Raw genomic sequence first — 46,509 nt, 5'->3', positions numbered from 1 at the left:
TCCTGAACCTGCCGACGGAAGCGCCCTCGCAGCTTTATCTGACCGGCGTCGGCAATCGCAGCTACTTCGACGCGCGGACGATCTATTATCTCAGCCTCTCCGGCAACCAGTCGCAGGTGCCGGTGATCTGGCCGGTGATCGACTATGCCAACGTGATCAACCACCCGGTGCTGGGCGGCGAGGTCAGCTACAAGACCAACTTCACCAACCTCACCCGCGACAGCGCGGTGTTCGACGCCATCACCCCGGCGGCGGCCGCCACGGGCGCCTGTCTGAACGCGACCGCCGACACGGCCCAGAGCATCACCCGCCAGAATTGCCTGATGCGCGGCATGCCCGGCACCTATACGCGGGCTTCGGCTGAAGTCGACTGGCGGCGCTCGTTCACGGACCCGGCGGGTGAAATCTGGACGCAGTTTGCCAGCGTGCGGGCGGATGCCATCAACGCCGATATCTCCAACCAGCCGGGCGTTGCGAACTTCCTCCCGGTCGGCGACACCCAGGCGCTGCGGCTGATGCCGACTGTTGGCCTCGAATATCGCTATCCCTTCATCAACGTACAGCCATGGGGGTCCACCACCATCGCGCCGATCGCGCAGGTCATCATCCGTCCGAACGAATCCTATGCCGGCAAACTGCCCAACGAAGATGCGCAGAGCATGGTGTTTGACACCTCCAACCTGTTCGAGGTCGACAAGTTCTCCGGCTACGACCGCGTCGAAGGCGGTGGACGGGCCAATGCCGGCGTGCAGGCGACAACGCAGTTCGACCGCGGCGGATCGATCACCGCGGTGTTCGGCCAGTCCTATCAGCTGTTCGGGCTGAACTCCTACGCGGTTCAGGACATGACCAATACCGGCGTCGATTCAGGGCTGCAGACCCCGAGGTCGGATTACGTTGCAAGCCTCGCCTACTCGCCGAACCGCACCTACACGATCGCGACGCGGGCGCGGTTCGACCAGGCGACCGGCAATATCGAGCGCTTCGAGGCCGAAGCGGCCGCCAACTTCGATCGCTGGTCGGTCAGCGTCCTCTACGGCGACTACGCCGCGCAGCCCGACATCGGCTACCTGACCCGCCGCGAAGGCGTCCTGGTCTCAGGCTCCGTCAAGGTCGCCACCAACTGGGTCGCCACCGGCGCCGCCCGCTGGGATCTGGTCGCCAACCAGATCAACCAGTACGTCGTCGGCGCAGGCTACGTGGATGATTGCTTCGTGCTCGCGGCCAACTACGTCACCTCCTATTCCTATGCGACAACGACGTCGCCGCCCGTACTTGGCCATGCTTTCATGTTGCAGCTGGGCCTGCGCACCCTTGCCAACACGACGTCGGCACAGCAATAAGGCCGTGGCCCGGAGCAATAGGTTCCGGCCAGAGAAGGCTCGGGCGTCATTGCGGGGGTCACGCAAGCAGCGGCCGCCATCTGGGGCTGTGGTTTGCTTTGCGGAACCGAAAAGCAAGAGGCGCTGTCACACAGGGATTCCAGTTGGGGTTTAAGACTAACGACCCCTTTTAAGACTAACGACCCCTTGCAAATTTGCAGGGCGCGACATGATGTCAAAGCTGCCGCGTCCGACTTGAGTTAAATAGCGAAGATGACCATGACCGTTACATTCGTGAGAAGGCTTTCCACGCTCGTCCTGGGCGGCGGCGCGGCCCTGATTTTGATGGCCGCATCACCATCTCCCGCATGGGCGCAGCAAGTCGTCGTCATGGTCAATGGGGACCCCATCACCGAATTCGATGTCCAGCAGCGTTCCAAGCTGCTGATGCTCAGCACCCATAAACAGCCGGATCGCAAGGACGTAATCAACGAGTTGATCGACGAAAAGGTGAAGATCAGGGAAGGAAAGAAATTCGGCATCGACCCCTCGGCCAACGACGTTGATCAATCCTATGCTGCCATGAGCGGACGGATGCACCTGTCGACGGACCAACTGACGAAGTCGCTCGAGTCTCAGGGGATTCGCGTCGACACGCTCAAACAGCGCATCAGGGCCGACATGGTCTGGGGCAATCTGGTTCGCGGCCGATACAAGGAAAGCCTTCAGATCGGCGAAAAGGAAGTCGCTGCTGCAGCTCAGGAGAGCGGCGACCAAAAGCCCGATACTCAGGGCTTCGAATACAAGATGCAGCCGGTCGTGCTGGTGGTGCCGCACGGTTCCTCACAGGAGGTCATTGAGTCGCGCAAGAAGGAAGCCGAGGCTTTGCGTGCGCGCATCCAGACTTGCGTCGAAGCGAACGCGTTCTTCAAGACGATGCAGAATGCCGCGATCCGCGAAACCGTGGTCAAGACCTCGGCCGACCTGCCCCCCTCGCTCCGCGAAATCCTCGACAACACGCCGGTCGGTCACCTGACGCCACCCGAGATAACCAGGCAGGGCGTCGAAATGGTCGCGCTGTGCGCCAAAGAGCCGACCAAGGTCGACACACCGAAGAAGCGAGAAATTCGCGACAAGATGTATAACGAGAAATACGAGGCGAAGTCGAAAGCGTATTTGCGGGACGTGCGCGCCTCCGCGATGATCGAATATCCAAAACAGTGACGATCGAATATCGTTGACGCATGGCAAAGCCCCTCGCGCTGACCTCGGGCGAACCCGCAGGCATTGGACCCGACATCACACTGAAGGCGTGGCTGCGCCGTGACGAGCTCAAACTACCTTCCTTCTATTGGCTGGGTGATCCGGCTTCACTCGCGCGTCGGGCAAGGCTTCTTGGGTTGAACGTTCCGCTGACCGAGGTTCGTCCGGAACATGCGGGGCGCACGTTCGCGCAAGCTTTGCCGGTCGTTCCCATTGGTCATGCCGCAACCGCCCAACCTGGTCACCCCGACGACAGCAGCGCCGGCGCGGCCCTGGCCTCGATCCGCCAGGCGGTAGCTGACGTCACCGCCGACCGAGCGGGCGCGATCGTCACCAATCCGATTGCCAAGAACGTGCTCTACCGAGGCGGATTTCATCACCCCGGCCATACCGAATATCTGGCCGAGCTGGCCGGCACGAATGGTTCAACACCGCAGCCCGTGATGATGTTGTGGTCGCCGGCGCTCGCCGTCGTACCCGTCACTATTCATGTCTCGTTGCGTGAGGCGCTGGCGCAGCTTTCAGTCGATTTGATCGTCTCTACAGCGCGTATCGCCGTGACGGATCTGAAATCCAACTTCGGAATCACGCAGCCGCGCCTTGCGGTATCCGGTCTCAACCCGCATGCGGGCGAGGATGGCTCGCTTGGGACCGAGGAACAGACGATCGTGGCGCCCGCCGTCGACATCCTGCGCAAGGAAGGCTTTCATGCTCGTGGCCCGCTGCCGGCCGACACGATGTTCCACGAAGCGGCGCGGCAAACCTATGACTGCGCGATCTGCATGTACCACGATCAGGCGCTGATCCCGATCAAGACGCTGGCCTTCGAGGAGGCCGTCAACGTCACCCTGGGGCTGCCGTTCATCCGCACCTCGCCGGATCACGGAACGGCTTTCGATATCGCCGGAACGGGCACGGCCAATCCGGCTAGCCTGATCGCGGCCCTAAGGCTGGCGGCCAGCATGGCCGACACCAGGCCCGTGCGGCTTTGACCCTGAGGCCCTTACATTCGTAAACTCGCCGCCGTGAAATGATACGAATGCCGGAACCGGGACACCAGCCATGAGCGCGATCGACGACCTTCCGCCGCTTCGCGAGGTCATTGGCCGGTATTCGCTGTCAGCTCGCAAATCTCTCGGGCAGAACTTCCTTCTGGACCTCAACCTCACTGCCAGGATCGCGCGCGCTGCTGGCCCGCTTGAGGATACGACCGTGATCGAGATCGGGCCTGGCCCCGGCGGACTGACGCGCGCACTTCTGGCCATGGGCGCACGTCATGTGATCGCGGTCGAACGCGACGAGCGCGCTTTGCCGGCGCTTGAGGAAATTTCCGCCCGGTACCCGGGACGGCTGGAGATCGTCAGTGGCGACGCACAGCACTTCGATCCACGCCCGTGGCTTGGATCCACGCGTGCCAAGATCGTCGCCAACCTGCCTTACAACATCGCCACCGCGCTTCTGATCGATTGGCTGTCGATCGAACCATGGCCGCCCTGGTATGACATGATGGTGCTGATGTTTCAGCGCGAGGTTGCCGAGCGCATCGTGGCGCACGAGAACGATGAAGCCTACGGCCGGCTGGGCGTACTCGCCAATTGGCGCACCGAGACCAAGATCCTGTTCGACATTTCCCCCGCGGCCTTCGTGCCGCAACCGAAGGTCACTTCCTCTGTCGTACGATTGACGCCGCGCCGGGCGCCCGAAGTCTGCGACCGCCGGGCGCTGGAGCAGGTAGCGGCTGCCGCCTTCGGCCAGCGGCGCAAGATGTTGCGCCAAAGCCTGAAATCGCTGGCCGTCGATTCAGCCCGGCTGGTCGCCGCGGCACAGCTCGATGCGACCCGGCGTGCCGAAACGATCCCCGTCACCGGTTTTGTTGCCATGGCTCGGGAATTGACCCATATACGCAACACCACCTGATCTCTGCTGGAGAGACCTCATGCCGCTCATGCGTCGCCAATCCCTGGTCAAGTTTGATGCTCCGCTGTGCGAAACGGTCATCGATACACCGAAGCCGGCGGGCCGCGAGGTTCTGGTCCGGATCGAGCGCTGCGGACTTTGCCATTCCGATCTCCATATCCAGGACGGCTACGCCGATCTCGGCGGCGGAAAGAAGCTCGACACCACGCGCGGCATGACATTGCCGTTCACGCTCGGCCACGAGATCGCTGGCGTCGTCGAGGAAGTTGGTCCTGACGTTTCGAAGGGGCTGGTCGGCGCAAAGCGGGCGGTGTTTCCCTGGATCGGCTGCGGTCAGTGCCGCGAGTGCCTGGCGGGTGACGAAAATCTCTGCGCCAAGCAGCGGTTCCTCGGCGTCAGCATCGATGGTGGCTTCGCCAGCCACGTCCTGGTCCCGGACGCAAAATACCTGCTGGAATACGATCCGCTGCCGGTCAATCAGGCCGCGACGCTGATGTGTTCTGGCGTGACCGCCTATGGCGCACTGAAGCGGCTGGCCGATCGCCCGCGGCAGCGCAACCTCTTGCTGATCGGCCTCGGCGGCGTCGGCATGATGGGACTTGCGTTTGCGAAAGCGATGTTCAAGCAGCCGATCACGGTCGCAGACCTGAGCGCTGCGGCGCGCGAAACCGCACTCAAGAACGGCGCGGCTTTTGCCTACGATCCGTCGGAGCCCGAGATCAGCCGTCGCATCCTCAAGGAAACCGAGGGCGGGTTTGACGAGATCGTCGACTTTGCCGGCAATGAAAAGTCGATGGCTTTTGCGGTTTCGGTCCTGGGTCGCGGCGGCAAGATCGTGGTCTCGGGCCTCATGGGCGGCAATTTCAGCCTGCCCATGGTGCAATGGGTCTACAAGCGGATGACGATCGAAGGCTTCATGGTGGGCACGCTTGCCGAGGCGCACGAGCTGATGTCGCTGGCGCGCGCCGGCAAGATCAATGCGACCCCGATGCGGGAAGAGCCTATGGCGGACGTGCAGAAATGGATCGACGCGCTGCGTGCGGGACAGGTCGTCGGACGAATTGTGCTGAAAAATTAAGGCAGAATTTGTCCGCGCTGACCGGGTCGAAGGCATCGGGCACGAGCCCGAATTAAGCCTCACGCTGTCCGGATTTGCGGCGTATTGCGACCCAAGTTTTTGGCGAAGTTTGTCTGGTGAAAAGTACTGCGTTCACCGGAGACTAGCATGCCAAGCCGAACCGCAAGAATTGCGTCAGTCGTTTTCGTCAACATTCTCGGGGGCCTTCCGCTTTCGACGATAGCGCGCGGCGAGACGGCAGCGCCCGATACCTGTCTTTCTGCTCCCAACGGCGAAACGCCAGCGGGCAGCCATTGGCGTTATCACATCGACCACGTCAACAAACGCAATTGCTGGTATCTTCGTCTTGAGGACGGCAGCGTATCGCAGGCCGTGCCGCAAAACAGCACGACCGCGCCCTCACCGCCCGCAAAGCCGTCCGTTGCCGATGCGCGCGCCGAATTTCGTCCCCAGGACAAACCGGTAGCCAACCCGCCTGCCAGCGTCGCCGCCACCCCTGCCGGCAGCGGCGCCAGCGAGGCAACTTCTACAAACACATCGATCTGGAATGCAGCCCCGTCTGTCGCCACGCGCTGGCCGAGCGTTCCGGCGGCAAGCACCGTGCAAAACTCGGCGCCCGCCACGCCCGCTCCCGCCAACGATGTTCCGCAGCCTTCCGTCGAGCCTGCTCAAACAGCCACTCCGTCGGCCGCCCCCGCCAATTTGTCCGCGCCGGTTCAGCCGGAAACGATTCGGACCCTGGTCGCAGGCATGCTCGGCGCGCTAGCGTTCGCCGGCGCCGCCGCGCTCATCGCCAAGCGACGAGGCGTCGGTCGCCGCCTGCGCCGCCGCGTGGCGCAGGCGGCGCGAGGGCCAGTCTGGGAGACAACGGACGACGATCGCATCATCCTCTCGGAACATCCCTATCCCGATCATCGGGATTACCGCCCGCGATTTGCCCGCAGCGCAGGAGCCGCGGCCGCGTCAGGCGGCCGAAAACCAGAGTCTGTCCGGCGTGCGCCACGGTACGCCCAGAGGTGATGTCGGCTATTTCTCCAACTGCCGCTGCAAGTCGCGGACGAACGTCGTCAAGCCGGTGCGGCGTTCACGCTTGAGCCGCTCTGCCTTCAGGATCGACTGAACTTCGGCGAACGCTTCGTCGACGTCGTGATTGATGACGATGTAGTCGTATTCCGCCCAGTGACTGAGTTCATGCGTGGCGCGGCTCATGCGTGAGCGAATGACGGCATCGCTGTCCTGGGCGCGGCTGTGAAGGCGCTTCTCGAGGTCAGCGGCCGATGGCGGCAGAATGAAGACGCTCACCACATCCGCCCGGGCCCTCTCGCGCAATTGCTGCGTACCCTGCCAGTCGATGTCGAACAGGACGTCCTGCCCGGCCGACAAGGCCGCCTCGACGGGAGGGCGCGGCGTGCCGTAGCTGTTGTCGAATACGGTCGCCCATTCCAGCAATTCGTTGCGCTGGACCATTTGCTTGAAACGAGCTTGATCGACGAACAGATAATCGCGGCCGTCGACTTCGCCGGGCCGCATCGGCCGGGTCGTTGCCGATACCGACATCTTCAGGCCCGGCATCCGCTCGATCAAGAGACGCGACAGTGTCGTCTTGCCCGCGCCAGAGGGCGAGGACAGCACAAACATCAACCCGCGCCGTTCAACCGACATCGCTGTGCTCTCGATCCGCCATGCCTCACTCCAGATTCTGCACCTGTTCGCGGAATTGCTCCACCACGTTCTTCATTTCAAGGCCGGTGTTGGTCAATTCGATATCGTTCGACTTCGAGCAACAAGTATTGACCTCGCGATTGAATTCCTGCGCAAGAAAATCAAGGCGCCGGCCGACGGGCCCGCCCTTGCCAATCATCTCACGTGCCTGAGCCACGTGAGACGCGATGCGGTCGAGCTCCTCGCGAATATCGGCCTTTGCAGCAATCAGAAGCGCTTCCTGAGTGAGGCGATCGGGATCAAAGCGGTCCGATGTCTCCAGTAGCGCAGCAATCTGTTCGGCAAGACGGGCCTTGATCGCGTCCGGCTTGCGTCCCGGCGCCGCTTCCGCCTTCTTCGCCAGCTGCTCGACCTCGTCCATTCGCTGCAGCAGGATCTGGCCTAGCGCCGCCCCCTCGCGACGGCGCATGTCGAGAAGATGGGCCAGCGCCTGATCAAACGCGGCCGCTGCAGCATCCTTGGCAGCCTTATCCTCCGCCTCGTCGGTTTCCGGCTCGATCACCTCGATCACACCCTTGATGGCGAGCAAGCCGTCGACACTGGGGGCCACAGCGTCGATCCTGCTGGCGAGCGTCCCGGCGACGCGCACAATCGAGGCCAGAACGTCTTCGTTGATGCGGACCGTCGACAATGCGTTGGCGCGCTTCACGTTGAGATTGGCGTAGATCGTGCCGCGCGACAGCACCTCCCCCGCCCGCTTTTTAGCGAAGGTCTCCAGTTCGTCCCATCCGGGCGGCAGTCGAAGGCGCAGGTCGAGCCCCTTGGCGTTGACCGACTTCAGCTCCCATTCGAACGTATAAGGCCCGCTGGCACCGTGGCTGCGGGCAAAGCCGGTCATACTCGACAAGACCATCGCGTGGAATTCTCCGAAACGGAAGCTTTGGGCCAAGGATTCGCTAGTGGTCCGATTCTAACATTTGCATCGACTCTATCCGAGTGCGCGCAAGCTTAGCGCGTCCGACGCAAAAGTGGAATTTGCGGTCCTCACTTCCCGATCACCGAAGGGATCGGGAGGGGTCCACGCCCTGGACGTTACCGCTGAACAGCCGGAGCGGATGAAGAGGATTGCGACGCGCCCTGCCGGCTGCGCGGCCTCTTGGCCGGCTTTACCGGCGCGACCGGCGGCGACGGCGAATCCGCAGACGCGTTGGCCGCAGTCGGCGGGGGATCCTCGGCCGGCTCGACCGTATCGTTCTGGATCTGCTTTTCCATCGCCCTCAGCTTGGCAACGTTCTTCTGGTGTTGATCGTAGGTGTCGCTGAAGGCGTGACCTCCAGTACCATCGGCCACAAAATACAAATCGCGCGTCCTCGCGGGATTGGCGGCAGCCTCGAGCGAAGCCCGGCCCGGATTTGCAATGGGCCCGGGCGGCAAGCCGTCGATCACATAGGTGTTGTAAGGCGACGGCTGCTGAATTTCGCCCCGTTTGATCGGGCGGCCCAAGGTCCCCTTGCCGCCCACGAGCCCGTAAATAATTGTGGGATCCGACTGCAACCTTATCTTCTGCCGCAGTCGATTGACGAACACCGACGCAACCCGACTGCGCTCGTCCGCTTTGCCGGTTTCCTTTTCGATGATCGAAGCAAGCGTTACCAGCTGCTCCGGCGTCTTGATCGGAAGATCGGGGCTGCGACGTTCCCATATCTCGGCAAGTGCGCGCTTCTGGGCCTGCTGCATCCGGGCAATGACCTGCTCTCGCGGGGTGCCGCGGGGGAACTTGTAGGTCTCAGGCAGCAGCGTTCCTTCACGAGGTATTTCGCGCACTGAGCCTGAGAAAACATCGTTGTCGGAGAGGCGGGCGACGATCTGCTCGGAGGTCAGGCCTTCGGGGACGGTGATGGAATGCTGAACCACCTTGCCGTCGACAATGGTGCTGATGACGTCTCTCAGGCTGGCTCTCTTCTGGAACTGATATTCACCGGGCTTGAGCTCGGAGCGCGCCCTGAGCGCAAATACGCTACCGATAAATGCCCAGCGATTATTGTCGATGACCCCTTCGCGCTGCAAAACCTCCGCAATATCGGTCACGCCAGCGCGCGTCGGAATATTGACGATTTTGTCCTCCTGCAGGGGACCAGGCGCTTCGATCTTTTGCTTGCCGTAGATATAGGTGCCCCCGACGGCGATCATCACGAACAGAATGAAGGTGATGATCGCATTGCCCACCACGATGAACGGATTGCGGGCACGCTCCGACCGCTTTGGCGGCAGTGGAACCTGTTCGGGCTCCAGTGCGGCACGCGGACTCCTAGGCGAAATGGGCGGCCTCTCACTCATCGATGCAACCTGAGTCCTGTCGGTTCAATCGCGACCTTCGCGCGTGGCGACGGCCGTTGGTCTCGCCCAGACCTAGGAATCGTCACCGAATGCGGCGAAACGGTGAAGTTCTACGCGATCGGACGCGCGCCGGGAATTGATTCTAACATTCGCATTGCGCGCCTGCGATGGCGAATAAGCACTAATCGATCACGCGCCGCAGAATCACGGAAGCGTTTGTACCTCCGAAACCAAAAGAATTTGACAACACAACACTGATTTCGCGCCGACGCGCCGTTTTCGGCACCAGATCGATCGCAGTTTCCACCGACGGGTTGTCGAGGTTGATGGTCGGCGGCGCGATGCTATCGCGCATCGCAAGAATACTGAAAATCGCCTCGATCGCACCGGCTGCACCAAGCAAATGCCCGGTGCACGATTTGGTCGAGGACATTGATACCCTGGAAGCGGCGTTGCCGAGCAGCCGCTCCACGGCCCCGAGCTCGATTTCGTCGCCCACTTGCGTCGAGGTGCCGTGGGCGTTGATGTAGTCGAGATCGGAGGCCGTGATTCCGGCGCGCTTCAGCGCGGCACTCATGCTGCGGAAGGCGCCATCGCCGTCCGGCGACGGCGACGTGATGTGGTAAGCGTCGCCGGACAGTCCATAGCCGACCACCTCGGCGTATATCTTGGCGCCGCGCCGTTTGGCGTGCTCGTATTCCTCGAGCACCACGACGCCGGCCCCCTCTCCCATGACAAAGCCGTCGCGATCCTTATCGTAGGGGCGCGATGCCTTTTCCGGCGTTTCGTTGAAGGACGTCGACAGCGCCCGTGCGGCGCAGAAGCCGGCCATTCCGATCCGGCAAATCGGCGATTCGGTCCCGCCAGCGACCATGACATCCGCATCGCCCAGCGCAATCAGCCGGCTCGCGTCGCCAAGGGCATGCGCCCCCGTCGAACAGGCAGTGACGACGGAATGATTGGGGCCCTTGAGCCCGTGCTCGATCGACACGTATCCGGACGCGAGGTTGATCAGGCGGCCTGGTATGAAGAACGGCGACACCTTGCGCGGCCCACGCTCCTTCAGAAGGATCGAGGTGTCAGCAATGCCGGACAGACCGCCGATCCCGGAACCGATCATGGTGCCGGTGGCGCATTTGTCTTCCTCGTTTTCGGGATGCCAGTTGGCGTCGTCGAGCGCCTGCCGCGCCGCTGCCATAGCAAAGATGATGAAGTCGTCGACCTTGCGCTGGTCTTTCGGCTCCATCCACTGGTCGGCATTGAAGGTGCCATTGCTTCCGTCGCCGCGCGGCACCACACAGGCGATCTGGCTGGTCAGATCAGAGACGTCGAAGGTCTCGATCCTCCGGGCGCCGCTTTCGCCGTTCAGGATCCGCTTCCAGGTCGGCTCGATGCCACAGCCAAGCGGCGAGACGATGCCAAGGCCTGTGACGACAACCCGCCTCATCCAAATCACTCCAGCCCACGATTCGCGGTCACCGACAATGAACGGCAGGACCGCGAGTCCACGGTCCCTTCCATCCCGTCAGCTCCCGCGCGGGGGCGTCAGCTCTTCGCGTTCTTTTCCAGAAATTTAGTCGCATCGCCGACGGTCAAAATCGTCTCCGCGGCATCGTCGGGAATCTCACAACCGAATTCTTCTTCAAAGGCCATCACGAGCTCGACCGTATCGAGACTGTCGGCGCCGAGGTCGTCAATAAAGCTCGCATTGTCGACCACCTTTTCGGGTTCGACACCAAGGTGCTCGACCACGATCTTCTTAACCCGCTCGCCAATCTCACTCATCGCTCAACCTCGTGCTGTTCCATTGGATCGACCCAAGACGTACGAGCCATCGTGGTCGTGAATTTCTTCGCAATCGCGCATAGTCTTTGGGCCCGTCACGGCCGACACGGACCCGGCGCACGATGACAGGCTCCGCATCGCCAATATACAGGGTTTCCTCATCCTGCAATGGTGTTCTTTGCCCCTCACCGGCGTTCGGTTACCATACTTCCAATGCCTTGACTACAAGCCTCGGCCACCGGTCCGGGCGGCGCTTCGCCCCGTCGGGGCAGCCTGAATCAAACCGCTAAATCATGGCCATTCCGCCGTTCACATGAATGGTCTGGCCGGTCACGTAGGCGGCTTCGTTGGAGCTGAGATAGACCGCTGCGGCAGCGATGTCGTCCGGTGTACCCAGCCGCGCCGCAGGAACCTTCGTCAGGATCGCCTCACGCTGCTTCTCGTTCAACGCGTCGGTCATTGGCGTGGCAATGAAGCCCGGGGCGATACAGTTGGCCGTGACGTTGCGCCGGGCGTATTCGGCGCCGAGCGTCTTGATCAGGCCGATCAGACCGGCCTTTGAGGCTGTGTAGTTGGCCTGGCCGGGATTGCCGGTGACGCCGACCACCGACGTCACCGCGATGATGCGACCGAAGCGCTTGCGCATCATCAGCTTGGTCGCCGCACGTGCAAGACGGAAAGTCGCAGTCAGATTGACATTGATCACGTCATCCCAATCCTCGTCACGCAATTGCACAAAAAGATTGTCGCGCGTGATGCCGGCATTGGCGACGAGAATATCGACCTGACCCATGGCGGTCTCGGCGGTCGGTACGAGCGCCTCGACCTCGGCCGCATCGGAGAGATTACAGGGCAGCACATGAACCCGCTCGCTCAGCGTAGCGGCAAGCGTATCCAAAGCCTCGCGCCGCGTGCCGGAAATGGCCACCGTCGCGCCTTGACGGTGCAGGGCCTGCGCGATTGCACCACCAATGCCCCCGCTCGCGCCTGTGATGAGCGCCTTCCTGCCGGTGAGATCAAACATCTTTTCTTTCCTCAAAACTCACGATGACTGCGCCGCCGCGAGCGCATCCTTCGCCGAAACAATGTCATTCGGTCCACCAACCGAAACACCAGCCGCGCCTTCGACAATGCGTTTGACCAATCCGCTGAGCACCTTGCCCGAACCGATTTCGAAAAAGCGAGTCACCCCGTGAGCCGCCATATACGCCACCGACTCTCGCCAGCGCACCGTACCCGTGACCTGTTCGATCAGCCTGCGGCGGATCTCGTCGGGTTTGCTGATTGGAGCGGCCAATACGTTAGATACCACGGGTACGGCAGGCGGCTTGATGATAACGCCGGCGAGCGCTTCCGCCATCGCATCCGCAGCTGGCTGCATCAGCCGGCAATGAAACGGTGCGGAGACCGGCAGTAGCATCGCGCGCTTGGCACCCCTGGATTTCGCAATCTCGACCGCGCGCTCGACGGCGGCCTTGTCGCCGGAAACAACCACCTGGCCGCCGCCATTGTCGTTCGCAGCCTGGCAAACCTGTCCCTGAGCGGCTTCGTCAGCCACCGCGACCGCCGTCTCATAGTCGAGACCGAGCAAGGCGGCCATCGCCCCAGCGCCGACGGAAACGGCCTTCTGCATGGCGAGGCCGCGAGTGCGGAGCAAGCGTGCGGTATCGCTGATGGAAAGGCTGCCTGCTGCTGCCAGCGCGGAATATTCGCCCAGCGAATGCCCAGCGACATAAGCGGCGTGTTTGGCAACGGAGAAACCGGCTTCGCTTTCCAGCACTCGCATCGCGGCCAACGAGACTGCCATCAGCGCCGGCTGGGCATTTTGAGTGAGCTGCAGCGTCTCACCCGGGCCTTCCCAAATGACCGCCGTCAGCTTTTCGCCGAGCGCCACGTCGACCTCGTCGAACACCGCGCGAGCCGCAGGGAAAGCCTCGGCCAGCGCCTTGCCCATACCGACGGCTTGGGAACCCTGACCTGGAAAGGTGAATGCTGCCGTCATGCGCGTCCTCGGACATCCATTTCCTGCCGCCCCTCAACGAGAAGGCAAGGGTTATGATTATTTTTCAATATCTTGCGAGAAATTCTGGATCCAGAATGGCACAGTTGGCCGCAAATCGCGCCCGCAAGCTGCGGCCGAAAGACACCGCGGGGGCGCCCGATGTCAAGCCAGGGCGCTCGGTGCAGGTTCCGTAGCAGCTACGATCCACCGGCTTTTGCTTGCCAGCGAGCCCAAAATGCTTATAACGCGGCACATCCGTGGGTCCCGGCCGGGAGCTGAACGGACGGTCTCAGCAACTTCACCTTTTATCGGTGTTTTGATGTGGCAGGGCCAGTCGGCCCGTCGTCCCGTGCTTCCGCCTTCTTGAGCTTGATCCCGAGTCCTTTCCGAAGGGTTCGAAGGGCTTGCCGTCGGGAACCGCGCTAACACAGGAAAGGATATCCATGCCTCTTTATGAGCATGTCTTTCTCGCGCGCCAGGACGCGAGCACCCAACAGGTCGAAGAACTCACGGCCCAGATGGCCGGCATCGTCCAACAGGCGGGCGGCAAGATCACCAAGACCGAGAACTGGGGCGTGCGGTCGCTGACCTATCGCATGAGCAAGAATCGCAAGGCGCACTTCGTGCTGCTCAACATCGATGCGCCCTCGGCTGCTGTCGCTGAAATCGAGCGCCAGGAGCGGATCAGTGAAGAAGTGATCCGCTATCTCACCGTTCGCGTCGAGGAGCTTGAAGAGGGTCCATCGGCGATGATGCGCAAGACCGATCGCGACCGTGAGCGGGATGACCGTGGCGGCGGCTTCCGCGGTGACCGCGATGGCGGATTCCGCGGCGAGCGTGACGGTGGTTTCCGCGGTGATCGCGGTCCACGACGTCCGCGCGACGATGCTGAAACTACGGATCAGGAGTAGGAGCAATGGCCGAAGCCGGTGCACGCCGTCCGTTTTTCCGCCGCCGCAAGACCTGTCCGTTCACGGGTCCGAATGCGCCGAAAATCGATTTCAAGGATTCCAAGCTGCTGATGCGTTACGTCTCCGAGCGCGGCAAGATCGTGCCGAGCCGCATCACCGCGGTTTCCGCCAAGAAGCAGCGCGAACTCGCGCGCGCCATCAAGCGCGCACGTTTCCTTGGCCTGCTTCCCTACGTCATTCGCTGACGATAACTCCTCTCGATCCGCGGCAACAACGCCGCGGATCGAGTAGTTTGTTCATAAGGCTTCCGGGTCGTCCGGTTGCCGATGGTTGGGGTCGGTTGGACCTCTAACCGCTCGAAAGGAGCGGGACAGCTGATGATCGCGACCATAGCAATAGCGCTGGCGGCCGGCCTTGCGTCGGCCTTGATGTTCGCCTCGATCACATCGGGCGAGGCGATCGCGCTGCTTTTGATCAATCTGGCGCCGCTGCCGCTGATGGTGGCGGGACTGGTATGGGGTCCGCTGGGCGCGGCCATCGGCGGCATCGCTGCAACCAGCGTCATCGCATCACTGTTCGGCTTTTCCTATTGCGGCGTCTTTGCCGTGGTGAACGCGTTGCCGGCCTGGTGGCTGGCTCATCTCGTCTTGCTGGCGCGGCCGCGAACGGATGCCGCCACAACCGGGCCGGACAAGGCGCTGGAATGGTATCCGGTCGGGCGGACCCTGCTCTGGATCGTTGTATTTGCAACGATCATCACGACCGCGACGCTGCTCATCATGGGCACCGATGCGGCGTCGATCCATGCCACCATTCGCAAGGGTTGGAATGACCTCTTCGAAACGTCGGGTCTGGCGCTGAGCGATTCCACGCTTGACGCGTTGGTGGTGATCACGCCGATCGGCGCCGAAATGGCCGCGGTGGCGATGCTGACTCTCAACCTCTGGCTTGCCGCGAAGATCGCCGCAGCGTCCGGACGGCTACACCGTCCGTGGCCGGATTTGAAAAGTATGACGCTGCCGAACGTGACGGTCGCAGCCCTGTTTGCAGCGGGCGCTTGCTGTTTTTCTGGCGGCCTGCCCTCCATCCTTGCGCAGGTCGTGACCGGCGGTCTGTCGATCGCCTATGCCATGGCCGGTTTTGCCGTGCTGCACACGCTGACGCTCGCCATGAAGAGCCGCGCTCTATGGCTTGGCTGCGCCTACGCGGTGGTGGCGGGCTTTGCCTGGGCGCTATTGGCCGTCGCACTGCTTGGGATAGCCGACGCCGTCTTCGGACTCCGCGAGCGCTACTGGCGCGAGCGGCCGCCGCCGCTGCCCAATCCCGAAAACTGAAACTGCAAATCCAAAAATGGTCTGAAAGGAAAACGAAAATGGAAATCATCTTGTTGGAACGCGTGGCCAAGCTCGGCCAGATGGGCGAAGTCGTCCGCGTGAGAGACGGTTATGCCCGCAACTTTCTGCTCAAGCGTGGCAAGGCGCTGCGCGCCACCGCGGACAATCGCGCCAAGTTCGATGGCATGAAAGCTGAACTCGAGGCCAACAACATCCAGGCCAAGGGTGAAGCCGGCAAGGTCGCCGAGAAGGTCGAAGGCCGCGACATCGTTGTGATCCGCCAGGCTTCCGAATCCGGCCAGCTGTTCGGCTCGGTCACTGTGCGTGACATCGTCGAGGCACTCGCCACCGACGGCATCACCATCTCCCGGCCGCAGGTCTGGCTCGATGCACCGATCAAGACGATCGGCCAGCAGAAAGTAACGATCGCCGTGCACCCTGAAGTCGAAGCGACGATCACGGTCACGGTCGCGCGCAACGCCGACGAGGCCGCACGCATCAAGCGCGGCGAGGATATTTCGACGCGCCAGGAAGATCGGGACGCAGCCGCAGAGGCCATCGCTGCCGCCGGCGAATTCTTCGACCCGGAAGCCGTTCCGAACGAACTCGCGCCCGAGCAAAGCCCTGCGCCGGAACAACAGTAAGCACCAGACTTTACCGATACGGAAAGGCCCGGCCGATCAGCCGGGCTTTTTATTGGCCGGGCTTCCGCAAGCCGCTATTGCGAGATCGGCGGCGCCGGCGGCCCCGCTGGCCGGGGCGGCGGCGGGGCAGAAGCCGTGACGGCCTGCGGCTCGGCGGCTATAGACGCGGGCGATCGAGATGCGGCCGGCTCGGACACCGCTCCGGACGTGCCAGCAGGTGCTGAACCAGGTGCGGGTGCGGACAGAGCAGCAGGCGGCGCAGCCGTTACGGCCTGCACCGGACCATGACGCACCGCGGGCTTGTCGCCAGAGACGCTATCGGCGGGCGCCTCGGTTTTGGCCGTCTCCGATTTGGCAGGTTCGGGCTTCACCTCGTCGTGGGGTTTCATCTCGGCATCGGGCTTGGCAGCCGCGTCGCCCATCTCCTGCTTCGGCTCAACCTGGGTCTTGTCGTCCGCGCCAGACTCTGCCCTGGCCGGCTCGGTCCTGGCCGGCTCGGTCCTGGCAGGTTCGGTCCTGCCCGGCTCATTGGCCATCGAAGGCTCCTCGGCAGCTGGCAGCTTGCCCGGCTTCTTCCTCTGTTTTGCCGAAAGCCTGCGGCCGTCGGGAGTACGCTCGGTGTCCGCCTGAGCGGGTGTATCAGCGGCGGGCTTGCCCTCCTCCGGCGGCTCGGCGGGACGTGCCTGCCGCTTGCGGCCCTGCCCACCGCCTTCGGCCGGGGGCGACGCATCGTCCGGTCGCGCGGCCTCCTGGCTTGGCGCATTCCTGTTCTTGCGGCCTTGATGGTCGGCCTGATCGTTGCCGCCCTGCCCTTGTTTGTCCGCGCCCTGCCTGGCCTGCTTGTTGTCGCTGGCGCCGTTGGAGATCAGGTAGGTCGCAAGCTGCGAGGCCATGTCGCCGCTTGTCGTATAGTGCTCCCGCAGGAAACCGGACAGCGCACCTGGCGAGACGGTTTTCAGGAGACCGCGCGGCGACTTGTGGCAGGCGTTACAGGCGCCCGCAAAGAGTTGGGAAGGGCTTTTGCCCGCATCGAGATTCTGGGCGCACGCCGCCCGGCCAACGAGACAACCGATCAGAACGGTGACCGCCGCAAAGATGGGCGCTCGGCTCGACATTCCCTATTCTCCAGGCGCGGAAAACACCCCCAGTACCCATTCTCGCAGGGCACCGGCGCGCCACTTTAATAGACCATTATCCCGCGAATGGAAGCGGGCTTACGACGAAAGGAGCAAAGCCTTCGTCTCGCGAATATCTGCTTTGTATACAATGCAGTAGCGGCGGTGCTCGCATTGCTCTTATGATGCTGTCGAGACGCTACGGAGACAACTGGAACCAGATTGTTCCCAATGCGTCGGATGTGACGACCACGTTTGGTTTTTCGATCGCTTTTTCAGGTGGTTTCGATGGACCGTTTGTTGCGTTACTTCCTTCAACAGTTCATTCGCCGCGGTGCCATCACGTTCACCACCGCCGACGGAGAAAAGTTCACCTGCGGCGATGGTACCGGCCCGCACGTCTTCGTACGCTTCCGAACGGCCGACGCGGAGCGAAGGGTGCTTAGCAACCCCGAGCTCGCACTCGGCGAAATCTATACGGAAGGCAGCTTCATCGTCGAAAACGGTTCGATCGCGGACGCGCTTGCCATCCTGATGGATCAGCCGCAGGTCCTGCCCAGCTGGGCCAAGCCGCATTGGTGGTTACGCTATCTCGTCAGGCACGTTCGCCAATTCAATCTCCGCAGCCGCTCAAAGAACAACGTCGCCCGTCACTACGACCTGGACGGCCGGCTCTATTCGCTTTTTCTCGATTCCGACAAGCAATATAGCTGCGCCTATTTCGAGCATCCGGATATGACGCTGGACGATGCCCAGCTCGCCAAGAAGCGCCACGTCACGGCCAAGCTCCTGGTCCGGCCTAACGACCGGGTCCTCGATATCGGCTCCGGTTGGGGCGGCCTTGGGCTTTACCTGGCGCAGACGACCGGCGCTAACGTCACCGGCGTGACGCTATCGACAGAGCAGCTGGAGGTTTCGAACGCCCGCGCGGCGGAGAAAGATCTCGGCCAGTCGGCCAAGTTTCTGCTCGAAGACTATCGCGACATTCCCGGTCCATTTGAGCGCATCGTATCCGTCGGCATGTTCGAACATGTCGGCGTCGACTTCTATGACACTTATTTCAAACATTGTGCCGAACTGCTGACCGACGACGGCGTGATGCTGCTGCACTCGATCGGCCGTTCGGAGGGCCCCGACGCCACGAATCCCTGGATTGCAAAGTACATTTTCCCGGGCGGCTACATCCCGGCGCTGTCCGAGGTCCTGCCATCGATCGAACGGGCCGGATTGCTGGTCTGCGATATCGAGATCCTGCGGCTGCACTACGCGGAAACGTTGAAGGCCTGGCGTGAACGCTTCATGGCACGCCGCGAAGAAGCTGTTCAGCTCTACGATGAACGCTTTGCACGGATGTGGGAATTCTACCTCGCCTGTTCGGAGATGTCCTTCCGCAAGCAGAACCTGATGAATATCCAGGTTCAGCTGACCAAACGTCAGGGCGTCGTGCCGATGACGCGCGATTACATCACACACGAGGAAGCCAAGTTGCGCCGCGCCGAGCTTGGAAAGAGGCCGCGCCTCCAGATCGCCGGCGAATAAGCCACGTCGACTTCAATTCCGCAGGCTGAATCGCGAAGCATAGGCCGTTGGATAGGCTATGGCAGGTTGAGCAAGCCGGGCACGGAGCGCCAGACATTGGCGCCGGTCAACCGGCCGTCCCCGCCATTCGGGGCGGGAAAACTTTTCCATGGTCTCGATCAGCGTCGACAGCCACAAGGTTTGATCCTTCTGGGTCCGCCATGACGGAAATTGTTGGCTCATAGCCTGCTCCAGCCTGTCCGCCCCGAAAAACCGCGCCATCGACAATTCCGTCGTCGTCAGCTCGTTCCAGACAAAATTTGCCGAAGAATCCGCACCAGATGTGACCTACTTCACAAATGACTCCGGCGCGCTGCCCTAAATCTGCGAGATGGCTCGGAAAATCTCGTCATCACAGGAACGTATGCGCTCGGATATCGGGACCGATTATGCGCTTATCGCCGTGGCCGCAGGCGCCGCCGTCCTCGCGCTGATCTATCTCATCCTGCTCTGACGTCATTCTCGTGCCGTCAAATGCGCTGGCTCCTGAATAATGAGTGTTCCAGCGGCGAAAAAAGTTCACCGGGCTTGCCAGGTTTTTCGCTTTGGCTGAGTCGCCCGGATATTCATCCGGATCCCGTCAAGCGCCGCCGCGACACACCTTGTTGAATTCCCGACCGTGATTGTGTGAATCGTGCATAAGGCTGTTTGGCGCTTCCGCTTGACGCGAGAGAGGCGCTTTATCGGCACCCCTTATCCGCCTAACTTCCGCAAACACTGGATCACATGCCCTCGCTTGATTCGAACGTTCTGAAACTCGCCCCCGAGGCGGGAACTTCCGCTTTCCGCAGCGCACCTCACAATATTGAGGCAGAGCAGAGCCTTTTGGGCGCGATTCTCGTCAACAATGATGCGTTCTACCGGGTTTCGGATTTCCTTGAGCCGCGGCATTTCTTCGAGCCTATCCATCAGACCATCTTTGAGACGTCGGGCAGCCTGATTCGGATGGGCAAGGTCGCAACCCCGGTTACGCTGAAGACCTTCCTGCCAGCCGATACCGACATCGGCGGGATGACGGTCAGCCAGTACCTCGCACGGCTAGCCGCCGAGGCGACCACCATCATCAATGCGCAGGATTACGGGCGCACCATCTATGAGTTGTCGCTGCGCCGTGACCTGATTCGGATCGGCGAGGACATGGTCAATGTCGCCTTCGACGCGCCGGTGGATTTCGCGCCGCGTAACCAGATCGAGGACGCCGAACGGCGCCTCTACGAACTCGCCGAATCCGGCCGCTATGACGGCGGGTTCCAGAAATTCTCCCAGGCGCTCACGATCGCCGTCGACATGGCCGCCAAGGCCTTCCAGCGTGACGGCAAATTGTCCGGAATCGCTACCGGCCTGCGCGATCTCGATACCAAGATGGGCGGCTTGCAGGCGTCCGACCTCATCGTTTTGGCCGGACGTCCCGGCATGGGCAAGACGGCGCTCGCCACCAACATCGCCTACAATGTGGCGAAAGCGCATCGTGCCGAGGTGCAGGCCGACGGCACGCAGAAGACAGTCAATGGCGGCATCGTCGGTTTCTTCTCTTGCGAAATGTCGGCCGAGCAATTGGCCACGCGCATCATCGCCGAACGGACCGGCATTCCCTCGAGCCATATTCGCCGCGGCGGCATTACCGAAAGCGATTTCGAAAAGATCCGCGACTACTCCATCGAGTTGCAGTCGCTACCGTTTTATGTCGACGAAACCGGCGGACTTTCGATCGCCCAACTCACGGCGCGTGCGCGGCGACTGAAACGACAGCGCGGCCTTGATCTGGTTGTGGTTGACTACATTCAGCTTTTGCAAGGATCGAGCAAGCGCTCCGACAACCGTGTTCAGGAAGTCACGGAAATCACGACCAGCCTCAAGGCGCTGGCGAAAGAACTCAACGTGCCGGTGATTGCGCTGTCGCAATTGTCACGACAGGTCGAAAACCGGGACGACAAGCGTCCGCAATTGTCCGACTTGCGCGAATCCGGTTCGATCGAACAGGACGCCGACGTCGTGATGTTCGTCTATCGTGAAGAATATTATCTCGCCAACAAGGAGCCGCGCGCGGGCACCCCGGAATATGAGAAGTGGATGCTGGACATGTCGCTCGTGCATGGCAAGGCCGAGGTGATCATCGGCAAGCAGCGCCACGGTCCGACCGGCACCGTCGAACTCCAGTTCGAAGGCAGTGTAACCCGCTTCAGCGACTTGACGCCCGACCACCAGTTGCCGGACCGGACCTACTAAAGGGCAGCGCGATCGGGTTGAACGGCTGCGCCCGCGCGCTTAAAATGCGGCATGAACATCGCCTCCGATCCAAGGTCGCTGCCGGCCGATTCCATACTCTCGGCTGAAGCCAATAAGTCGGCGGCGCCGGCCGCCGTGAACGGCATTCTGACCATCGACCTCGACGCGCTGGTCGCCAATTGGCGCAAACTCGAAAAGACGGCCGTGCCGGCCGAGTGTTCAGCCGTGATCAAGGCCAACGCCTATGGTTGCGGCGTGGCACCGGTGGCGCGAGCACTTGCCAAGGCCGGGTGCAAGACCTTTTTCGTTGCAACTCCGGACGAGGCCGTCGCAGCGCGTGCAGTCCTGCCTTCCGCCGCCATCTACGTTCTCAACGGCTTGATCCAGAACAACGGCGATACCTACGCGAGGATCGACGCCAGGCCGGTGATTGGAGATCTCAACGAACTCGCCGAATGGGACGTCTTTTGCCGCCGCACTGGCTGGGCGGGCGGCGCGGCCATCCACATCGATACCGGCATGCAGCGCCTCGGCCTTACGGTCACGGAGGCACAGGGTCTCATTCCGCGGATTCACGCCGGCGATCATGGCATATCGCTTGTCATGAGCCATCTCGCCTGTGCCGAAAACCTCAATCACCCCATGAATGCCCGACAGCTCGCCGCCTTTCGCACCATTGCGAGCGAATTTTCCGGGGTGCCGGCGTCGCTCGCCAATTCGTCGGGCATCTTTCTCGGAAGCGCGTTTCAGTTCGACATGGTCCGGCCCGGTGCGGCCCTCTATGGCGTCAACCCGACGCCTGAGGCCGACAATCCGATGCTACCGGTCGTCGAGCTGAAGGCGCGCGTGGTGCAACTCCGCGATGTCGAACGCGGCGAAAGCGTCGGATATGGCGGAAACTGGACCGCCCGCCGGCCGACCCGGCTTGCCATCGTCTCTGCCGGCTATGCCGACGGCTATTTCCGCGCCGGCAGCAGCAATGACGGCACGCGCGGCGCCGAGGTGATGGTCGCCGGCAAGCGCTGCCCGGTCGCGGGACGCATTTCGATGGACCTGATGGCCGTCGACGTCACCGATCTGGAAAAGAACGCCGTACTACGCCGCGGCCATCTGGTGACGCTGATTGGCGAGGGCATCACGATCGACGAGTTGGCCCATCATTTCGGCACCATCGGTTATGAGGTCCTCACCAGCCTCGGATCGCGCTATGCCCGCACCTACAAGGGCGGGGCCGTTGACGGATAAAATCGCGGCAGCGCGGTTAGCATCGACGCCGCGATGAAAGTCGCCACTTTCAACATCAACAATATCAACCGGCGCCTACCCAATCTTCTGGCGTGGCTCAAGCGAGCCAAGCCGGACGTCGTTGCCCTGCAGGAATTAAAATCAACCGACCGCGATTTTCCGCGCGCGGCCATCGAGAAGGCCGGCTTTGGCGCGGTGTGGCGCGGACAAAAGACCTGGAACGGCGTGGCGATCCTTGCTCGAAACGCAGATCCCGTGCTGATCCGCGACTCCCTGCCGGGCAACAACGGGGATCATGAGGCCCGTTACATCGAAGCCGCCGTCAAGGGCGTCGTTGTGACGAGCATCTATCTGCCGAACGGCAATCCGCAGCCGGGGCCGAAATTCGATTACAAGCTCGACTGGTTCAGAAGACTGCGGACGCACGCAGCCGCCTTCATCAAGCAAGATGTGCCGGTCGTACTGGCTGGCGACTACAACGTCGCCCCAACGGCGCTTGATATCTATCCAACCAAGTCGTGGGACAAGGATGCGCTGATCCAGCCAAAGAGCCGCACCGCTTACAAATCGCTCCTCGCACAAGGTTGGACGGATGCGATCCGTACGCTTCATCCCTCATCGCCGATGTTCACGTTCTGGGACTACAAGCGCAACCGGTGGCCGCGCGACGCCGGCCTCAGGCTCGATCATCTGCTGGTAAGCCCGGTACTGGCACCGCGGCTTAAGAAGGCGGGCATCGACCGTTTGGTGCGCGGCGAGGAAGGCGCCAGCGACCATGCGCCGGCGTGGATCGAATTGAGGTAGGTATCTCACAATCAGGCGTAGCCTGGCCAAAACCCGGTTGTGCGCTCCCCCCGCAGCGCAACCAATTAGCTCTTGCTTAAGAGAAGCCGTCATAGACTGGCAGGTAATATTATTGCGACGACACCGTTATCTCAAGCCGACGGCCACAAGCTTTTCGATTGGCCAACACAAATGCTCGTTTGTTACCTGACCGATGAGCCCGGGAAGATCCCCGCCATTCGCGCGGCGCTGGAACCGCGTTACCCGGTCGTTCCCCGGGTGCTGGGGCAGGAACCGGTCTTCGCGCCGAGCGGCGTGCTGATGGTGGACGCCGATTTGCGCGAACCGACCTGCGTCGAGCAAATCAAGCACGCGATGGGCGACCTGGATGCGGTGAGCGAAAAGCTGTTTGTCGTTCACCGGCACCTGCATCACTTGGTGGCCCAGGCCTTTGCGCTCGGGGCAACCGGTGTGGTCCACAGCGCCAAGCAGGCGGCTTCGAAGCTGACGCAGGTCGAGGCCGCGAGGCGTGCCGCCGAGACGGGCGCTGAAAGCGCGCCAATCTCGATTACGGACAGCGGCAAGGCCTTCGCCGCCATGTTCTCAGCGATCGGACACGGTAACGCAATCCACCTGGCTGACGCTGAAACGGTCACCACGCAGATCATTTCGAGCATCAACCAAAACGGCCTGCACGGCTGGCTCGACAACGTCCGAAAATACCATGAAGGAACGTTTCAGCACTGCCTGCTGGTCACCGGCATTGCGGTTGCGTTCGCGCTGGATATCAAGTTCGCACCCCAGGACGTGAAGCGGCTCGGGATGGCCGCCACGCTGCATGACATCGGCAAGGCCCGAATCCCGCTTTCGATTCTCGATAAGCCCGGACGTCTTACGCCAAGCGAAGAAGATATCATGAGGCAGCATCCGGTAATCGGATACGATCTGCTGAAGGATATTCCCGGCATCAGCCCCGAAACGCTCGATGCGGTCAAACACCACCACGAATATCTCGACGGTTCGGGTTATCCGGATGGGCTCACCGCACCGCAAATCTCCGATCTGGTGAGACTACTGACCATCTCGGATATCTTTGCCGCTCTCATCGAGTCGAGACCTTACCGGGCGGCGATGCCCCGCGAAGAGGCCTACAAGATCCTCTGCGGCCTGGACGGCAAGCTGGAAACATCGCTGCTCAAAGCATTTCGCCGGGCCGCGCTGGCAGCCTGAGAGGCGAGTCCCGAGAGCGAATACCAAATCCAAATCCGCCCTGAAATCTTATTATTTGCCAATGTCCCTTTGGTTCTGACATTCGCAAACGCACCCGCTGCGACACCAAACGAATGTCAGAACCGGGACACTGGCCATTGGGCGTTTTTCAACCGCCCATTGCTTGGCGAGCAAGCTAGCCGCTTGCCTTGCAGCCATCTATATCCGGCCGTCGTTGGCGCTTTCGCAAAAACAGCGCCATCGCCGGTTCGACATGGTTGGCAGGAGCACAGACGGTTGAGCTTTCTTTTCATCCTCGCGGTCGGGCTCGTCGCGGGCACTCTTTCCGGAATTGTCGGCACTGGATCTTCGATCATGCTGATGCCGGTCCTGATTTATGAATACGGCCCCAAGCAGGCCGTGCCGATCATGGCGGTAGCGGCCGTGATGGCTAACCTCTCGCGCATCCTTGCCTGGTACCGCGAAGTCGATTGGCGGGCCTGCGTCGCCTATTCCGTGCCAGCCATCCCGGCCGCGGCGCTCGGGGCGCGCACCTTGCTGGTGCTGCCCTCGCATGTTGTCGATGTTTCGATCGGGCTTTTTCTAATTGCGATGGTGCCGGTGCGGCATTGGCTCGCCACCCATCGCTTGAAATTGTCGCTTTGGCATCTTGCGATCGGTGGCGCGGCAATTGGCTACCTCACTGGCATCGTGGTCTCGACCGGTCCCTTGAGCGTGCCGCTATTTCTGTTTTACGGCCTCGCCAAAGGCGCCTTCCTTGCCACCGAGGCGGCGAGTTCGCTCGGCATGTATTTCATCGCCAAGCGTTTTGTGTTGCACCTCGAGCCGGATGTATTCCGCCGCGTCATGGATGGCATCATGATCGCGTCAGGCCTATCTATGGTCTGGGCGGGATTTTCGTGAATCCTCCGCCAACCGAAGGGGTCACCTTCATTCCATGCTATGAAACGGCTGACGCCTTCGAATCTGCCGCCAAACGGGGCCCATGGCCAAATCTTCCCTTTCCTTCGTCTGCCAGAACTGCGGCGCGGCGTATAACCGCTGGCAGGGCAAATGCGAATCCTGCGGCGAGTGGAATACGCTGGTCGAGGAGGATGTCACCGGCGCCACCGCGATGCCGGTCTCGATCCGCAGCAAGCGCAAAGGCCGGCGGTTTGCGCTGGAGAGCCTTTCCGGCAAGAGCCAGGAGGCCCCCCGGCTTCCTTCCGGCATGGCCGAGCTTGACCGCGTCACCGGCGGCGGCTTCGTGCGCGGCTCGGTGCTTCTGGTCGGCGGCGATCCCGGCATCGGCAAATCGACGCTGCTGACGCAGGCAACCAGCCTGCTGGCACGCGCCGGCCACCGCGCCGTCTACATTTCCGGCGAGGAAGCAGTGGCGCAGGTGCGGCTGCGCGCCGAACGCCTTGGCCTTGCCGACGCGCCGGTGCAGCTCGCAGCTGAGACTTCGGTTGAGGATATCGTCTCCACCCTTTCCGAAGGCGCGACCCCGCGCCTGATCGTGATCGATTCCATCCAGACCATGTGGACCGACACGGTGGAATCCGCACCGGGCACCGTGACCCAGGTCCGCGCTTCGGCGCAGGCGCTCATTCGTTTCGCCAAGAAATCCGGCGCTGCGATCATTCTGGTCGGCCATGTCACCAAGGACGGCCAGATCGCGGGTCCCCGTGTGGTCGAACACATGGTGGATGCGGTGCTGTCATTCGAGGGCGAAGGCTCGCAGCAATTTCGGATTCTGCGTGCCGTGAAAAACCGCTTCGGCCCGACCGATGAGATCGGCGTTTTCGAAATGACCGGCCTCGGGCTTCGCGAAGTCTCCAACCCCTCCGAACTGTTCCTGTCCGAGCGCGATCTCGGCAGTCCAGGCACCGCCGTCTTCGCCGGCATCGAAGGCACCCGCCCCGTCTTGGTGGAATTGCAGGCGCTGGTGGCGCCGACGTCGCTCGGCACGCCACGCCGCGCCGTGGTCGGCTGGGACCCCAGCCGGCTCTCCATGGTGCTGGCGGTATTGGAGGCCCATTGCGGGGTCAAACTGTCCGGCCATGACGTCTATTTGAACGTCGCGGGCGGCCTTCGCATCCAGGAACCCGCAGCCGACCTCGCCGCTGCAGCGGCCCTGGTGTCATCGCTGGTGAACGCGCCGCTGCCGGCGGATGCGGTCTATTTCGGGGAAATTTCGCTGTCGGGTGCGGTTCGCCCGGTGGCGCAGACCTCCGCCCGGCTCAAGGAAGCCGTCAAGCTCGGCTTTGGACGCGCGATATTGCCCGAATCGGCCCGCGGCGAGGCAGGGAGCGATTCCGGCCTGTCGCTCACATCGGTGGGAGGGTTGACGAGCCTGGTCGCGGAAATCGCCGCACGCGGGTCGCCACGTGTGGCGGCTCAGAAGTCCGCATCAGAGTTGCCGCGAGCTCGTCATGCGGACTTCTGAGCCAAAGCCACACTAGATCAATAGCTTCGCTAGTGTCCTGTCGATTCCGAAGTTCGAAACCGGGCTCCGCAGAATGATGCGAACTTCGGAATCGGGACACTAGATGGAACCGGGACAACTCACCGCCGGAAAAAAATGCAACACCTGCGAGATTCCGTAGTCGTGAAGGCTAGGTGCAGGTGACGTTACCCGCCCCCACCGCTATACATCCCGCGCGCAAGCAAGACTGGATGGCGTACTCTCCGGCCTTGCAGCGCCCCTGTCGGACCGTCAGCTTGGGACGGTTCCGATTCGCGGTTTGAACCTTGATGCGGACCTGACCAGCCGATGCCGATTACAATCCTTGATCTCGTTTTGCTCGCCGTGATGCTGATTTCCGGCCTGCTGGCGATGGTACGCGGCTTCATGCGCGAAATCCTGTCGATCGCCGCCTGGGGCACCGCCGCGCTGGTGACGCTCTATTCGTTCTCGAAGCTGCTGCCGACCGCAAAGACCTATTTCAACAACGACACGATCGCGAGCATCGTCGTCGTCGCGGGCGTTTTCGTCGCGACCCTGATCGTGGTGTCGGTCATCACTGTGCGGATCTCCGACATGATCCTGGATTCCCGGATCGGGGCGCTGGACCGCACCCTCGGCTTCCTGTTTGGGCTCGCGCGCGGCCTGCTGATTGTGGTGGTGGCCTTCCTGTTCTTCACCTGGCTGGTTCCCGAGAAGCAGCGGCCGGATTGGGTGACGGGGGCAAAATCCCGGCTGGTCCTGCAAGGAACCGGGGATTGGCTGATGGCGCTCTTGCCGGATGACCCAGAGAACACCATTTTGAAGAGATTCAAGAAGAATAAACCCGAAGAAGAGCAGACTGAGGCCGAGCCGGCAGCCCCGGCGTCAGGCGATGGATATAGTAAACCGGCCCGAGACAGCCTTAAAAGGCTGATCGAAAAGCCTGCAGCGCGGTGATCGCTGGTTAAATGAGAGGCGCGATGGACAGCCAACGAAGCCCTTCCGACGCCAAAGCCCCAGGGCCGAATACCGGCCCGCTCTATCTCGAAGACTCTGACCTGGAAGGCGATACGCTTCGCGAGGAATGCGGCGTGTTCGGTATTTTCGGTCACCCGGAGGCTGCAGCCATCACGGCATTGGGGCTTCACGCGCTTCAGCATCGCGGCCAGGAGGCTGCCGGCATCGTTTCCTTTGATGGAACCCGGTTCCATTCCGAGCGGCGTTTGGGTCTGGTCGGCGACACGTTCTCCCGGCGCGAGGTGATCGAGCGCCTGCCCGGCAATGCAGCCATCGGCCACGTCCGTTACTCCACGACCGGCGAGACCATCCTGCGCAACGTGCAGCCACTGTTCGCCGAACTCAACGCCGGTGGATTTGCGGTAGGCCATAACGGCAACCTGACCAATGGGCTCACCCTGCGCCGCGAACTCGTGCGCGGCGGGGCGATGATGCAGTCCACGACCGATACCGAGGTCATCCTGCACCTTGTGGCCCAATCCAAGCGCAACCATTTCATCGACCGCTTCATCGAAGCGTTGCGCGCCATCGAGGGCGCCTATTCGCTGGTCTCGCTGACCAACAAGAAGCTGATCGGCGCGCGCGATCCGCTCGGCATTCGGCCGCTGGTGCTCGGCGAATTCGAAGGCCGTCCGATTCTGGCGTCAGAGACCTGCGCGCTCGATATTATCGGCGCCAAATATGTCCGCGACGTTGAACCCGGCGAGATCGTTGTATTCGACGAACGCGGTGCACACAGCCACAAGCCATTCCCGCCCAAGCCGCCGCGTCCCTGCATCTTCGAATACATCTATTTCTCGCGGCCGGATTCCATCGTCGGTGGACGGTCGGTGTACGACGTGCGCAAGGCCTTCGGCGCGCAGCTTGCTCGCGAAAGCCACGTGCCGGTCGACGTCGTGGTACCGGTGCCGGACTCCGGCGTCCCGGCCGCGGTCGGCTACAGCCAGCACTCCGGCGTGCCGTTCGAGCTTGGCATCATCCGCAACCATTATGTCGGCCGCACCTTCATCCAGCCGACCCAGAGCATCCGCGAATCCGGCGTCAAGATGAAGCACAACGCCAACCGCGCCGCGATCGAAGGCAAGCGCATCATCCTGATCGACGACTCGCTGGTGCGCGGCACCACGTCGAAAAAGATCGTCCGCATGATGCGCGAGGCCGGCGCCAGCGAGGTTCATTTCCGCCTCGCTTCACCGCCGATCCTTTACCCCGACTATTACGGCATCGATCTGCCCGACCGCGGCGGCCTGCTGGCGGCGACGCATAATATCGAGGAAATGCGCGAACTGATCGGCGCCGATACGCTCGCCTTCCTGTCGGTCGACGGCATGTACCGCGCCATGGGCTATCCGGGCCGCGATCCCGCCAATCCGAAGTTTTCCGACCACTGCTTTACCGGGGTCTATCCGACCAGCCTCACCGACCACGATCAGGTCGATACCCAGCCTCGGCAATTGTCGCTGCTGGCCGAAGCGAGCTGACGCCAAGCGTCACAGCCGATTTTTCTGTCGTGGCCGGGCTTGTCCCGGCCATCCACGTCTGTAAAACCCGCAGCAAACGTGGACCCGATATGATGACCAAATCCCTCACCGGCCGCATTGCCCTCGTCACCGGCGCCTCGCGCGGCATCGGCTATGCCACCGCGCGCGCGCTTGCCAAGGAAGGCGCGCAGATCGTGGCGGTCGCGCGCACGCAAGGCGGGCTCGAGGAGCTCGATGACGAGATCCGGAAAGACGGCGGCAGCACGACGCTGGTGCCGCTCAGCCTGACTGATTTCGACGGCATTGCGCGGCTTGGCGCCGCGTTGCACGAGCGCCACGGCAAGATCGATATTCTCGTCGGCAATGCCGGAATTGCCGGCCCCTCTTCGCCGCTCGGTCATATCGATATGAAGCCGTGGAACGACGTGCTCGCAATCAACGTCTCGGCGAATTTCCAATTAATCCGCTGCATGGAGCCGCTGCTCAAACAGTCCGATGCCGGCCGCGCGGTGTTCATCACCTCAGCCGCAGCCAACAAGGCGACCGGTTATCTCGGGCCCTATGCGGCGTCAAAGGCGGCGCTGGAAGCCCTGGCGCGGGTCTGGGCCAGCGAAACGGCATCGACGCCGCTTCGGGTCAATCTGTTCAATCCCGGCCCGATCCGAACCCGTATGCGTGCCACCGTCTTTCCGGGCGAGGATCCGATGACACTGGACACCCCCGAACAGGCGGCCGAATTCATCATGCCGATGTGCTTGCCGTCGTGGAACGAGACCGGCAAGTTTTACGACTATCCGACCAGGAAGCTGATGAACTTCCGTGGACCGGAGTGAGTAGCGGAAACGCATTTTGAATTGGAACACCTGGACGGTAGCGTTCGGCAGAGCGATCCCGAACCGTCACCCGTCGCCCATCCGCCTACCAGCCGATAGCGTCCGCACGGCAACGCCAAGCGCCGTCAGCACCAGCACCGACGCGAGGAAGAACGGCGCGCCGGGCAAATGCAACGGCGCTTCCGCACCGATGAAATAGGCGAATGTGAGCGTGAACACCGATGGCCCCAGCAATTGGGAGATGCTCTGCACGCTTGCGTTCGCGCCCTGCAGCTGGCCCTGCTGGTCGGGCGCGACTTGTTTGGTCATGAATGACTGAATCGCAGCACCTGAGACGCCCCATAACGACATCACCGGAATTCCGAGCCAAGACAGCGGCCCGGTGGGAGCGACGGCGAAAATCAGGAAGGCGGTGGCACCACAGACAAGTCCCAGCAGCAGCGCGCGGCGTTCGCCGAATAGCCGGATGATCGGTCCGATGCCTGCCCCCTGCACCAGCATGGCACAGAGGCCGACCATTGCCAGCGTGAGACCAACCGTTTTCGAATCCCAGCCATATCGATAGGTCGCATAAAGCACGAAGGTCGATGGCAATACGGCATGCGCCAGCTGGGTGAAGAACGTCACCACGGACAAGCCGGCCAGGGTCCGATCCGAGCGCAACAGCCGCAGCGCGCCGAGCGGATTGGCGCTCTTCCAGCGGAACGGTGAGCGGCGATCGGACGGCAAGGATTCCGGCAAGATCAGCAGACCGTACATCGTGTTGGCAAAGCTCAAACCGGCCGCGACCCAGAACGGCAGCCTCGGATCGGCATCGCCCAACAAGCCGCCGATGGCGGGACCGATGATGAAGCCGGCGCCGAAGGCCGCGCCGACCTTGCCAAAAACCGCGGCCCGGCGCTCGACGGGAGTGATGTCGGCGATATAGGCAAAAGCCGTAGACACGCTGGCCGACGTAATGCCGGAAATCACGCGGCCGACAAACAGCCAGATCAGAGACGGCGCCATCGCCATCAACACGTAATCCAGCGCCAGTCCGAAATTCGATAATAGCACCACGGGGCGTCGGCCAAACCGGTCGGACAGGCCACCGAGGAACGGCGAGAAGAAGAACTGCATCAACGCCCACGCCGTTCCGAACAGCCCGAAGATGCGGGCGGCGCGTGCGGTATCATTATCGACAAAGCTTTCGACCAACTTTGGCAGGATCGGCATGATCAGGCCGAGCGCGAGCATGTCGAGCAGGATCGTGACGAATATGAAGGCGACCGCCGCGCCACGCGCTGATGATGTTGCAGGCTGCGTGTCAATCGCGCCTGTTTCGCTCACGACGGTCGCTTTCGTTTGTGCGCGAAAGGATTGGCCTTCTCGCGCAGCGCAATTCGCACCGGCGTTCCCGGCAGTTCGAAATACTCGCGCAGCGAATTGACGAGATAGCGCAGATAAGCCTGCGGCACGGCGTCGGCACGCGAGCAGAACAGCACGAAGCTCGGTGGCCGCGCCTTGGCCTGCGTAATGTAATTCAGCTTCAACCGCCGGCCGGAGACCGCCGGCGGCGGATTGGCGCCGACGGCCTGCTCGAACCAGCGATTAAGCGCCGCCGTCGGCACGCGCCTGTTCCACACAGCATAGGCGTCTTCGATGGCGCGCATCAGGCGATCGATGCCCTCGCCCATCAGGCCCGATACGGCGACCAGCGGCGCGCCCTTGACCTGCGGCAACCAATGATCGGCCTCCGTGCGTAGCGCAGAAATCGCGCCGGGCTTTGCCTCGACAAGGTCCCATTTGTTGACAGCGATCACGAGTGCCCGACCCTCGCGCTCGATCAGGTCGGCAATGCGTAAATCCTGTTCCTCGAATTTGCCCTGCACATCCGTCATCAGCACGACGACCTCGGCAAAGCGCACCGCGCGCAAGGCATCCGCTACCGAAAGCTTTTCGAGCTTTTCCTCGATCCGCGAACGCCGCCGCAAGCCGGCGGTATCGAACACGCGAAAATCCCGGCCGTTCCAGGTGATCTCCACGGCGATGGAGTCGCGCGTGGTGCCTGCCTCGGGGCTGGTGAGCAGCCGTTCCTCGCCGAGCAGGCGATTGATCAGCGTCGACTTGCCGGCATTGGGACGGCCCACGACCGCCACGCGGATCGGCCGCTGCGCCAGGTCCGCCTCATCCGCCCCGGCGATTTCGTCATCGGCTTCGTCTTCGGCTTCCGTCGCTTTCGGCATCAGCACACGCAGTGCGTCGTAGAGCTCGCCCATGCCCTCGCCGTGTTCGGCGGAAACCAGCACTGGATCGCCAAGACCCAGCGCGTAGGATTCCATTGCGCCCACATCGCCGTGCTTGCCTTCGCTCTTGTTGGCGAGGACAACCACCGGCTTGCTGGCGCGGCGCACATAGTCGGCAAAGGCGCGGTCGTTCGGCGTTAGTCCGGCGCGTGCATCGATCACAAACATCAACGCGTCCGCAAGTTCGATCGCCGTTTCGGTCTGTTCTTGCATGCGGGCCGTAAGCGATCCCTTCGCGCCCTCGTCGAGGCCCGCCGTGTCGATCACGGTGAAACGGAGATCGCCGAGCCGAGCCTCGCCCTCTCGCCGGTCGCGGGTGACGCCCGGCGCATCGTCGACCAGCGCGAGCTTCTGTCCGACCAGGCGATTGAATAGCGTCGATTTCCCGACATTGGGCCGGCCGATTATGGCAACCGTAAAGGGCATAATGAATCCGAGCCGCGGGAAAATCGAAGAAAGCGCTTTGCGGCAACCGGCTGGTCTCTTGTTCCAGCCTACCGTGCCGAGCTTTAGCGCGTAAACGTGCCGCCCGGTAGCGGAGCGGGGAATGGCGCGGCCGATTGCTGAGCGGGTGGCGCCGATTGGGCAGGCTGCGCCGTCGATTGCTGCTGCGAATTGGCTGGCTGATCAGGCGGCGGCGTGGTGGTCCGGTGGCGCGCAACCTTCTTTTTGGGAGCTGGCGCCGTGCCGTCTTCAGACGCGGCGGCTGGATCAGTGCTCACCGTGGCGGGCGCCGTCTGCTTGTTCCTGACGGTCTTTTTTGGCTTGGTCTCGGGCTGTGGCGGCGGCGGAACAGGCGCGGCCTCGGGCGGCGGACTCTGATCGGCCTGCTGCGCACCCTTGTAGAGCGATTTTGGCACGCCCTCTTCGAGACCGGGCACGCCCTCCGGAAATACCGGCTTGCGATCGCCCTGAAGCTTCTTCTTCGTGTCGAGCCAATCGAGCCAATCCATCGGATCAAAGCTGGTGGCGTTGTTCGAGCAGCCGGCGATCGCCGCAGACAGCGCGACAAGAACGGATGCAGCGATCAGACGTTGCAGGCGACGCATGGCCACGATTTCCTGTCGTCAGCTCTTGGCAATCGGTGGAAGCAGCGCCTGGAGCGCTTCTGCCCGCGAACGCATCGCCGAAGGCGTCTCGCCATCGTTTGCGATCATATCAAGCCATTGCCGCGCCGCAGCCGTGTCGTTGGCGCGCCAAGCCGACAACGCCAGCAGCTCGCGCGCGGTATGACGAAAGGTCGCGTCTGGCTTCGTGGCAGCATCCAGCCGTTGCAGCATGTTCTGGTAGCTTTCGCTGTCCAATAGCAGCGCCCCGGCACGAACCCGCGCCAAGTCCTGCTCAACCCTTCCGACACCGGGATCGGCCGCAATCTCGTCGTACAGTTTGGCGCCGGCTTTGGGATCGCGGGTTGCGACTTCGGCGGCCGCACGCAGACGGGCCAGCATGCGGTATCCAAACGGCGCCGTTGTGGCCAGCTTGTTGAAGGCCGCCTCGGCTTCGCTGTGCTTGTTCTGCTCGGAGAGCGCGATCGCCGCGTCGAAGGCCTTGCCGGCCTCGGCCGCCTTTTGGGCTTCCAGATACTGATAGCCGCGCCATGCGCCAACCGCGACAACGATCAGCACCGCGGCAGCGATGATATAGAGCGAGTAGCGGTCCCACAGCTTCTTGAGCTGCTCCCGACGGACCTCCTCGTCGACTTCATCAAATAATTCAGACACTTATAGAAATCCAATCCCCGACCGACCACAGCCGGAACCAACCGAAGCCATGAATCTGTCCCTTGATGGCGGTCGCGTTACCCTAGCGATATGGCGGTGGCAAGGCAAAGCTAGCCGGGCCAAAGCGTTAACCGCGCTACTTTTGACGGCACATCCACCCGTCTGCCGCGATATGTGCCCGCCGCCCCGCCTGTCTCGTTGGCTCACGCCTTCGTCTTCATGCCGTAAACATGCTCGGGCCCCGGAAAGGCGCGCGAGCGGACATCGGCCGCATATCCCTGGATTGCTGCCTCGATCATCGGACCGAGATTGCCATAGCGGCGGACAAATTTCGGGGCTCGCGGCGATAGTCCCAGCATATCCTCAAGTACGAGAACCTGGCCGTCGCAGGCCGCGCTTGCGCCGATGCCGATCGTCGGAATGTCGATCGCTTCGGTGATCTTGCGCGCGAGCGGTTCCGCAACCGCTTCAACCACGACCGAGAAAGCGCCGGCTTGCGCCACCGCAACCGCATCGTTTTCGATCGGCGCCCAGCTTCCCTCCTCGCGCCCCTGGGCGCGAAACGAGCCGAGCGTATTGATCGACTGCGGTGTCAGGCCAATGTGTCCCATGACAGGAATGCCGCGCTCGACCAGAAAGGCGATCGTCTCTGCCATCCGCGCGCCTCCCTCCAGCTTGATCGCGCCGCAATGCGTCTCCTTGAGAACCCGGACAGCCGAATGAAAGGCCTGCTCTTTCGAAGCCTCGTAGGACCCGAAAGGCATATCGACGACGACAAGCGCGTGCTGCGAGCCGCGCATCACCGCGTGACCCTGAAGGATCATCATGTCGAGCGTCACCGGCACGGTGGTTTCAAATCCGTGCATGACGTTGCCGAGGGAGTCGCCGACCAGGATAACGTCGCAATACCGGTCTACCAGGGCTGCGGTATGCGCGTGATAGGAAGTCAGCATCACGATCGGCTCGCCATTCTTGCGTGCGCGGATCTCGGGTGCCGTCTTCCGCTTGACCGCTGCTTGAACCGACATGGCCTAGAGCTCCGATTTTCGAAGTTCGCAAACCCTCGCGGCAACCTCTGATGCGAACTTCGAAATCAAAGGAGCTCTAGCAAATATTGGTATTTAGTGCGGCTTTGAACTTGAAGTTCCTATAACGAACTTGCTGCAACATCGATAGGAACTTCAAGTTCGCCGCACTATACTCCTACGACGGGAACGCCGATCACGACAGGATGAAAGGCCAAGGCCAGCGCAAGATAGGCAACGATCCCGACCGCGATTGCGATCATGTCGTTGCCCCAGCCGCCAACGGGAATCGGCGGGCCCCCGGCGCCAGCCCGGCCTTTCAGCGAGATACGGTCGAACACCGCCCAGCCCAGGAATGAGCCGAACAGGATGATCGAGCCGAGATCCCCGTTGGCCAATAGATGCGCAGCCGCCCACAATTTGACACCCGCCAGCATCGGATGCTTGAGCGCCTTGTAGATGTGCCCGCGCAAATAGGAAGCCACCACCAGGATGACCGCCGGCAGCATCAGGCCAACGGTAATGTGCTTGAGAATAACAAGCGTCTTCGGAGAAACCGCCCCTTCCCAAACGTCAATCATTCCCGCCGCGCGGTAATGCGCGAAGCCCCAGGCGATCAGTGCGATCCCGAGCACCGAGACTAGCGCATAAGCTATCTTGTAACCGCTCTCGCCCATGGCAGCGATGGCACGGGCGCGAAGCCCACGCTGGGCTGGCAATGTATGCACGCCGAGAAAGAGGGCGAGGCCCAGAATCATCACCGCCAGTCCCATGCTCGCACCTCCGCCGATGTCCCGTTCCGGCATCGCCTACACGTTCGGGCGCCAAACAGCAATGCGCTAATGGGCGGCTATGGCCTTTGGCGCGGCGGCTACGGCGTTGCCTTCTTGTCGATGTCGCGGTTGTCGACGTAGCGGATGGCGATGGGCCGCCCCGCCACGGCTCCTCCGAGCGCGCCGGTGAACTTGAGGGGCATACAAGCATCGATGGAGGCGCTGATCGCCTTGAGATAGGTGTCGCGCACATCGGCAGGCGTACCCACGGTGGCAAAGGTCATACGCGGGGGGCCGATCAGATCGCCCGATCGCTTGAAACTGAAACGAACGGTCATCTGCATGCCTTCTTTCGCCGCGTCCGCGGGCGGTGGGGTCCAGCAGGAACGGAGCGCGGCAAATAGATCGCCGATATTGTCGAGGTCGTGGTCGGGCTTCTGATATTTCTGCGCATCTGCATCCGCGGGCTTGCTCTCCACGGTCAGCTGGAGGTTTTCGCCGTAGGGATAGTAGATCTCTGAAGTGCAGGGACCGCGATGGAGCACGCTGCAAAACGACGGCGTGCACGGGTGATGTGACAGAACACTGCAAGGCTCATGCGAAAACGGTATGGCATTGATCCGATGCCACCGCCTCGCCTCCGCGCTTCCGGCCAGCGCCGATCCAATAACGACAATCACGAAAAGGATAGCGGCGCGACGGAGCATACGGCGGCCCTCGGAGCAGCGGCCTTCGGAAGCACAACATAACGCCAAAATGAGAGGAAAGGTCGTGGTAGTCGCGCCAGGTGGGTTCACATCCTCGCGCGGACGACGCGCTATGCCTTCTTCTTCACGTCTTTGACGCTGGAGAAGACGATGCCCTCCGCACGCTCCTTGGTGTAGCCGAGGTAGAACTCGTTCTTGGCCAGGAACACCGGATCGCCATCGACGTCATCGGCAACGCCGGAGCCGTTGGCAGCGACGAAGGCATCGAGCTTCTTGCGGTCATCGGAGGAAATCCACCGCGCCAGCTGGAATTCGGAGACTTCGAATTCCACCGGCAGCGCATATTCCGCCTCGAGCCGCGCCTTCAACACATCGAGTTGCAGCGGACCCACCACGCCAACCAGCGCCGGCGCGCCATCACGCGGCCGAAACACCTGAACGACGCCCTCTTCCGACATCTGTTGCAAGGCTTCCTTGAGCTTCTTGGCCTTCATCGCGTCGGTCAGACGCACGCGACGAACGATTTCCGGCGCGAAGCTCGGCACACCCACAAAGGTGATGTCCTCGCCCTCGGTCAGCGTGTCGCCGATGCGGAGAGAACCGTGATTGGGGATGCCGACGACATCGCCCGCAAAGGCCTCGTCCGCCACCGAACGGTCCTGGGCGAAGAAGAATTGCGGGCTCGACAGCGGCATGGTCTTACCAGTGCGTACCAGTTTTGCCTTCATGCCCCGCGTCAGCTTGCCGGAACACAGGCGCGCGAACGCGATGCGGTCGCGGTGATTGGGATCCATATTGGCCTGGATCTTGAACACAAAGGCGCTCATGCGCGGCTCGGCCGCTTCAACCTTGCGCAGATTGCCCTCCTGCGCACGCGGAGGCGGCGCAAAACGTCCCAAGCCCTCGAGCAGATCGCCGACGCCGAAATTGCGCAAGGCGCTGCCGAAATAGACCGGCGTGAGATGGCCTTCGCGAAACGCCTCGAGTTCGAAAGGCTTGCAGGCTTCCGAGACGAGCGCGAGCTCTTCCTTGATTTCGGCAACGTCGAGATTGGGGTTGCGTCCGGCGAGGTCGGCAATATCGATCTGAAGTGCCGCGCCGGTCTTGGCGCCGCCGCCTTCCAGAAGGCGGACGCCGCCGGTTGCGAGATCGTAGGTGCCGAGAAAATCGCGGCCGCGGCCGACCGGCCACGTCATCGGCGCGGTGTCGAGCGCCAGCGTCTTCTCGATCTCGTCGAGAAGCTCGAACGTGTCGCGGCTCTCGCGATCCATCTTGTTGATGAACGTAATGATGGGAATATCCCGGAGGCGGCACACCTCGAACAGCTTGCGCGTGCGCGCTTCGATGCCCTTGGCGGCATCGATCACCATCACGGCTGAATCGACCGCGGTCAGCGTGCGATAGGTGTCTTCGGAAAAATCCTCGTGGCCCGGCGTATCCAGAAGGTTGAAAACGAGACCATCGAATTCGAACGTCATCACCGAGGTCACGACGGAGATGCCGCGCTCGCGTTCGATCTTCATCCAGTCTGAACGGGTGTTGCGCCGCTCACCCTTGGCCTTGACCTGCCCCGCCAGGTTGATTGCGCCACCGAACAACAGCAGCTTTTCGGTCAGCGTCGTCTTGCCGGCGTCCGGGTGCGAAATGATCGCAAAGGTGCGTCGGCGCGCCACTTCGTTGCCGAGCGGCGACCGGGAATCGTTACTGAGCGCAAGATCGGACATGAGGCGAAGCGTTTGGCAGGGAAAGCGGGCCGGATCAAGCGGGATACGTCGATCCATATAGGAAATGGGCGCGCCAACTCCAGCCCGGCCGGAGGGTTAACGCAGCAGCTGGACCAGCCAGTAGGAGACCGCGGCGACAGCGCCCGCAGCCGGAATGGTGATGACCCAGGCATAGACGATCGAACTCGCCACGTTCCATCGCACGGCCGAGAGCCGGCGCGCCGCGCCAACGCCGACAATGGCGCCGGTGATGGTGTGGGTAGTCGATACGGGAACTCCGAGGAAAGTGGCGATGAACAGCGTCGAGGCGCCGCCGATCTCGGCACAAAAGCCCTGCATCGGCGTCAACTTGGTAATTCTCAGGCCCATGGTGCGGACGATCCGCCAGCCGCCCATCAGCGTTCCCAGCGCCATCGCCGCCTGACAGGACAGCACCACCCAGAACGGAATGTAAAATTCCGAGCCGAGCTTGCCTTGCGAAAACAGCAGCACCGCAATGATGCCCATGGTCTTTTGCGCATCGTTGCCACCGTGGCCGAGAGAGTAAAGCGAAGCCGAGAAAAACTGGAGAATCCGGAAAGCACGATCGACGGCAAACGGCGTCGAACGTACCGCAGCCCATGAGACGATCGCGACCAGCGCCAGCGCCAGCAGAAATCCAACCAGCGGCGACAACACGATCGCCAGCAGCGTTTTGATCAGGCCGCTCCAGACCGCCGCGGAAAACCCGGCCTTGGCCATGCCTGCTCCGACCAGGCCGCCAATCAGCGCGTGCGAGCTCGAAGACGGAATGCCCAAGCCCCAGGTAATCAGATTCCAGACGATAGCGCCGACCAGCGCAGCAAATATCACCGATACGTCGATGACACTGGGCTCGATGATGCCGGTACCGATCGTTCGCGCAACGTGCAGTCCGAATACCAGGAAAGCGACAAAATTGAAAAAAGCCGCCCAGATCACCGCATATTGCGGCCGCAGCACGCGGGTCGACACGATCGTTGCGATCGAGTTGGCGGCGTCATGCAGCCCGTTGAGGAAGTCGAACAAAAGCGCGACGGCGATCAGCCCGACCAGAAGCGGAAGACCAAGCGCAGTTTCCACCTGATGGCCCTGCCCTATACCTGTTCGATTACAATGCTGTTGATTTCATTCGCCACGTCGTCGAAACGGTCGGCCACCTTTTCAAGGTGGTCGTAGATTTCCACGCCGACAATGAAATCCATGGCGCTGGCATTGCGGTGTTTGAGGAACAGTTCCTTGAGGCCGATATCATGGAGGTCGTCGACCCGGCCCTCCAGTTTGGTCAGCTCTTCGGTAATCGCCGTCAGCATCGAGACGTTGTTGCCGATCGCTTGCATCAGCGGCAATGCGCGGCCAACGAGGTTGGCGCATTCCACCACCAGCGTTCCCATCTCGCGCATCGGCGGCTCGAAGCTGCGGACCTCGAACAGCATGACGGCCTTCGCCGTCTGCTGCATCTGGTCGATGGCATCGTCCATCGCCGTGATCAGGTTTTTGATATCACCGCGGTCGAACGGCGTGATGAACGTGCGCCGCACCGCCGTGAGCACTTCACGCGTGATATTGTCTGCCTCGTTTTCGAATTGATTGACGCGCTGGCAGAAGACCGGCGTCTCGTCCCCGCCTTGAAGCATGCCCTGCAGCGCCAGCGCGCCGTGCTGAACCGCCTGGGAATGCTTGGCAAAAAGATCGAAAAAGCGCTCCTCTTTGGGAAGGAGGGCGCGAAACCACCGCATCAACATGAGTATGCCCAAAATCGCCGGACGGACCGGCTGGAGTGACCCGTCACAAATAGGTCATACACGATTTTCGGCAAGTTCACCCGGCCGCCGATCTGCGGTTCATCCACGGCCTTATGGCCCGAAATGACCTGTCCCGAGTTGCCCAATCTACAGCGAACGCCGGAAAAAATGGGCTATTTCCCCCACAATGCCACGCCGGAACAACAGCACGCAGGCCACGAAAATGGAGCCCTGGATTACGGTCACCCAGGAACCGAATCCGGCCAGATATTGCTGGGTCGCCACGATGATGAAGGCGCCTACCACGGGGCCAAAGACCGTGCCGAGCCCTCCGACCAGGGTCATCAGCACGATAAGTCCCGACATCGAAACTTCGACATCGGAGAGCGAGGCATTCTGAACAACGTATACCTTCAGCGAACCGGCAAATCCCGCCAGCGTCCCTGACAGGATAAAGGCCAGCAACTTGTATTGATCGGTCTTGTAGCCCAGTGAAATCGCGCGCTGCTCGTTCTCGCGGATCGATTTCAGCACCTCGCCGAACGGCGAGTTGATAGCACGAAAGACGATGAGAAAGCCGAACAGGAAGTTCGCGACAACGACGTAATAAAGCACCGTCGGCTTGGAAAGATCGAGGAATCCAAACAAATGGCCCTGAGGGATACCCTGGATTCCGTCTTCGCCATGCGTGAACGGGACTTCGACGTAGATGAAATAGATCAGCTGCGACAGCGCCAGCGTGATCATCGCGAAATAGATGCCCTGACGGCGGATTGCGACGATACCAGTTACCACGCCAAGCACGGCCGAAGCCGCCACACCGACGAGGATGCCGAATTCAGGCGGCATGCCCCATACCTTCGCGGCATGGGCAGTCACGTAGCCTCCGGTTCCCAGGAACATCGCATGGCCGAATGACAGCAGGCCGCCGTAGCCGATCAGGAGATTGAACGCGCAGGCGAGCAGCGCACAACACAGCGCCTGCATCACAAAGAAGGGATAGAGATCGGTCAGCGGCACAATCAGCAACAGCAAGGTCATGATCGCAAAGACGATCATCTCGTCGCGGATTGCGCGCGGGGTTACGGGCATTGCGTTGTCAGTCATCGCTGTCATGCCGCCCGTCCCGTCAATCCCGTTGGCTTCACCAGCAAGACCAGCACCATCAGAACGAATACGACAGTGTTGGAAGCTTCCGGGTAGAAGTATTTCGTCAATCCCTCGATCACGCCCAGCGCGAAGCCGGTGATAATCGATCCCATGATCGAACCCATGCCGCCGATTACCACCACGGCAAACACCACGATGATGATGTTTTCACCCATCAGCGGCCGGACCTGATTGATCGGCGCCGACAAGACGCCGGCGAGCGCGGCAAGGCCGACGCCCAGGCCATAGGTCAACGTGATCATGCGCGGCACGTTGACGCCAAAGGCGCGCACCAGCGTCGGGTTTTCAGTTGCTGCGCGCAAATAAGCGCCCAGCCGTGTCCGCTCGATCAGGTACCATGTGGCGAAACACACGATGAGCGAGAACACCACGACCCAGCCACGATAGATCGGCAGGTACATAAAGCCGAGATTGGTGCCGCCGCGGAGTTGATCGGGAATGGCGTAGGGCAATCCCGACGAGCCGAAATAATTTTGAAAGATGCCTTCGATGATCAGCGCAAGCCCGAAAGTCAGCAGCAGCCCGTAGAGGTGATCGAGACCTGCGAGCCATTTCAACATGGTTCGCTCCAGAATCATGCCGAAAATGCCGACAATGATCGGTGCGATCAGCAGCGCCCACCAATATCCGATACCCCAGATGTTGAGCAGGAAATACGCGCAGAACGCACCCATCATATAAAGCGCACCATGCGCGAAATTGATGATGTTGAGCATGCCGAAGATCACGGCAAGCCCGAGGCTTAGCAGCGCGTAGAACGAGCCGTTGATGAGCCCGACCAGAAGTTGCGCAGAAAGGGCCGGTAGACTAATCGACATGATGCTCTCGACTTCAACCAGTGGGTAGCGGAACCCCGGCGGCGTAGCGCCGCCGGGGCATTCAGAGTCTTAGTGCTTGACCAGCGGGCACTTGCTTTCCGACAGCGGCCGGAAGGCCTGATCGCCGGGCGTTGTGCCGATCAGCTTGTAGAGATCCCATTCACCCTTCGACTCCGAGGGCTTCTTGACCTCGAACAGATAGGCCGGGTGAATGCCGCGGCCGTCGATGCGGATCGAGCCCTTGCCGAACAGCGGATCGTTGGTCGGCATTTCCTTCATCTTGGCCACGACCTTGGCTCCATCATGCGGATTTCCGCCGATGGCATCAAGCGCCTTGAAATAGTGCACCAGGCTCGCATAGACACCGGCCTGGACCATCGTCGGCATGGCATGATTCTTCATGCGTTCGCCGAAGCGCTTGGAGAACGCGCGAGTCTGATCGTTCATGTCCCAATAGAATGTCTCGCTCAGGCTGAGGCCTTGCGCCACATTCAGGCCAAGCGAATGAACGTCGGTCAGGAACAGGAGCAAGCCGGCAAGCTTCTGGCCGCCCTTGACGATCCCGAACTCCGACGCCTGCTTGATCGAGTTCGTTGTGTCACCGCCGGCGTTTGCCAGCCCGATCACCTTGGCTTTCGAGGCCTGGGCCTGCAGCAGATAGGACGAGAAGTCCGGCGTGTTGAGCGGCACGTTGACACTTCCCAGCACCTTGCCACCGGAGGCCTTCACGACTGCGGTCGTGTCGTTCTCAAGCGCGTGGCCGAAGGCGTAGTCTGCGGTGATGAAAAACCAGCTGTCGCCGCCAGCCTTCACCATCGCGCTGCCGGTACTGTGCGCCAGCATGTAGGTGTCGTAGGTGAAATGGATGGTGTTCGGCGTGCACTGCGTGTTGGTCAGTTCCGACGAACCCGCGCCCGAGTCGAGCAGAATGGCGTTCTTTTCCTTCACGACGTTGCTGACCGCCAGCGCGACGCCGGAATTCAGCACGTCGGTCAGAACGTCCACCTTTTCCGTATCGATCCAGCGACGCGCGATGGCGGTTCCGGTATCCGGCTTGTTCTGGTGATCCGCGGAGACGAGATCGATTTTCCAGCCCTTGGCTTTCATGCCGGAGTCCTCGATCGCCATCTCGGCGGCGACGATCGAACCCTGGCCGCCAAGATCGGCATACAGTCCGGACAGATCCGTCAAAACCCCGACCTTGGCTGTCTTATCCTGGGCGAGAGCGCCACTGGCCGCCCCAACTGCCAGTGCCGTGCCAAGCAAAAGAGCCCGCATCTTCGTCTTCATAGTTCCTCCTTTTTGCCCCTTCAGGGCAGCTGCTCAAACCCCAAGATAGGTGTGAAGTTTCTCCATGTTGGCCTGAAGCTCGGAGTTTGCGAAGCCATCGATGATCTTGCCGTGCTCGACGATGTAGAAGCGGTCCGCAACCGTCGCTGCGAAGTGGAAGTTCTGCTCGACCAGAAGAATCGTGAAGCCCTCTTTCTTCAGCCGCGCAATGGTCTGACCGATTTGCTGAATGATGACCGGAGCGAGTCCTTCGGTCGGTTCGTCCAGCATCAAAAAGCGCGCGCCCGTGCGCAGGATTCGCCCGATTGCGAGCATCTGCTGTTCACCGCCAGACAGTTTGGTGCCCTGGCTCGAGAGCCGTTCCTTGAGGTTGGGGAACAGCTCGAAGATCTGATCCATCGAGAGCCCGCCGTTACGCACGGCGGGCGGCAGCAGAAGATTTTCGCGAACGTCGAGGCTCGCGAAAATCCCGCGCTCCTCCGGGCAAAACGCGACGCCCATTCGCGCGATCCGGTCGGACGAGGCGCGGATGATTTCCTTGCCGTCGAAGCGTATCGAGCCGGCGCGCTTGCCGATGATTCCCATCACCGATTTCAGCGTAGTGGTCTTGCCGGCACCGTTGCGGCCAAGCAGCGTGACGACTTCGCCGGGGCTTACGTCGAAATTGATGCCGTGCAGGATATGGGATTCGCCATACCACGCTTCTAGATTTTGTACCGACAGGACCGCCGCGTTCGACGCGGATGGCGCCGCCGCTGTTCCGGCCATTCCCGCATCAGCCATGGCCAGCTCCCAGATAGGCTTCCTTCACGCGATCGTCCTTGGAGAGGTCGGCATAGTTGCCCTCGGCCAGCACGTGGCCGCGCGTCAGCACCGTGATGATGTCCGACAGGTTGGCAACGACGCTGAGGTTATGTTCGACCATCAGGATGGTGTACTTCGCCGAGATGCGCTTGATCAGCGCTGCAATCTTGTCGATGTCCTCGTGCCCCATGCCCGCCATCGGCTCGTCGAGCAGCATCATCTCGGGATCGAGCGCCAGCGTGGTCGCGATTTCCAGCGCGCGCTTGCGGCCATAGGGCATCTCGACCGCGGGCGTATTGGCGAACTCGCTCAAGCCGACATCGTCCAGCAGTTCGAGCGCGCGGGCGTTGAAGCGGTTGAGCACGGCCTTGGAACGCCAGAAATCGAAGGAATGCCCGTGCTGGCGCTGGAGCGCGACGCGCACATTCTCCAGGGCCGTCAGATGCGGAAATACCGCCGAGATCTGGAACGAGCGCACCAGACCCTGCCGCGCCACGTCGGCCGGCGCCATCGCCGTAATGTCCTGTCCCTTGTAGAGGATCTGGCCCGCCGAGGGCTTCAGAAACTTGGTGAGCAGATTGAAGCAAGTCGTCTTGCCGGCGCCGTTCGGGCCAATCAAGGCGTGAATACTGCCGCGCCGTATCTTGAGGGAAACGTCGCGAACGGCAAAGAATCCCGCGAATTCCTTGGTCAATCCGTGGGTTTCAAGAATAAACTCATCCGACAATTAAGGTCCCCCGAAAGGCACTCGCCGCGACGTCCTGGTCGCGCGTGGCCGATTTTTTCCCTTACAGCAGGTTCTTCCAGGATGCCCGAAAATACCGCGTCTTGGTTCCGCGTGTTTGATTTAGGCCCTGGACCCGCCGCCTCCGGGCCGGAATATGCCGTCAACGGCCCTCATTGTGCAAGGCGGAAAGCGGCACGGGCCGCGGCTCCGCCATTAGTCGTAGGGCTGTTGGCCGTCCGGAGTGACGCGCGCCGCGGCTGCATGTTTTGAAAGCAGTCGTTAACGTTGTTCGGTCACCGTCGAACTTCATTCACCAAATCTTTTTGCCTTGGACCGAAGGTTCGGCGTTTATATTTTCCAGAAGCGGATTGCAGGACCTTGGATTTCCAAAGCGCCAACCCGTCGGTCGTCAAATCGATCAAGCAGCGTGATCTCCTGAACACGTGGCTGCGGCTTTATGCCCCTGCGCAGCGCCTGCCGCGCACGGAGGAGTTTCAGCCGGCGCGGATCGAAGACGAACTTCCCGACCTGGTCTTCATGTCGGTCGAACAGGCAAACCCGCCGCGCGTGATCATCGACAGTGACGGCACCCGCATGAGCATGGCCTACGGCCACACCGGGCGCGGCCGCTACCTCGACGAATACCTCGGCGTGCGGCTGGCGCCGCACGTCATGCCGATCTACCAGCAGTGCCTGCAACGCGCCCTTCCCGTCTATACGGTGTCCAATGTCGACGACGCGACGGGGCGCATCGTCGCCTACGAACGCCTGCTCCTGCCATTCTCGTCTTCCCAAGGCGTCACCCACCTGATCGCCTCCTTAAAAACGATCAGCGAAGACGGCAGCTTCGAAATCAAAAACCTCATGCGCGGCAGCGACGCGCTGCCGGCGTCCATCGTCCGCGCGGTGATCGATCGCGAACTGTTCCATCGCACGCCAGGCCGCATACCGTCCGCCGACCTGATCGAGTTCAACTAAACGGACGGGCCTCAGGCGCGTGCACGTTTGCCGGGGCTGCCTACTTCCTTCGCGTATGTCTCCGGTTTGAAACCGACCAACACCTTGCCGTCGATCTCGAGCACGGGCCGCTTGATCATCGACGGCTGTTCCAGCATCAGCGCCAGCGCCTTTCGTTCGTTCAATCCTTCCTTCTCGGCGTCGGGCAACTTGCGGAAGGTGGTACCGGCGCGATTGAGCAACGTTTCCCAGCCGAACTCACTCGTCCAGCCTTTCAGTTTTTCTTTCGGCGCGCCCGCGGCTTTATAATCGTGGAATTCGTAAGTCACGCCATGGCTGTCGAGCCAGGCGCGCGCCTTCTTCATCGTGTCGCAGTTCTTGATGCCGTAGAGCCTGATCGTCATTCCGTCGCTTCCTTTCCCGGCGCGCCGGACCAGCCCGCGCAGACGCCGTCCCGATCCAGCGCCTATTTTACCCCGAGCTGACAACGCACCTCGCCTGCGTCGTTCCAGACCTCCTGGCTCCGAATCTTGCCGTCGCGGATCTCGAACCGA

General features: G+C 61.8%; 48 protein-coding genes. 21 read left to right on the top strand and 27 right to left on the bottom strand.

Going from position 1 to position 46,509, the window contains the following annotated elements; all coding sequences use genetic code 11:
- From M6D32_RS22170 to M6D32_RS22150, 5 genes are all read left to right on the top strand, one after another.
- Positions 1-1,343 (top strand): LPS-assembly protein LptD (locus tag M6D32_RS22170; protein ID WP_298260256.1); only part of this gene is annotated, 1,343 nt, incomplete at its 5' end.
- A 324-nt stretch (positions 1,344-1,667) separates the two neighbouring features.
- Positions 1,668-2,546 (top strand): SurA N-terminal domain-containing protein, encoded by an 879-nt coding sequence (locus M6D32_RS22165; protein ID WP_298260260.1) that lies wholly within the window; start codon positions 1,668-1,670, stop codon positions 2,544-2,546.
- 20 nt (positions 2,547-2,566) lie between these two features.
- Positions 2,567-3,577 carry a 4-hydroxythreonine-4-phosphate dehydrogenase PdxA gene (pdxA, locus tag M6D32_RS22160; protein WP_298260254.1) on the top strand — a complete coding sequence of 337 codons (1,011 nt, stop codon included), beginning with the start codon at positions 2,567-2,569 and terminating at the stop codon, positions 3,575-3,577.
- Positions 3,578-3,647: 70 nt separating this feature from the next.
- Entirely contained in the window at positions 3,648-4,502 is an 855-nt protein-coding gene (gene rsmA, locus M6D32_RS22155; protein ID WP_298260252.1) for a 16S rRNA (adenine(1518)-N(6)/adenine(1519)-N(6))-dimethyltransferase RsmA, read from the top strand.
- 19 nt (positions 4,503-4,521) lie between these two features.
- Positions 4,522-5,580: an alcohol dehydrogenase gene (locus M6D32_RS22150; protein WP_298260250.1), complete on the top strand. Its 1,059-nt coding sequence runs from the start codon at positions 4,522-4,524 to the stop codon at positions 5,578-5,580.
- A gap of 302 nt (positions 5,581-5,882) precedes the next feature.
- On the opposite strand, the gene M6D32_RS22145 is transcribed toward M6D32_RS22150, so the two are convergent.
- From M6D32_RS22145 to mltG, 5 genes are all read right to left on the bottom strand, one after another.
- Positions 5,883-6,218: a hypothetical protein gene (locus M6D32_RS22145; RefSeq protein WP_298260248.1), complete on the bottom strand. Its 336-nt coding sequence runs from the start codon at positions 6,216-6,218 to the stop codon at positions 5,883-5,885.
- Between the two features lie 124 nt (positions 6,219-6,342).
- Positions 6,343-6,480 carry a hypothetical protein gene (locus M6D32_RS22140; protein WP_298260246.1) on the bottom strand — a complete coding sequence of 46 codons (138 nt, stop codon included), beginning with the start codon at positions 6,478-6,480 and terminating at the stop codon, positions 6,343-6,345.
- A 126-nt stretch (positions 6,481-6,606) separates the two neighbouring features.
- Positions 6,607-7,242, bottom strand: a complete 636-nt coding sequence (gene gmk / locus M6D32_RS22135; RefSeq protein WP_298260244.1) for a guanylate kinase — start codon at positions 7,240-7,242, stop codon at positions 6,607-6,609.
- Positions 7,243-7,267: 25 nt separating this feature from the next.
- Positions 7,268-8,155 carry a YicC/YloC family endoribonuclease gene (locus M6D32_RS22130; protein WP_298260242.1) on the bottom strand — a complete coding sequence of 296 codons (888 nt, stop codon included), beginning with the start codon at positions 8,153-8,155 and terminating at the stop codon, positions 7,268-7,270.
- Between the two features lie 179 nt (positions 8,156-8,334).
- A complete protein-coding gene (mltG, locus tag M6D32_RS22125) occupies positions 8,335-9,435 on the bottom strand; it encodes an endolytic transglycosylase MltG (RefSeq protein WP_298260240.1) in 1,101 nt (366 codons plus the stop codon).
- A gap of 7 nt (positions 9,436-9,442) precedes the next feature.
- On the opposite strand from mltG, the gene M6D32_RS22120 reads away from it, so the two are divergent.
- Entirely contained in the window at positions 9,443-9,592 is a 150-nt protein-coding gene (locus tag M6D32_RS22120) for a hypothetical protein (protein ID WP_298260238.1), read from the top strand.
- 168 nt (positions 9,593-9,760) lie between these two features.
- Here M6D32_RS22120 and fabF read toward each other — a convergent pair whose 3' ends face one another.
- The 4 genes from fabF to fabD form a co-directional block, all read right to left on the bottom strand.
- Positions 9,761-11,026 (bottom strand): beta-ketoacyl-ACP synthase II, encoded by a 1,266-nt coding sequence (gene fabF, locus M6D32_RS22115; RefSeq protein ID WP_298260236.1) that lies wholly within the window; start codon positions 11,024-11,026, stop codon positions 9,761-9,763.
- Between the two features lie 98 nt (positions 11,027-11,124).
- Positions 11,125-11,364 carry an acyl carrier protein gene (locus tag M6D32_RS22110; protein ID WP_006610957.1) on the bottom strand — a complete coding sequence of 80 codons (240 nt, stop codon included), beginning with the start codon at positions 11,362-11,364 and terminating at the stop codon, positions 11,125-11,127.
- A gap of 286 nt (positions 11,365-11,650) precedes the next feature.
- A complete protein-coding gene (fabG, locus tag M6D32_RS22105; protein WP_298260233.1) occupies positions 11,651-12,388 on the bottom strand; it encodes a 3-oxoacyl-[acyl-carrier-protein] reductase in 738 nt (245 codons plus the stop codon).
- An 18-nt stretch (positions 12,389-12,406) separates the two neighbouring features.
- Positions 12,407-13,366 (bottom strand): ACP S-malonyltransferase, encoded by a 960-nt coding sequence (gene fabD / locus M6D32_RS22100; protein WP_298260231.1) that lies wholly within the window; start codon positions 13,364-13,366, stop codon positions 12,407-12,409.
- A 443-nt stretch (positions 13,367-13,809) separates the two neighbouring features.
- Here fabD and rpsF point away from each other — a divergent pair, with 443 nt between their 5' ends.
- The 4 genes from rpsF (at position 13,810) to rplI (ending at position 16,255) form a co-directional block, all read left to right on the top strand.
- Entirely contained in the window at positions 13,810-14,277 is a 468-nt protein-coding gene (gene rpsF / locus M6D32_RS22095; RefSeq protein ID WP_298260229.1) for a 30S ribosomal protein S6, read from the top strand.
- A 5-nt stretch (positions 14,278-14,282) separates the two neighbouring features.
- The gene (gene rpsR, locus M6D32_RS22090; protein ID WP_298101786.1) at positions 14,283-14,522 is read left to right on the top strand and encodes a 30S ribosomal protein S18; all 240 of its coding nucleotides are present in this window, start codon (positions 14,283-14,285) and stop codon (positions 14,520-14,522) included.
- A gap of 132 nt (positions 14,523-14,654) precedes the next feature.
- The gene (locus M6D32_RS22085; RefSeq protein WP_298260226.1) at positions 14,655-15,611 is read left to right on the top strand and encodes a hypothetical protein; all 957 of its coding nucleotides are present in this window, start codon (positions 14,655-14,657) and stop codon (positions 15,609-15,611) included.
- Between the two features lie 38 nt (positions 15,612-15,649).
- The gene (rplI, locus tag M6D32_RS22080) at positions 15,650-16,255 is read left to right on the top strand and encodes a 50S ribosomal protein L9 (RefSeq protein WP_298260224.1); all 606 of its coding nucleotides are present in this window, start codon (positions 15,650-15,652) and stop codon (positions 16,253-16,255) included.
- 74 nt (positions 16,256-16,329) lie between these two features.
- Here the strand turns inward: rplI and M6D32_RS22075 are convergent, their stop codons facing one another.
- Positions 16,330-17,370, bottom strand: coding sequence for a hypothetical protein (locus tag M6D32_RS22075; protein ID WP_298260222.1), 1,041 nt, complete (start codon positions 17,368-17,370; stop codon positions 16,330-16,332).
- 288 nt (positions 17,371-17,658) lie between these two features.
- Here M6D32_RS22075 and M6D32_RS22070 point away from each other — a divergent pair, with 288 nt between their 5' ends.
- Positions 17,659-18,909, top strand: a complete 1,251-nt coding sequence (locus M6D32_RS22070; protein ID WP_298260220.1) for a cyclopropane-fatty-acyl-phospholipid synthase family protein — start codon at positions 17,659-17,661, stop codon at positions 18,907-18,909.
- Between the two features lie 12 nt (positions 18,910-18,921).
- Here the strand turns inward: M6D32_RS22070 and M6D32_RS22065 are convergent, their stop codons facing one another.
- Positions 18,922-19,170, bottom strand: a complete 249-nt coding sequence (locus tag M6D32_RS22065; RefSeq protein ID WP_298260218.1) for a hypothetical protein — start codon at positions 19,168-19,170, stop codon at positions 18,922-18,924.
- Positions 19,171-19,674: 504 nt separating this feature from the next.
- Between M6D32_RS22065 and M6D32_RS22060 the strand changes: the two genes are divergently transcribed.
- The 9 genes from M6D32_RS22060 (at position 19,675) to M6D32_RS22020 (ending at position 30,191) form a co-directional block, all read left to right on the top strand.
- Positions 19,675-21,174, top strand: a complete 1,500-nt coding sequence (locus M6D32_RS22060; protein ID WP_298260216.1) for a replicative DNA helicase — start codon at positions 19,675-19,677, stop codon at positions 21,172-21,174.
- A 51-nt stretch (positions 21,175-21,225) separates the two neighbouring features.
- Positions 21,226-22,419, top strand: a complete 1,194-nt coding sequence (gene alr, locus M6D32_RS22055) for an alanine racemase (protein ID WP_298260214.1) — start codon at positions 21,226-21,228, stop codon at positions 22,417-22,419.
- Positions 22,420-22,452: 33 nt separating this feature from the next.
- A complete protein-coding gene (locus M6D32_RS22050; protein WP_298260212.1) occupies positions 22,453-23,223 on the top strand; it encodes an exodeoxyribonuclease III in 771 nt (256 codons plus the stop codon).
- Between the two features lie 171 nt (positions 23,224-23,394).
- Positions 23,395-24,432 carry an HD domain-containing phosphohydrolase gene (locus tag M6D32_RS22045; protein WP_298260210.1) on the top strand — a complete coding sequence of 346 codons (1,038 nt, stop codon included), beginning with the start codon at positions 23,395-23,397 and terminating at the stop codon, positions 24,430-24,432.
- Positions 24,433-24,708: 276 nt separating this feature from the next.
- Positions 24,709-25,335, top strand: coding sequence for a sulfite exporter TauE/SafE family protein (locus M6D32_RS22040; RefSeq protein WP_298260208.1), 627 nt, complete (start codon positions 24,709-24,711; stop codon positions 25,333-25,335).
- An 82-nt stretch (positions 25,336-25,417) separates the two neighbouring features.
- Positions 25,418-26,860, top strand: coding sequence for a DNA repair protein RadA (radA, locus tag M6D32_RS22035; protein ID WP_298260206.1), 1,443 nt, complete (start codon positions 25,418-25,420; stop codon positions 26,858-26,860).
- 327 nt (positions 26,861-27,187) lie between these two features.
- Positions 27,188-27,817 (top strand): CvpA family protein, encoded by a 630-nt coding sequence (locus M6D32_RS22030; RefSeq protein ID WP_298260204.1) that lies wholly within the window; start codon positions 27,188-27,190, stop codon positions 27,815-27,817.
- A gap of 23 nt (positions 27,818-27,840) precedes the next feature.
- Entirely contained in the window at positions 27,841-29,358 is a 1,518-nt protein-coding gene (purF, locus tag M6D32_RS22025; protein ID WP_298260202.1) for an amidophosphoribosyltransferase, read from the top strand.
- A gap of 92 nt (positions 29,359-29,450) precedes the next feature.
- Complete coding sequence (locus tag M6D32_RS22020) at positions 29,451-30,191, top strand: SDR family NAD(P)-dependent oxidoreductase (protein WP_298260200.1); 741 nt, start codon at positions 29,451-29,453, stop codon at positions 30,189-30,191.
- Between the two features lie 66 nt (positions 30,192-30,257).
- On the opposite strand, the gene M6D32_RS22015 is transcribed toward M6D32_RS22020, so the two are convergent.
- The 15 genes from M6D32_RS22015 to M6D32_RS21945 all read right to left on the bottom strand — a co-directional run bounded on the left by M6D32_RS22015 (position 30,258) and on the right by M6D32_RS21945 (position 44,998).
- On the bottom strand, positions 30,258-31,520 hold the full coding sequence (locus M6D32_RS22015) for a TCR/Tet family MFS transporter (RefSeq protein ID WP_298260198.1): 1,263 nt from the start codon (positions 31,518-31,520) through the stop codon (positions 30,258-30,260).
- Positions 31,517-32,902 carry a ribosome biogenesis GTPase Der gene (gene der / locus M6D32_RS22010; RefSeq protein WP_298260196.1) on the bottom strand — a complete coding sequence of 462 codons (1,386 nt, stop codon included), beginning with the start codon at positions 32,900-32,902 and terminating at the stop codon, positions 31,517-31,519. Before der ends, M6D32_RS22015 begins: the two co-directional genes overlap by 4 nt.
- Positions 32,903-32,985: 83 nt before the next feature.
- Positions 32,986-33,525, bottom strand: coding sequence for a hypothetical protein (locus M6D32_RS22005; protein ID WP_298260194.1), 540 nt, complete (start codon positions 33,523-33,525; stop codon positions 32,986-32,988).
- Between the two features lie 18 nt (positions 33,526-33,543).
- On the bottom strand, positions 33,544-34,197 hold the full coding sequence (locus tag M6D32_RS22000; protein WP_298260192.1) for a tetratricopeptide repeat protein: 654 nt from the start codon (positions 34,195-34,197) through the stop codon (positions 33,544-33,546).
- Between the two features lie 203 nt (positions 34,198-34,400).
- Positions 34,401-35,225 carry a 3-methyl-2-oxobutanoate hydroxymethyltransferase gene (panB, locus tag M6D32_RS21995; protein ID WP_298260190.1) on the bottom strand — a complete coding sequence of 275 codons (825 nt, stop codon included), beginning with the start codon at positions 35,223-35,225 and terminating at the stop codon, positions 34,401-34,403.
- 167 nt (positions 35,226-35,392) lie between these two features.
- On the bottom strand, positions 35,393-35,995 hold the full coding sequence (locus M6D32_RS21990) for an NnrU family protein (protein ID WP_298260189.1): 603 nt from the start codon (positions 35,993-35,995) through the stop codon (positions 35,393-35,395).
- A 98-nt stretch (positions 35,996-36,093) separates the two neighbouring features.
- Positions 36,094-36,702 carry a hypothetical protein gene (locus M6D32_RS21985; RefSeq protein WP_298260187.1) on the bottom strand — a complete coding sequence of 203 codons (609 nt, stop codon included), beginning with the start codon at positions 36,700-36,702 and terminating at the stop codon, positions 36,094-36,096.
- A 110-nt stretch (positions 36,703-36,812) separates the two neighbouring features.
- Positions 36,813-38,426, bottom strand: a complete 1,614-nt coding sequence (locus M6D32_RS21980) for a peptide chain release factor 3 (protein ID WP_298260186.1) — start codon at positions 38,424-38,426, stop codon at positions 36,813-36,815.
- A gap of 96 nt (positions 38,427-38,522) precedes the next feature.
- Positions 38,523-39,527: an inorganic phosphate transporter gene (locus M6D32_RS21975; protein ID WP_298260184.1), complete on the bottom strand. Its 1,005-nt coding sequence runs from the start codon at positions 39,525-39,527 to the stop codon at positions 38,523-38,525.
- Positions 39,528-39,541: 14 nt separating this feature from the next.
- Positions 39,542-40,186, bottom strand: a complete 645-nt coding sequence (locus tag M6D32_RS21970; RefSeq protein ID WP_298260182.1) for a DUF47 domain-containing protein — start codon at positions 40,184-40,186, stop codon at positions 39,542-39,544.
- Positions 40,187-40,336: 150 nt separating this feature from the next.
- On the bottom strand, positions 40,337-41,305 hold the full coding sequence (locus M6D32_RS21965) for a branched-chain amino acid ABC transporter permease (RefSeq protein WP_298260180.1): 969 nt from the start codon (positions 41,303-41,305) through the stop codon (positions 40,337-40,339).
- A complete protein-coding gene (locus M6D32_RS21960; RefSeq protein WP_298260178.1) occupies positions 41,302-42,177 on the bottom strand; it encodes a branched-chain amino acid ABC transporter permease in 876 nt (291 codons plus the stop codon). Before M6D32_RS21960 ends, M6D32_RS21965 begins: the two co-directional genes overlap by 4 nt.
- A gap of 69 nt (positions 42,178-42,246) precedes the next feature.
- Positions 42,247-43,467 carry an ABC transporter substrate-binding protein gene (locus M6D32_RS21955; RefSeq protein WP_298260176.1) on the bottom strand — a complete coding sequence of 407 codons (1,221 nt, stop codon included), beginning with the start codon at positions 43,465-43,467 and terminating at the stop codon, positions 42,247-42,249.
- A 33-nt stretch (positions 43,468-43,500) separates the two neighbouring features.
- Positions 43,501-44,250 carry an ABC transporter ATP-binding protein gene (locus tag M6D32_RS21950; RefSeq protein WP_298260174.1) on the bottom strand — a complete coding sequence of 250 codons (750 nt, stop codon included), beginning with the start codon at positions 44,248-44,250 and terminating at the stop codon, positions 43,501-43,503.
- A complete protein-coding gene (locus tag M6D32_RS21945; protein ID WP_298260172.1) occupies positions 44,243-44,998 on the bottom strand; it encodes an ABC transporter ATP-binding protein in 756 nt (251 codons plus the stop codon). Before M6D32_RS21945 ends, M6D32_RS21950 begins: the two co-directional genes overlap by 8 nt.
- Positions 44,999-45,376: 378 nt before the next feature.
- On the opposite strand from M6D32_RS21945, the gene M6D32_RS21940 reads away from it, so the two are divergent.
- Positions 45,377-45,976 (top strand): PAS domain-containing protein, encoded by a 600-nt coding sequence (locus M6D32_RS21940; protein WP_298260170.1) that lies wholly within the window; start codon positions 45,377-45,379, stop codon positions 45,974-45,976.
- Between the two features lie 11 nt (positions 45,977-45,987).
- On the opposite strand, the gene M6D32_RS21935 is transcribed toward M6D32_RS21940, so the two are convergent.
- The gene (locus tag M6D32_RS21935) at positions 45,988-46,359 is read right to left on the bottom strand and encodes an ArsC family reductase (protein ID WP_298260258.1); all 372 of its coding nucleotides are present in this window, start codon (positions 46,357-46,359) and stop codon (positions 45,988-45,990) included.
- Positions 46,360-46,509 lie beyond the last annotated feature (150 nt).

Source organism: Bradyrhizobium sp., assembly GCF_027307225.1.
Lineage (GTDB): Bacteria > Pseudomonadota > Alphaproteobacteria > Rhizobiales > Xanthobacteraceae > Bradyrhizobium.
The sequence above is the reverse complement of the archived record's forward strand: the minus strand, read 5'-3'. Positions and strand labels throughout refer to the sequence as shown.

Excerpts from the sequence above, each read along its gene's own strand:
- rpsR (WP_298101786.1), top strand. The coding sequence starts at position 14,283 with ATGGCCGAAGCCGGTGCACGCCGTCCGTTTTTCCGCCGCCGCAAGACC.
- M6D32_RS22060 (WP_298260216.1), top strand. The coding sequence starts at position 19,675 with ATGCCCTCGCTTGATTCGAACGTTCTGAAACTCGCCCCCGAGGCGGGA.
- gmk (WP_298260244.1), bottom strand. The coding sequence starts at position 7,242 with ATGTCGGTTGAACGGCGCGGGTTGATGTTTGTGCTGTCCTCGCCCTCT.
- rpsF (WP_298260229.1), top strand. The coding sequence starts at position 13,810 with ATGCCTCTTTATGAGCATGTCTTTCTCGCGCGCCAGGACGCGAGCACC.
- M6D32_RS21965 (WP_298260180.1), bottom strand. The coding sequence starts at position 41,305 with ATGACAGCGATGACTGACAACGCAATGCCCGTAACCCCGCGCGCAATC.
- panB (WP_298260190.1), bottom strand. The coding sequence starts at position 35,225 with ATGTCGGTTCAAGCAGCGGTCAAGCGGAAGACGGCACCCGAGATCCGC.
- alr (WP_298260214.1), top strand. The coding sequence starts at position 21,226 with ATGAACATCGCCTCCGATCCAAGGTCGCTGCCGGCCGATTCCATACTC.
- rplI (WP_298260224.1), top strand. The coding sequence starts at position 15,650 with ATGGAAATCATCTTGTTGGAACGCGTGGCCAAGCTCGGCCAGATGGGC.
- M6D32_RS22020 (WP_298260200.1), top strand. The coding sequence starts at position 29,451 with ATGACCAAATCCCTCACCGGCCGCATTGCCCTCGTCACCGGCGCCTCG.
- M6D32_RS22050 (WP_298260212.1), top strand. The coding sequence starts at position 22,453 with ATGAAAGTCGCCACTTTCAACATCAACAATATCAACCGGCGCCTACCC.
- M6D32_RS21935 (WP_298260258.1), bottom strand. The coding sequence starts at position 46,359 with ATGACGATCAGGCTCTACGGCATCAAGAACTGCGACACGATGAAGAAG.
- fabG (WP_298260233.1), bottom strand. The coding sequence starts at position 12,388 with ATGTTTGATCTCACCGGCAGGAAGGCGCTCATCACAGGCGCGAGCGGG.
- M6D32_RS22045 (WP_298260210.1), top strand. The coding sequence starts at position 23,395 with ATGCTCGTTTGTTACCTGACCGATGAGCCCGGGAAGATCCCCGCCATT.
- rsmA (WP_298260252.1), top strand. The coding sequence starts at position 3,648 with ATGAGCGCGATCGACGACCTTCCGCCGCTTCGCGAGGTCATTGGCCGG.
- M6D32_RS22150 (WP_298260250.1), top strand. The coding sequence starts at position 4,522 with ATGCCGCTCATGCGTCGCCAATCCCTGGTCAAGTTTGATGCTCCGCTG.
- M6D32_RS22140 (WP_298260246.1), bottom strand. The coding sequence starts at position 6,480 with ATGTTCCGAGAGGATGATGCGATCGTCGTCCGTTGTCTCCCAGACTGG.
- M6D32_RS21950 (WP_298260174.1), bottom strand. The coding sequence starts at position 44,250 with ATGGCTGATGCGGGAATGGCCGGAACAGCGGCGGCGCCATCCGCGTCG.
- M6D32_RS22130 (WP_298260242.1), bottom strand. The coding sequence starts at position 8,155 with ATGGTCTTGTCGAGTATGACCGGCTTTGCCCGCAGCCACGGTGCCAGC.
- M6D32_RS22165 (WP_298260260.1), top strand. The coding sequence starts at position 1,668 with ATGGCCGCATCACCATCTCCCGCATGGGCGCAGCAAGTCGTCGTCATG.
- M6D32_RS22085 (WP_298260226.1), top strand. The coding sequence starts at position 14,655 with ATGATCGCGACCATAGCAATAGCGCTGGCGGCCGGCCTTGCGTCGGCC.
- fabD (WP_298260231.1), bottom strand. The coding sequence starts at position 13,366 with ATGACGGCAGCATTCACCTTTCCAGGTCAGGGTTCCCAAGCCGTCGGT.
- M6D32_RS22030 (WP_298260204.1), top strand. The coding sequence starts at position 27,188 with ATGCCGATTACAATCCTTGATCTCGTTTTGCTCGCCGTGATGCTGATT.
- M6D32_RS21985 (WP_298260187.1), bottom strand. The coding sequence starts at position 36,702 with ATGCTCCGTCGCGCCGCTATCCTTTTCGTGATTGTCGTTATTGGATCG.
- M6D32_RS21980 (WP_298260186.1), bottom strand. The coding sequence starts at position 38,426 with ATGTCCGATCTTGCGCTCAGTAACGATTCCCGGTCGCCGCTCGGCAAC.
- fabF (WP_298260236.1), bottom strand. The coding sequence starts at position 11,026 with ATGAGGCGGGTTGTCGTCACAGGCCTTGGCATCGTCTCGCCGCTTGGC.
- M6D32_RS21990 (WP_298260189.1), bottom strand. The coding sequence starts at position 35,995 with ATGGGACTGGCGGTGATGATTCTGGGCCTCGCCCTCTTTCTCGGCGTG.
- M6D32_RS21960 (WP_298260178.1), bottom strand. The coding sequence starts at position 42,177 with ATGTCGATTAGTCTACCGGCCCTTTCTGCGCAACTTCTGGTCGGGCTC.
- der (WP_298260196.1), bottom strand. The coding sequence starts at position 32,902 with ATGCCCTTTACGGTTGCCATAATCGGCCGGCCCAATGTCGGGAAATCG.
- purF (WP_298260202.1), top strand. The coding sequence starts at position 27,841 with ATGGACAGCCAACGAAGCCCTTCCGACGCCAAAGCCCCAGGGCCGAAT.
- radA (WP_298260206.1), top strand. The coding sequence starts at position 25,418 with ATGGCCAAATCTTCCCTTTCCTTCGTCTGCCAGAACTGCGGCGCGGCG.
- M6D32_RS22075 (WP_298260222.1), bottom strand. The coding sequence starts at position 17,370 with ATGTCGAGCCGAGCGCCCATCTTTGCGGCGGTCACCGTTCTGATCGGT.
- M6D32_RS22110 (WP_006610957.1), bottom strand. The coding sequence starts at position 11,364 with ATGAGTGAGATTGGCGAGCGGGTTAAGAAGATCGTGGTCGAGCACCTT.
- M6D32_RS22120 (WP_298260238.1), top strand. The coding sequence starts at position 9,443 with ATGAAGGTGATGATCGCATTGCCCACCACGATGAACGGATTGCGGGCA.
- M6D32_RS21955 (WP_298260176.1), bottom strand. The coding sequence starts at position 43,467 with ATGAAGACGAAGATGCGGGCTCTTTTGCTTGGCACGGCACTGGCAGTT.
- M6D32_RS22070 (WP_298260220.1), top strand. The coding sequence starts at position 17,659 with ATGGACCGTTTGTTGCGTTACTTCCTTCAACAGTTCATTCGCCGCGGT.
- M6D32_RS22005 (WP_298260194.1), bottom strand. The coding sequence starts at position 33,525 with ATGCGTCGCCTGCAACGTCTGATCGCTGCATCCGTTCTTGTCGCGCTG.
- pdxA (WP_298260254.1), top strand. The coding sequence starts at position 2,567 with ATGGCAAAGCCCCTCGCGCTGACCTCGGGCGAACCCGCAGGCATTGGA.
- M6D32_RS22065 (WP_298260218.1), bottom strand. The coding sequence starts at position 19,170 with ATGGCGCGGTTTTTCGGGGCGGACAGGCTGGAGCAGGCTATGAGCCAA.